Origin of the sequence: Variovorax sp. SG517, assembly GCF_013376045.1 — a bacterium.
In the GTDB taxonomy this organism is placed as follows: domain Bacteria; phylum Pseudomonadota; class Gammaproteobacteria; order Burkholderiales; family Burkholderiaceae_C; genus Variovorax.
This window is the reverse complement of the sequence record NZ_JABMJG010000008.1, coordinates 1-54,606: the sequence shown is the minus strand read 5'-3', so window position 1 is coordinate 54,606 and position 54,606 is coordinate 1. Positions and strand designations below refer to the sequence as shown.

Genomic DNA, 54,606 nt, shown 5'->3' with positions numbered 1-54,606 from the left:
GGCTTGAGCCAGTGGCTGGCCGTAGCCGGAAGAGGTGTCTAGGGTGGTAACGCGGTCGTTCATGGCCGGAGCTCCTGTGGTTGCTGCAAGGATGCAGTTGGGCGCATTCTAGGGGGCCGCAAGAGGGGGTATCGAAAAGACCGTATGCGGGGTGTTCCCAAGCCCTGAAGCCGCCTTGGCGTAGCGGCTGCGGCATGGCCGTTATGCTCTTGGGTTTTCACGCAAGCAGAGCTCATCCATCATGAAGACCAAATCCTTCCTCGAACTCGCCGACGTCAAGGCCGTTGCCGCAGCAGCCGAGGCCGAAGCCCTCAAGAACAACTGGGCAGTGACCATCGCGATCTCGGACGACGCCGGCAACCTGCTGTGGCTGCAGCGCCTGGACGGCGCCGCTGCGCTCTCCTCGCACATCGCACCCGCCAAGGCACATACGGCTGCCATGGGCCGCCGCGAGAGCAAGGTCTACGAAGACATCATCAACGGCGGCCGCACGGCGTTCCTGACGGCGCCCGAAGTGCAGGGCCTGCTCGAAGGCGGCGTGCCGATCGTCAAGGACGGCCACGTGATCGGTGCCGTCGGCGTGAGCGGCGTGAAGTCGAACGAAGACGCGCAGATCGCCAAGGCCGGCATTGCGGCTCTCGGCCTCTGATTCTTTTCTTTCGCGCAATGCAAAACGCCGACTTCGAGGTCGGCGTTTTCGTTTGGGACTGCTTCAGCGTGGAAAAAAAGCTTGGCTAGTCGGAAAACCGTTGGCTAGCAAAAAACGACCCTTCGGAGATGAGTCTCCTTGAGTCGCCCCACGATGAAACTTGCGCGAAGGGCGGGCTGGGTGACTTACTTGGTCAGGATCAGCTTGCCGAGTTTGGTGGCTTGCAGCCGGTAGAGGGAGCCGTTGTGCATGATGCCCACGGTCTTGCTTCCTTTCAGGAGCTCCGTGCTTTCGAGCATTGGTACCGGACGCGTTGCCTGGATGGACGCATGGCCGCCACCCGATTGGTCGAGCGAAGGATGGTTCAGGACAGAGAAGGCATTCGGTGTGGCTGGCATCTTGAGTTCCCTTATCGAAGCGATGACTGAATGATAATGATTCGCAAGTAGAAGTCAATCGTCGTGATTAACTTTTTTTCCTTGTGACTTTTCCTTCAGGTCACTTCGCGTCAGGTTCGGTGACGAAGCCGATCTTGCGCACGCCGGCTTCCCGGGCTTCCGACATCGCCTTGGCCACGCGCTCGTAGCGAACGGCCTTGTCGCCGCGGATGTGCAATTCGGGCTGCGGTTCCTTGGCGGCTTCCGCGGCGAGGCGCCCCGGCAGCTCGCTGTCGTCGATCTTCTGCTCGTTCCAGTAGTAGGTGCCGTCGGCCGTGACGCTGAACAGGATGTTCTGCGGCTTGGGCTGTTCGGGCTCGCTCGTGGCGCGAGGAAGGTCGATGTTGACCGCGTGCTTCATCACCGGCACGGTGATGATGAAGATGATGAGCAGCACCAGCATGACGTCGACCAGCGGCGTCATGTTGATCTCGTTCATCACCTCATCGGGTTCGTCTTGTGTTCCGAAGGCCATGATGCTCAGCCCTTCTTGAGCGGAACCACGATAGCGTCACCGCTGCCGCTCTGGACGCGGGCACCCGTCACGAAGTAGGCGTGCAGGTCGTGGGCGAAGGCGTTGAGCTTGGTCAGCACGAACTTGTTGCCGCGCACCAGTGCGTTGTAGCCCAGCACCGCGGGAATGGCCACGGCCAGGCCGAGCGCCGTCATGATCAGCGCCTCGCCGATCGGGCCCGCCACCTTGTCGATGGTCGCCTGGCCGGCCGAGCCGATGCTCATGAGGGCGTGATAGATGCCCCACACGGTGCCGAAGAGGCCGATGAACGGAGCCGTCGAGCCGACCGAAGCCAGGATCGCCAGGCCGGTCTGCAGGCGGGCGGTGAAGGCGTCGATGCCGTTGCGCAGCGCGCGCGTGATCCAGTCGCTCACGTCCAGAGCATCGTGCAGGTGGGCCTTGGTGTTGCGGTGGTGGGCAGCCGCCTCGCGGCCTTCGAGGGCCAGCGCGCGGAAGGGGTTGCTGTCGTCCTTGCCCAGCTTGTTCAGGGCGGTGGCGAAGTCTTCGCTGTGCCAGAAGTCCTGCGAGTGCTTGGCCAGGCGCTTGTAGCGGATGACGTCGAGCGCCTTGACGATGATCACGATCCACGACGCGAGCGACATGCCGATCAGCAGCACCGCCACGGCCTTGGTGACGAAGTCGCCCTGATTCCAGACGTTCATCAAGCCGAATTGAGAATCCATGCGTACTACTCCAAAAAATTACTGGGAAAGATTGAACCGGATGGGCGCCTTCAGCATGTAGACCGTGGCCTCGTTGGCCCCCGGCTGCTTGAACGGCGTCACTTGGGAGGACATCAGCGCTTCGCGCGCGGCCTGGTCGAGCCGCTCGAAGCCGCTGGACTTGAAGATTTCGGCCCGCTTGGGGATGCCCGCGCTGTTGAAATACACGGCAACGACCACGACGCCGGATTCGCCCAGGCGCCTGCTCATTGCGGGAAACACCACGCGCGGCTCGCGCACGTACTGCGTCTGGCCTTCGCTGATCTCAACCAGCTTGGGCGCCGGCGGTGCGGGAGGCGGCGCCGGCGGCGGCTCGGGAGCGGGCGGCGGAATGGGGGCCGGCGGCGGCGGGGGCTCGACGCTGCCTGTCGGCGCGTTGGGCGCCGGGGTCGGCTTGGGTTCCCGGATCGCCTGCGGCCGCGGAGGAGGCGGCGACTTGACCACCTTCTTTTCCGGCGGTGGGGGCGGAGGCGGCGGGGGAGGGGCCGGCTTGGGCGGCTCCACGAGCTGGCTGATGATCTCCACGGGGATCACCACTTCAGCGGCGCGGCGCAGCAGGCCACTCTGGAGCGCCCACAGCGCAGCAGCGTGAAACAGGACGACCCCTCCGGCAATGACGACATTGCGCGAAAGGCCGAAGAGGGAAGGAGGGGGGGCGAAGCGGTCAGACACGATCAACCATTCGAATGCGGGCACCGCCAAAGGTGCCCCGATTGCAGCAAAACCGCTACGAAGACGCCACTGGCGCTACTTGCGAAAGATCCACCAGGCCGAACCAGCGACGAGGATCAGGCTGCCGCCGATTGCCGAGACGAGTTCCATGCTTTGCTTTCCTTGATGGAGTTGGCAAGCTGGATCGCTCTCGGGCCCGATTCGCAATTCAATGCGGCGACCGGGTGCGAAGCGCTGCACTGCGCGACGATATCGCGCGCGCAGCCTTCACATTGGCCACACTGGGTGGCCACGCCAAGTTCGAACTGGACTTCGTCGAAAGTCATGCCGGCCCGCACGTGACGTGCGATTTCGCGGTCGGAGACTCGGCGGCAGACACAAACGATCATGGCGGTGAAAGCTCAGTTGGCTGGCTGTTGGATGTGGATGATTATAAATAAGAATCCATCGCATTCACAATAACTATGTGTTACTGATTCATGCAACACCCGGCCCGCTGAAAAATCAGACCTCCGACCAGAGCCGCAGCAGGTTGTGGTAGTGCCCCGTCAGCGCCACGGTTTCCTCGCATTCGCCCAGGCGCGCGCGCAGCTTCTGGATGTTCTGGTCCAGCTCGAAAAGCATGCCGCGCTGCTGGTCGCTACGCACCATGCTCTGCAGCCAGAAGAACGAGCAGACCCGCGCCCCCCTTGTCACGGGCTGGACGCGGTGAAGGCTGCTCGCCGGGTAAAGAATGAGATCGCCGGCCGGCAGCTTCACTTCGTGCGAGCCGTAGGTGTCGATCACTTCCAGTTCGCCGCCCTCGTAGTCTTCCGGGTCGCAAAGAAAAAGGGTGCACGACAGGTCCGTGCGCAGCTGCTGCCCGCTGCCGGGCACGGCCCGCACCGCGCCGTCGACGTGGACGCCGTAGTGCTCGCCCCCTTCATAGCGGTTGAAAAGCGGCGGTACGAAGCGCGACGGAAGCGCGGCCGAGAAGAAGAGCGCATTCCGAGCCAGCGCGGCGAGCACGATGCCGCCCAGTTCCTTGCCGATCGGCGAATGCTCCGGCAGCTGGCGGTTGCGCTTGACCTGCGCACCCTGCGCACCGACCGTCTCGCGGCCGTCGGTCCATTGCCTGGCGTCGAGCGCGGCGCGCATTTCGCGCACCTGCTCGGGGCTCAGCACTTCGGGCACATGCAGCATCATTTTTCGGGAACTCCGCAATGAGAAAAGCCCCGGCGCGGGCCGGGGCTCGAGTGTCGCACCGCACCGGGCGAGGCCGGTGCACGCAAGGAGGCCGTCAGAATGCGAAGTTCGCGGTGATCTTGGCCGATCGGGGGATGCCCGGCGTGTAGCGGTAGCCGCTCTTGTTGATGGCCGCCACGTAGTCCTTGTTGAACAGGTTGTAGACGTTCAGCTGGATGTCGATGTTTTTGCTGATGCGATAGGACGCCATCGCGTCGAACACCCAGTACGAATCGACATAAGCCGGCGTGCCCACCGCTCCGTCGGTGCCGCGCTGCAGCTTGCCGTTGTAGCGCGCGCCGCCGCCGAGCGTGAGGCCGAACGGGAACTGGTAGGTGGTCCATAGCGTGAAGGCCTTCTTCGGTGTGTAGGCGAGGGCGGTCGAGCCGTCCGCCAGCACCGAGGGGCCGCTCAGCACGCGGGTGTTCATGGTGGTGAAGCCCGAGCTCACGCCCCAGTTGTCGGTCAGCGCCCCCGACACGCCGAGTTCCACGCCCTGCACGCGCTTCTTGCCGGTCTGGAAGTACTGTTGCGTGACCGAGTCCTGCACCACCTCGTTGCTCACGTCCGTGCGATAGAGCGCCGCAGTCAGGGCCACGCGCTTGTTCATCACGTCCCACTTGGTGCCGAGTTCGTAGGTCTTGGCCTTTTGCGGCAGGAAGTCGGTGCGTCCGGTGCTGTTGCCGGTGCCGCCGGCGGCCAGCTGGAAGTTGGCGCCGCCCGGCGGTTGCGCCGCGGTGCCGTAGGCCGCGTAGACGCTGCTGTTCTCGGTCGGCTTGTAGACCAGGCCGATCTTGCCGGAGAGCAGGTTGTCCGACAGCTTCAGGCTGGTCGGCGTGATGGTCGCGGTCTGCGGGCCGTTGCCGCTGCGCGCCAGCGTCAGGGCGGTGGCGTTGTAGGTGGTCGAGTAGTGGTCGTAGCGCAGGCCGGCGGTCAGCTGCCATTGCTCGTTGAACTTCAGCGTATCGAAGGCGTACAGGCCGATGGTGTCGGTGCTGCCCTCCGAGCCGGTGCCGTTGGCGATGCGGTTGTAGCCGCTCACGTAGGGGTTCGGGTTGTAGAGGTTGGCGGCGGGCCACGAGCCGGCAGCGGCCAGCGTGGTGCCCACGCTCGCAAAGCCTGGTGCGTAGAAGTTGTTGGCGGTCTGCTTCTCGCGGATGAATTCGAGGCCGCCGTTGAACGAGTGGCTGATGCTGCCCGTGTTGAACTTGGCCGACACGCTCGTCTGGTTGGTGAAGATCGTGTTTTCCTGGTCCTTGTTGGTGGGCAGGTTGCGCGTGATCGTCCAGCTTGCCGGGATCGTCGGGATCACCGTGTTCAGGAAGCCCGAGTTCGCCGCGGGCAGGGTGCCGGCGCCGTTCGTCGACGTCAGGCCGCCGCCCATGAAGGACGTCAGCATGTAGTCCTGCGAGGTCTTGCCGTAGCGCGTGGTGTTGCGGATGGTGATGTCGGGCGTGAGGTCGTGCTCGATGCGCGCGGTGAACATGTCGGCCGTGACGTTGTCGAAGTCCGAGCTGGTGCCGTAGAAGTTGCTCGAATCGACGCGCGGCGCGTAATTCAGGTAGGTGCGGCGGGCCAGGCCGCGGTTGATCGCGGTGGCGTCGGGCGTGGTGTAGCCCGGAAGGCCGATGGTGGGCACGCCGCCGTCGGGGACGTTGTTCTGCTTGACGTGCAGGTAGTCGAGGAAGATGCGCGTCGGGCTGTTCAGGCCGAGGGCGAGAGAAGGCGCGATCGCCCAGCGCTTGTTCTTGACGAAGTCGCGGCCCGCCACGCCGCCGTCTTCGCTCACCGCGTTCAGGCGGAAGGCCGCGCCGATGCCGTTGGCACCGCTGAGCGACTTGTTCCAGTCGACACTGCCGCGCTTGAAGTCGGCGCTGCCGAAGCTCAGGGAGCCCAGGAAGCTGTCCTCGAGCTTGGGCTTCTTGGTGACGAGGTTGATGTAGCCGGTGGGCGAGGTGCGGCCTACGTCGGTGCCCGAGGGACCCTTCACGACTTCAACCTGTTCGATGTTGAATATGTCGCGCGAGACCGAGCCCAGGTCGCGGATGCCGTCGACGAAGATGGCGCTGGAGCTGTCGAAGCCGCGCATGAAGACGGCGTCGCCGGTGTTGGTGTTGCCGTTCTCCCCGAGGAAGAAGGTGCCCACGCCGGGCGTGTTGCGCAGCGCCTCGGTCAGCGTGGTCGCGCCCTGGTCGCGAATGATCTGTTCCTTGATGACCTGGATGGTCTGGGGCGTGTTCACGAGCGGGGCCGTGAACTTGGGGTTCGACGAGTTGTCGGTCTTGTAGTCGGCGGTGGCGGTGTCCTGCACGCGGACTTCGGGAAGGGCGCCTCCCGATTGGGCCAGGGCGCCGGGTGCCGCAATGGCCAGCAGCGTGGCGGCGGCAGCGCCCGAGAGGTGAGGAACGGCGCGCGCAACGGTGTGTTTGCGGCTCTTGATGTAGGCCATGAAGTTTTCTCCGAAAGGGGCGGGCGGCAGGACTCGACTGGCGATGTCCGGGCGGCCTGCATTCCTGGGTCGGAGAAACGAGGGGGACTGGCTGGGTGAGTCGATTCGCGAGGTGTCGCAAATCGCTGCGAATGATATTGGTTCTCAATATCAAAATTAACAATTGAGTCGAATTAATTAACGAACGTGGCAGGCGCGTTGCTGTTGTGCAACGAAAGCTCGCAGGGCTGCCGAGCCTCAGTACACGTCGCGCCGGTAGCGGCGGCTCGTCGCCAGCTCGCTGAACAACGCCTCGCCGGCGATCTGGCGCAATGCCGCGTCCACGCCCGAGGCCATGCCTTGCAGGCTCCCGCAGACGTAGATGGCCGCGCCGTCGTGCAGCCAGCGCAGCAGAGTGTCGGCCGACTGCAGCAGCCGGTGCTGGACGTAGAAGCGCTCGGCCTGGTCGCGCGAGAAGACCATGTCGAGCCGCTTGAGCACGCCATCGGCCCGCCATGCTTCGAGTTCTTCGCGATAGAGGAAGTCGTGGGCCGCCTGGCGCTCGCCGAACACCAGCCAGTTGTCGTGCCTGCCCATGGCCGCGCGCGCCCGAAGATGCGCGCGCAGGCCCGCGATGCCGGTTCCGTTGCCCACGAGGATCAGCGGCCGCGTCTCGTTGCCGTCCAGCCGGAAGCCCCGGTGCGGCCGCACGCGCAAGGCCACCGTGTCGCCGATGCTGAGCGTGGACGTGAGCAGGCCCGATGCGGCACCGAGCGTGCCGTCCGGGTGCTGTTCCTGCCGCACCAGCAGCTGCAGTTCGCCGTCGGCATGCACCGAGGCGATGGAGTAGTCGCGCGGCCGCTTCGGATCGCTCGCCACGGCCACCTGCGCAAGGTCGCCCGGGGCCCAGGGCGGCATGGGGCCCGACTGCGGTACGAGCCCGAGGTGGAAGACCGGCCCGCCCGCGCTGCCCGGATTGAGGCGCTCGCGCGCAACGAGCCGCCATTGGGCGAAGCTGGCAGGGGCCGCATCGCCAGTGCCGCCCTCCGGCACTGCGCCCCATTGCGCTTGCCAGGCCGCCAGCGCGGCCGGGTCGCTGTTGTCGACCTCGATGCGATCGAATTCGCGCGTGGCGCCTGCGGCCTGCAGCCACTCGTCGAGCGCGCGGCCGAAGCCGCAGAAGTTGGCGTACTGCCGGTCGCCCAGGGCCAGCACCGAGTAGCCCAGCGAAGGCAGCGCGGGTGGCGAATTCGCCGTCATCGTTCGCTCGACGAACATGCTGGCGCCGTCGGGTGCATCGCCTTCGCCATACGTGCTGGCGATGAACAGCGCGCGGCGCGCGGCGGCCAGCGCAGGGGCGTCCAGCGCGTTCAGTTCCATCACGCGCGCCGGGATGCCCGCGGCGCCCAGCTGCCGGGCGGTCTGCCACGCGATGGCTTCGGCCTGGCCGGTCTGGCTGGCGAACAGCACGAGCACCGGGGGCTCGTCGCTGTCATCTGAAAGCGCTGCGGCATCGCGCGCGGCCGCAGCTTTTCGCCTGTGCTCGCGCAGGTAGATCGACGCGCAGAGTGCCGCGTACGCAGCAAGGGTGGAGCCCGCGCCCAGGGCGCGCCAGCCGAAGTCGTTCATGTGCCGGCCGGCGCGGGCCAGGCGGGCGTGGCCTTTGCGGCGGGCGAAGGAACGCCATGGCTCACGAACAGCGCGGCAACGCCGTGCTGCAGCGCGAAGTCGAATCCTTCATCTGGCCCCAGCACCGTCAGCACGGTGGCGAGCGCGTCGGCCTGCATGCATTCGGCGTGCAGCACGGTGACGCTGGCGAGAGCATGCGCGACCGGCTCGCCCGTCCGGGGATCGATGGTGTGCGACCAGCGGCGCCCCTCATGCGAACGCTGGTGCCACCGGTCGCCCGAGGTGGCGATGGCCATGTCGGCCAGCGCCACGCGCCTGGCCCCGGCCGGATCGCCGTCGACGAGCACCTGCCAGGGTTGCCCGCCAGGCCGCTTGCCGATGCCTCGCAGCTCGCCGCCGATTTCGAGAAGCGCGTCCGTGATGCCCAGCGCGCGCAAGGCCTCGATGCCGTGATCGACCGCGAAGCCCTTGGCAATGCCCGAGAGATCGAGTGCGGCGCCTCCGGGCTGCAGCAGCGAGCCATCGGCGTCATCGAAGGCCAGCCGCGACCAGCCGACGCGCTTTCGAGCCTCGGCCAGGGCATCCGCGGCGGGCAGGGTGTTTTCGGCGCCGGCTTCAGGACCGAAGCCCCAGCAGGCGACCAGCGGGCCGACGGTCGGATCGATCGCGCCGCCGCTGGCCGTCGCCCATCGGGACGCGCATCGCATCACGGTGGCGAGCTCCGCCGGCAGGATGTGGCGCGATCCGGGCTCGGCGCGGTTGATCCGGCTGATGTCCGAATCGGGCTCCCAGTGGCTCATCTGCGCGATCACGCGGTCGAGCGCCGATTCGACGGCCAGGCGCACTTCCGGCAGTGGCAGCATGCGCGGGTTGTCGAAGCGCAGCGACCAGGTGGTGCCCATGGTCTGGCCGCCCAGCTGCTGCAGCGTCGCGGGATCGGCAGGGCGGGGGACGGCCGCGTTGGCGTAGCCGCCAGCGCGCCAGGTGCTGAACGAAAGGCCCAAGGAGGTGGTCCGCTCTGCTGCGGCCTCAGGGCATCACTTCGAGAGTGGCCGCGTAGCTCAGGCGACGTTCCTTGGCCTGCGGCACCGTGGTCTTGTCGTCCTTGGTGTTCGCGTCGAGCCAGTACATGCCGGCGGCCGGCCAGGTCACGCTGAACTGGCCCTTGTCGTCGGTCTTGAGCTTGATTTCCTCGAGCTTGTCGCGGTACTGCGTGTTGCCCGCCGTCACCGTCACTTCCAGTCCCTTGGCGGGCTGGCCGTCGAGGTTCAGCGTGAAGGTGGCCTTCTCGCCCTTGACCAGGTCGGTCGGGCTGCCGGTGGCGATCAGCTCCAGGCCCTGGCCGACCGGCTTGAGCGCGGAAGGCTTGCCGACGGTCACGAAGGTCTCGATGCGGCCGGACGACTGCGTGACCGTCACGTCCTGCGCGTCGGCCGGAATCTCCTTGCCGATGGTCTCGGCCGTGCCGCGTGCGCGCCTGGTCTGGCCCGTGGCCTTGTCCTTCCAGCTCGCGAAGGCGCCGGCGTTGATCACGGCGATGCGGTAGGTGCCGGCCTGCGCCACGCTCACGTCGAACACGTTGCGCAGCTTGAGCTTGGCCTCCGTCTCGGGCTTGACGGTGCTGCCGTCGGGCGCGGTGATCTGCAGGCCGTCCAGGCGCAGCGGCGCGTGGTTGGCAACGAACAGGTCGTTGGACACGGCGGCGTCGACCGTCACGGTGTCGGCCTTGGAGAACACGGTGGAGGAGGGCAGCAGCCAGGCGTTGTGTGCCTGGGCGAGCGACGCGGCGGCCGACAGGGCAATTGCGAGGGAAGCGAGGCGCAGGTTGAAGCGGGTCATGGCGGGTCCTTTCTGATGGGCGGGCTGCGGTGCAGGAGACTTGTTCAGGGCTTGAGTTCGAGCCTGATCTCGCCGAGCTCTTCCTTGCCCGTCGCGGTCGGCTGCGCTGCCGCCGTCGGTGGCCACTGGAAGGGGATGCTCACGACCTCGCGGCCTCCGACTTCGCGTGCGGCCTCGACCACGAGCTTGTAGGCGCCCGGCGCGAGCTTGGGCATCGGCGCCGTGCCTTCGGTGAAGCTCAGCTGGTGCTTGCCGGCAGGCCTGGTCGCGCCCGTCACGCCGTCGACCGGCACCGAGAGTTCGCGGCCGCCGCGGCGCCACCACTGGCGCATGTCCTTCAGCCACTTCGTGCCTTCGCCCTCGGGGTTGTTGGTCTTGGTACGCACGTCGTACCAGACGGCCAGCGTGCCGGCGACGGTGTTGTCGGCGCGCTCGATCCAGGTCGCCACGTAGGGGCGGTGGTACTCGGAGACGTTCAGCCGGGGAATCTCGATGTTGACGGCCAGCCCCGACGCGAAGGCCGGAGCCGCGAACAGCGCCGACATGGCCAGCGGCGCGAGTGAGTAGCGAACGTGCACGGGAAACCTCTTTCCTGGATCTGGATGAATTGATGAACGAATTCAGTGAATGAACAGCAGCGAGAGCAGCACCGGCACGACCAGCCCCATGCCGACCATCGGCCAGGTGAAAGGCCGGTTGCCCGCATGCATCTTGAGAATGAAGAGGCCCGTGATCGAGAAGACCAGGGCGGCGCCCGCGAAGATGTCGATGAACCAGCTCCACGCGGCGCCCGTGTTGCGGCCCTTGTGGAGGTCGTTGAGGTAGGAGAGCCAGCCGCGGTCGGTGCGCTCGTATTCGATCTCGCCGCCGGCCAGGCTCAGGCGCAGCCAAGCGTCGCCGCCGGGACGCGGCAGCGACAGGTAGATCTCGTCGTCGGACCACTCGGCCCCACGGCCGGCGGTGCTGATGTCCCAGTGCTTCTGCACCCAGGCCTGGAGTTCGGGGGGAAGAGGGGCCTTGCCCTTGAGAGCCTTGGCGGCAGGCAGCTGCTTCTCGAGCTGCGCGCGCATGGTCTCGTCGATCGTGCCGGTCAGCCTGGTGACGACCGGCCTGGCCTCGATCTGGCTGGCGTGATTGAGGGTGAATCCCGTGACGCTGAACAGGATCATGCCGATGAGGCAGATCGCCGAACTCACCCAGTGCCATTCGTGCAGGGTCTTGAGCCAGTAGGCACGGCGGCGGTTGTCGGGGCGGGCGGCGGCAGTCATCGAAGGCGCGGATTTTATCCGTGCGAATGAGAATGACTGTTATTCGTGAGCGGTGAAGTTACGTAAAGCAATAAAAAACGGGACCGAAGTCCCGTCGATCGAAGAGAGGCAGGCCCCGCCTTATTCGAGTTCGCCCATCTGCGACTGCAGGTAGTTCTGCAGGCCGACCTTGTCGATCAGGTCGATCTGGGTTTCGAGGAAGTCGATGTGCTCCTCGGTGTCGTCCAGGATCTCCTGGAGCAGGTCGCGCGAGACATAGTCGCGCACCGATTCGCAATGCGCGATGCCGTCCTTGATGGTGGCCTGCGCGCCGGTTTCGGCGCCGAGGTCGCAGCGCAGCAGCTCGGGCACGTCTTCGCCGATGTTCAGCTTGCCCAGGTCCTGCAGGTTGGGCAGGCCGTCGAGCATGAAGATGCGGTCCATGAGCTTGTCGGCATGCTTCATCTCGCCGATCGATTCCTCGTATTCCTTCTTCGCCAGCTTGTCCAGGCCCCAGTGCTTGAGCATGCGGTAGTGCAGGAAGTACTGGTTGATCGCGGTCAGCTCGTTCTTGAGCTGCGCCTGCAGGTGTTCGATGACTTTGGGGTCGCCCTTCATGGTTTTTCCTTGTTCTAAAAGCGGTGATTGTCAGAGGTCCAAACACGCGCTTGCAAGCAAACCCATGCTGCGTCGGTCTGCATGCGTGTGATGGTGATACACGTTCGTATTGCTGCGTTGCCGAACGCATTTCGAATCCATCGAAAACATAGCGAGACCCAATGCTTTTAATAGGTGATAGCTATTAATTTGGTTGAATTGGTAGTTATACTCATGTCTCGCTCTCATCTTTTGTCCAACCGAAGCATCCAAGGAATCAACATGTCCCTGATCAACACTCAAGTCCAGCCCTTCAAGACCCAGGCCTACCTCAACGGCAAGTTCATCGACGTTTCCGACGAGACGCTCAAGGGCAAATGGTCCGTGCTGATCTTCATGCCGGCGGCATTCACCTTCAACTGCCCGACCGAAGTCGAAGACGCGGCCGAACACTACCCCGAGTTCCAGAAGCTGGGCGCCGAGGTCTACATCGTGACCACCGACACGCACTTCTCGCACAAGGTCTGGCACGACACCTCGCCGGCCGTCGGCAAGGCCAAGTTCCCCCTGGTCGGCGACCCGACCCACACGCTGACCAACGCTTTCGGCGTGCACATCCCCGAAGAAGGCCTGGCACTGCGCGGCACCTTCGTGATCAACCCCGAAGGCATCATCAAGACCGCCGAAGTGCACTCGAACGAAATCGCCCGCGACGTGAAGGAAACGCTGCGCAAGCTGAAGGCAGCCGTCTACACCGCCGCCCACCCGAACGAAGTGTGCCCGGCCAAGTGGAATGAAGGCGACAAGACCATCGCCCCGTCGCTGGACCTCGTCGGCAAGATCTAAGCGTCACCCGAGCGAAAGCCCGGGCGCTCATAGGCCCCCGGGCTTTTTCAGCCCCAGTTGATAGTTTTACGTTATCGAAAGAGAGTCCCTCATGCTCGACGCAAACACCAAAGCCCAATTGAAGAGTTACCTCGAACGCGCCACGCAGCCGATCGAGATCGTCGCCTCGCTCGACGACAGCAAGGCCTCGGGCGAGATGCTGTCGCTGCTGAAGGACGTCGCCGAATCGTCGCCGCTGGTCAGGCTGACCGAAAGCCGCGACGACAACCATCGCAAGCCCTCGTTCTCGGTCAACCGCCCGAGCGAAAACCACGGCCCGCGCTTCGCCGGCCTGCCGATGGGCCATGAATTCACGTCGCTGATCCTCGCGTTGCTGCAGATCGGCGGCTATCCCCCGAAGGTCGAGCAGGCCGTGCTCGACCAGATCAAGGCGCTCGACGGCGACTTCGAGTTCGAGATCTACGTCTCGCTCACCTGCCACAACTGCCCCGACGTGGTCCAGGCCCTGAACCTCATGGCCGTGCAGAACCCGCGCATCCGCACCACGATGATCGAAGGCGGCACCTTCCAGGAAGAAGTGAAGGAACGCCAGATCATGGCCGTGCCGACCGTGTTCCTCAATGGCACCGAGTTCGGCCAGGGCCGCATGAGCCTGGAGGAAATCCTCGCCAAGATCGACAACAGCGGCGTCGAGCGCGAAGCCAAGAAGATCGCCGGCAAGGACCCGTTCGACGTGCTGATCGTCGGCGGCGGTCCCGCGGGCGCTGCGGCCGCCGTGTACGCGGCGCGCAAGGGCATCCGCACCGGCGTCGCCTCCGAGCGTTTCGGCGGCCAGGTGCTCGACACCATGGGCATCGAGAACTTCATCTCGATCAAGGAAACCGAAGGACCGAAGTTCGCCCACGCGCTCGAGGAGCATGTGCGCGACTACGACGTCGACATCATGAACCTGCAGCGCGCCAAGGCGCTGGTGCCGGGCGACGGGCTGATCGAAGTGCAGCTCGAGAGCGGCGCCTCGCTCAAGAGCAAGTCGGTCATCATTTCGACCGGTGCGCGCTGGCGCAACATCAACGTGCCCGGCGAGCACGAGTTCAAGAACAAGGGCGTGGCCTACTGCCCGCACTGCGACGGTCCTCTCTTCAAGGGCAAGCGCGTCGCGGTGATCGGCGGCGGCAACTCGGGCGTCGAGGCAGCCATCGACCTCGCCGGCATCGTCGGCCACGTCACGCTGATCGAGTTCGACACGCAGCTGCGCGCCGATGCCGTGCTGCAGCGCAAGCTCAGGAGCCTGAAGAACGTCGACGTGTTCACCAACGCGCAGACCACCGAGATCACCGGCGACCAGAAGGTCAACGGCCTGATCTACAAGGACCGCGCGACGGGCGAGTCGAAGAAGGTCGAGCTCGAGGGCGTGTTCATCCAGATCGGGCTGGTGCCCAACACCGACTGGCTCAAGGGCACGGTCGAGCTGTCGAAGCACGGCGAGATCATCGTGGACGCGCGCGGCCAGACCTCGGTGCCGGGTGTGTTCGCGGCGGGCGACGCGACCACGGTGCCGTTCAAGCAGATCATCATCGCGGCCGGCGACGGCGCGAAGGCTGCGCTGGGTGCGTTCGACCATCTGATCCGCACGTCGGCCCCTGCGTAAACCGCCATCGGCGATGCGAAGCGAAAAAGCGCCCCGGCGGGGCGCTTTTTGCTATTTAAAAGATAGCAGTATCAGTAGACCAGGCGCTCGGGCCGCAGCTCCTGCAGGATCGTGGTGGCGATCTCTTCGATCGACTTCGTGGTAGTCGAGAGCCATCGGATACCCGCGCGCCGCATCATCGCCTCTGCCTCGGCAACTTCGTGGCGGCAGTTCTCGATGCTGGCGTAGCGCGAGTTGGGCCGGCGCTCGTTGCGGATCTCGCTGAGCCGCTCGGGCTGGATGGTCAGGCCGAAGATCTTCTTGCGATGCGGAATCAGGGCCGGCGGCAGCTGGCGGCGATCGAAATCTTCCGGAATGAGCGGGTAGTTGGCTGCCTTCAGGCCATGCTGCATCGCCAGGTAGAGCGAAGTTGGCGTCTTGCCGCTGCGGCTCACGCCCACCAGGATCACGTCGGCGCCCTCCAGGTCGCGGTTGCTCTGGCCGTCGTCGTGCTGCAGGCTGAAGTCGATCGCGGCGATGCGGTCGTTGTATTCCTTGCTCTTGCTGACGTCGCTGAAGCGGCCGATGCGGTGGTTCGACTTCATGGCCAGTTCGATCTCGAGGGGGCGCACGAAGGTGCCGAACATGTCCAGCAGCATGCCCTTGCAGCCGGTCTCGATCACCTCCAGCACGTCCATGTTGGCCAGCGTGGTGAAGACGATGGGGCGCACGCCCTCGATTTCGGCGGTGTGGTTTATTTGCCTCACCGCCTGATGGGCCTTGTCGACCGTGTCGGTGAAAGGCAGCCGCACGTGGCGGGGCTTCATCTCGAACTGGGCCAGAACGGCGTTGCCGAAGGTCTCGGCGGTGATGCCGGTGCCGTCGGAAACAAAGAAAACAGTACGTGAATGCATGGTCATGCGGCCTTGTCCTGCGGCGCGGACAACCTTGCCCCGCCTACAATCAGGGCCATTATCGGGAATCCGCTTTCCCAACCCAATTCTCTCCATGCACACCGCGCCCGCACCCAAAGCAACGAGAACGATCGTGCCGCGCCGTCTGCATGCGGCACAGGTTTCAACTTCTGGAGCTTTCCCATGTCTGCACTTTTCGACGCGACCGCCCTGGTCGTACCGTTTGAAAACCTGAGAATGACCGACGTCGAGGCGGTTGGCGGCAAGAACGCCAGCCTCGGCGAAATGATCTCGCAGCTGCCGCAAGGCGTGCGGGTGCCCACCGGTTTCGCGACCACGGCCCACGCGTTCCGCCAGTTCCTGGCCCACGATGGCCTGGCCGACAAGATCAGCAAGCGCCTGGCTGCGCTGAACGTCGACGACGTGCGCGCCCTGGCTGCCGCCGGTGCGGAAATACGCGCGATGGTCGAGGCCCAGCCTTTCCCGGCCGACCTGCAGAAGGCCATCACCGAGGCTTTCGCCACGCTGAGCGCCGGCAATCCGTCGGCCTCGTTCGCCGTGCGCTCCTCCGCCACCGCCGAAGACCTGCCCGACGCCTCCTTCGCGGGCCAGCAGGAAACCTTCCTGAACGTGGTCGGCATCGACGACGTGCTGCACAAGATGAAGGAGGTGTTCGCCTCCCTCTACAACGACCGCGCCATCAGCTACCGCGTTCACAAGGGCTTCGAGCACGACGTGGTCGCGTTGTCGGCCGGCGTGCAGCGCATGGTGCGCTCCGACCTCGGCGCCGCCGGCGTGATGTTCACCATCGACACCGAATCGGGCTTCGAGGACGTGGTCTTCATCACCTCCAGCTACGGCCTGGGCGAGACGGTGGTGCAGGGCGCCGTGAACCCCGACGAGTTCTACGTGCACAAGCCGACCCTGAAGGCCGGCAAGAAGGCCGTGATCCGCCGCAACCTCGGCTCCAAGCTGATCCAGATGGAGTTCGCCACGCCGGAGGAAAAGAAGGCGACCGGCAAGCTGGTGAAGACCACCGACGTCAAGGCCGAGCAGCGCAACCGCTACTCGCTGACCGACACCGAAGTCGAGCAGCTCGCGAAGTACGCGCTGGTGATCGAGGAGCACTACGGCCGTCCGATGGACATCGAATGGGGCAAGGACGGCACCGACGGCCAGCTCTACATCCTGCAGGCGCGTCCCGAGACGGTGAAGAGCCAGCAGCAGGGCAAGGCCGAGCAGCGCTACAAGCTGCTGGGCAAGGGCGCCGTGCTGGCCGAAGGCCGTGCCATCGGCCAGAAGATCGGCACCGGCCCCGTGCGGCTCGTGCACAGCATCAGCGAGATGGACCAGGTGCAGGCCGGCGACGTGCTCGTCACCGACATGACCGACCCCAACTGGGAACCGGTGATGAAGCGCGCCTCCGCCATCGTCACCAACCGCGGCGGACGCACCTGCCACGCGGCCATCATCGCGCGCGAGCTGGGCATTCCTGCGGTGGTCGGCTGCGGCGACGCCACCGACCTGCTGAAGGACGGCACGCTGGTCACGGTGAGCTGCGCCGAGGGCGACACCGGCTTCATCTACGACGGCCTGCTCGAGACCGAGGTGACCGAGGTGCAGCGCGGCGTGATGCCCGAGATCGACATCCAGCTGATGATGAACGTGGGCAACCCCCAGCTCGCCTTCGACTTCGCGCAGCTGCCAAACCACGGCGTGGGCCTCGCCCGCCTGGAGTTCATCATCAACAACAACATCGGCGTGCACCCGAAGGCGATCCTCGACTACCCGAATGTCGACAACGACCTGAAGAAGGCCGTCGAGTCGGTGGCCCGCGGCCACGCCTCGCCGCGCGCCTTCTACGTCGACAAGGTGGCAGAGGGCATCGCGACCATCGCCGCAGCCTTCTGGCCGAAGAAGGTCATCGTGCGCCTGTCCGACTTCAAGTCGAACGAGTACCGCAAGCTGATTGGCGGCAGCCGCTACGAGCCCGAGGAAGAGAACCCGATGCTGGGCTTCCGCGGCGCCGCGCGCTACCTGAGCGCCGACTTCGGGGAAGCCTTCGCCATGGAATGCGAAGCGCTCAAGCGCGTGCGCAACGACATGGGCCTGACCAACGTGCAGATCATGGTGCCCTTCGTGCGCACCCTCGGCCAGGCCGAGCGCGTGACCGGCCTGCTGGCCGAGCACGGCCTGAAGCGCGGCGACAACGAGCTCAAGCTGATCATGATGTGCGAGGTGCCGAGCAACGCCGTGCTGGCCGACGAGTTCCTGCAGTACTTCGACGGCTTCTCGATCGGCTCGAACGACCTGACCCAGCTCACGCTGGGCCTGGACCGCGACTCCGGCCTGGAGCTGCTGGCCGCCGACTTCGACGAGCGCGACCCGGCCGTCAAGGCCATGCTTAGCCGCGCCATCAAGGCCTGCAAGTCGCAGGGCAAGTACGTCGGCATCTGCGGCCAGGGCCCCAGCGACCACCCCGACTTCGCACTGTGGCTGGCGGAGCAGGGCATCGAATCGATCTCGCTGAACCCTGACAGCGTGATCGACACCTGGCAGCAGCTCGCCAAGCGCTGAGCTGGGGCGGAGCCGAAGCTCCGGATTGCGGAAATCCCCATGGGGGGATTCCCGCGACCTGGGTCGGTGATTGAAACAAATTGCGTATTTGATGCCAGACTGGCAGGACTCACGGGCGTATCCCGGAAGGGAAGAACACCATGATCCTCGTCAAGACAGAAGCCGGCCATCAGGCACTGAAAGACCGCTCGGTCCCGCTGTCGCCGCGCCAGCGCTCGGCGTTCATCCTGTTCGACGGCAAGCGCTCGGTCGATGACGTGCTGGCGGCCGGCATGGGCATCGTCCGCGAAGACATCGACCAGATGGTCGGGCTGGGATTGCTGGAGCCGGCGGCGGGAAGCGCGCCGTCTTCTGCGGCGTCCACGGCGGCCGCCGCGCCTGCCCAGGGCTCTTCCGGCCGCAGCAAGCAGCAGCGCTACAAGGATGCCTACCCCATCGCCACCCAACTGACCGGCAGCCTGGGCCTGAAGGGTTTCCGGCTCAACCTGCAGGTGGAGGCCGCCACGGGCTATGACGACCTGCTGGCGCTGGCGCCGAAGATCCGCGCAGCTGTCGGGGCCGAGAAGGCCGCCGCGCTCGACAAGGCGCTGAACGACTGAGTCTCTTGTCGGATCGGCCCGGAGAGGGCTATAATCGCCGGCTTTGCCTTGCCACACTGCGCCCGACGCTGCAGGTGGCTTTTCCTCTTCCTCGGAAGAATCCACAAGGAGTGCCATGCGTCACTACGAAATCATTTTGCTGATCCACCCGGATCAGAGCGAACAAGTTCCGGCCATGCTGGAGCGCTACAAGGGCCTGATCACGGCCGGCGGCGGCAAGGTCCACCGCGTCGAAGACTGGGGCCGCCGTCAGCTGGCCTACCAGATCAACAAGCTCAACAAGGCCCACTACCTGTGCGTCAACATCGAAGCTGAGCAGACCGTGATGGGCGAACTGGAACACGCGTTCAAGTTCAACGACGCCGTGCTGCGTCACCTGACCGTCCAGAAGAAGAAGGCCGAAACCGGTCCTTCGTCGATGATGAAGACGGTCGAGCGCGAAGAGGCCCGCAAGGCCCAGCAGGCCGAGTACGCCGCCAACAACAACTGATGGCGTGACTGCCGCCGCTGCGGCAACCGGGGTCAACCAGCTTCTGCTGACCGCCTCCGTTGCCGAACTCGGAAACCTGCGATTCACGCCGGCCGGCTTGCCCGCCCTAGACCTGAAGCTCGAACACGAGTCGACGCTCCAGGAAGCGGGAAAGCCCCGGCAGGTGAAGACGGCCCTCAAGGCCGTTGCCTTCGGCGCCATCGCCGAACGGCTCGCAAGACAGTCGATGGGAAGTCTCTGGCGTTTTCAGGGCTTCCTCGCGACACCGGGCAACGGCAAGCATCCGGTCCTGCACATCCAGGATTTTCAGCAAGATTAATTTTCGACAAGAGGTCCCGAAATGGCCACGTTCAAGAAATTCAACAAAGACAAGCGCCCGAAGCGCAACACCCAGTCGCTGCTGTTCAAGCGCAAGCGCTTCTGCCGCTTCACCGTCGCTGGCGTCGAGGAAATCGACTACAAGGACATCGACACGCTGCGTGACTTCATCAGCGAAAACGGCAAGATCATCCCCGCACGCCTGACCGGCACGCGCGCGATCTACCAGCGCCAGCTGAACACCGCCATCAAGCGCGCGCGCTTCCTGGCCATGGTGCCGTACAGCGACCAGCACCGCGTCTAAGGAGTCGACACCATGCAAATCATTCTTCTGGACAAGGTTGTCAACGTCGGCGCCCTGGGCGACATCGTCAAGGTCAAGGACGGCTACGCACGCAACTTCCTGATCCCGACGGGCCGCGCCCGCCGCGCCACCGCCGCCAACAAGGCCGAATTCGAAGCCAAGCGCGCCGAACTCGAGAAGGCTGCGGCCGCCAAGCTGGCCGAATCGCAAGCTCAAGGCGAAAAGCTCGGTGGCACGACCATCAAGCTGACGCAAAAGGCTGGCGTCGACGGCCGCCTGTTCGGCTCGGTCACCAACGGCGACATCGCCGAAGAGCTGGGCAAGCAGGGCTACAAGGTTGCCAAGTCGCAAGTGCGCCTGCCCAACGGTCCGATCAAGATCGTCGGCGACAGCACCGTGAGCGTGGCCCTGCACACCGACGTGGTGGTCGACATCACCGTGACGGTCTACGGCGAAACCGCCTGATCATCCACAGCGCCTCGTGCGCTGCGCAAAAGCCGCCTTCGGGCGGCTTTTCTTTTTCCGAGCCGAGGTTGTCCCGTCTTTTCCAGCCGATTGCACTGGAAGATCACCGCTTATTCACAACCTTGTCCACACTCGCATCGACCTGCGCGGCTTAGCATGCAGGGTTGCAAGGGAAGTCCATGTCCGCCGTTTTTTCCTATGCCGACAATGACCCGTCGGCCGATCGCCAAGTCGCTCAACTGCGCATTCCGCCTCATTCCATCGAGGCCGAATCGAGCGTGCTCGGCGGCCTGCTGCTCGACAATGGCGCCTGGGACCGCATGGGAGACCTGCTGGTCGACGGCGACTTCTACCGCCACGAGCACAAGCTGATCTACGCGGCCATCGGCGGGCTGATCAACGCCAGCAAGCCGGCCGACGTGATCACCGTCTACGAGCAGTTGCAGAACCTCGGCAAGGCCGACGAAATCGGCGGGCTGGTCTACCTGAATTCGCTCGCGCAGTACGTGCCCAGCGCGAGCAACATCCGCCGCTACGCCGAGATCGTTCGCGAGCGCTCCATTCTTCGCAAGCTGGTCTCCGCCAGCGACGAGATCGCGACCAACGCCTTCAATCCGCAGGGCAAGCCAGTCGACAAGATCCTCGACGAGGCCGAGCAGAAGATCTTCAACATCGGCGAGGAAGGCACGCGGATGAAGCAGGGCTTCCAGAGCATGGATGCCCTGGTGGTCGACCTGCTCGACCGCGTGACGGAGATGGCCGAGAACCCGAACGACATCACGGGCGTTCGCACCGGCTTCAACGACTTCGACAAGATGACCTCGGGCCTGCAGCCGGGCGACATGATCGTGCTGGCCGCGCGCCCCTCGATGGGCAAGACCTCGCTCGCGATCAACATCGCCGAGCACGTGGCGCTCGACGAAGGCCTGCCGGTGGCCGTGTTCTCCATGGAAATGGGCGCGGCGCAACTGGCGGTGCGTATCGTGGGCTCCATCGGCCGCATCGACCAGGGCCACCTGCGTACCGGCAAGCTCACCGACGAGGAGTGGCCGCGGCTCACCGAAGCCATCGAGAAGCTGCGCACCGTGTCGCTGCACATCGACGAGACGCCGGGCCTTTCCACCAGCGAACTGCGCGCCAACGCGCGCCGCCTGGCGCGCCAGTACGGGCGGCTGGGCCTGATCGTGGTCGACTACCTGCAGCTCATGTCGACCAGCAGCTCGGGCGACGAGAACCGCGCGACGGCCGTGGGCGAAATCTCGCGTGGCCTGAAGATGCTCGCCAAGGAGCTGAAGTGCCCGGTGATCGCGCTGTCTCAGCTCAGCCGCGGCGTGGAAAGCCGCACCGACAAGCGCCCCATGATGAGCGACCTGCGCGAATCCGGCGCCATCGAGCAGGACGCGGACATCATCATGTTCATCTACCGCGACGACTACTACAACAAGGAGTCGAAGGAGCCGGGCGTGGCAGAGGTGATCATCAGCAAGCACCGTAACGGCCCGACCGGCACCGTCAAGCTCGGCTTCCTGAAGCCGCTCACCAAGTTCGAGAATCTGGCCGGCTACAGCAACAACGACGACTATTGAAGCGGCGGCGCCGAGGCGCTGAAGAAGGCCGTCAGCCCGCGTTGCCGCTCTTGCCGCCGCCGCTGTTCCAGGGCGGCGGGGTGCCCGGCTTCTGCGGCACCACCTTGCCGTGTGCCGTCTCGGCGTTGACCTGCCGCAACAGGTCGGCCAGCGTCTTGCCCGGCTCGTCGCGAAAGCGATCGGGCAGCACTTCGATCGCGTCCATGCGGTCGAGGCGGAAGCCCCGGAAGTCGTCGCGCAGCTCGCACCAGGTCGACAGCGTCCAGACCTTGCCCCAGTAGAAGCAGCCCAGCGGACGCACCGTGCGCTCGCTGGCATCGCCCGACACATCGCGGTAGTGCAGCCGCAGCTTGTTGTGCGACTGCGTCGCCTCGCGCAGCGTCTGCAGCCGCGCGCGCAGGGTGTCGTCCAGGCCGAGTCCGGGCGCATAGAGCGCCAGTGCCTCGGCCGAGACACGCGCTGCGGAGGGCAGCACCGACAGGATCTTGCCCAGCCCCGTCTCGATGTCCCGCGCCAGCGCCGGATCGACCCAGCTCTGCGCGAGCCGGGCTGCAGCCACGAGTGCCGCGGCCTCGTCCTGCGTGAACATCAACGGCGGCAGCTCGAAGCCCGCGCCGAGCCTGTAGCCAACGCCGGCTTCGCCTTCGATGGGCACGCCCTGGTGCTGCAGGTCCGCGATGTCGCGATAGACCGTGCGCTCCGACACCTCCAGGCGCTGCGCGAGGAACGCGGCCGTGGTGAGCCGGCGCCCGCGGATGAGCTGCACGAGCTGGAAGAGGCGATCGGCGCGGCGCATCAGCAAACCCCGGCGAGCGGGCGATGGCGGCGTGCCGGCAGGGCGCGCCGGCTCTTGGGGCTGATGCTCATGAAACTCCGATGTGGATCGCCACCTTGTCCGGCCCTTCGTAGGCCTCGAAGTCGCTGCGATAGCGGCGTGCGACCTCCGGGTGCGCCTCGAAATACTGCCAGATGCGCTCCCATGTGGCGATCACCATCTGCGGCATCTGCCCCTCGCCGTTGAAGACGAGGTAGTCGCCGGCTTCCACGGCGAGGCTGTTCTCGCCGCCCGACACGGCGACGCCCGTCGTCACGTCGAACGCGCCATCCTTGTCCGATTCGTAGGCCGAGTAGACGCCGAAGATGCGCGTGTCGGCGGTGCGATGCGGCGTCGACGCATAGGTTTCCTCGCCGAAGAATCGGTTCCACAACTGGCCGAGGCGGGCCGTGGCAGGGTCGCGCTCCTCGCGGTTGGTGGTGCGGATGGTGAGGCCCGAGACGCGGAACGCATCCTGGCGCCGGCGAACTGGTTCCATGTGTTTTCTTCTCCTCAAAGCGATAGTGTCTTCAGGTCGGCCTTCATGGCCTGTGCGATCAGTTTCATGTCGTCGTCGCCGACGTCGAACATGCCAAAGCGGAACTTGTAGCCCCATTGCCTGGGGTTCTCGATGAAGGCGAGACGCTCGATCAGCGGGGCGATCGGCGCCTCGTGCCCGGCGGCGTAGGCCACGTCGCGCCGCCACGGCACGAAGCCGTTGCCCATGTCGAACTCGTAGGGCTCGCCCGGCTGCACGATGCCGATCGACACGAAGCTCTGCAGCTTGTCCGTGCCGCCGAACACCGTGGCCGGCGAATAGTAGGCGACGCGATCGCCCGCCGAAAGCCGCTTGAGCGGCGCATGCTTGCCGTGGCCGACCTGCATGAAGCCGAGCGGCCGGTTGTCGCGGCCGCGCCGTGCATGCTCGGCGCTGGCCACTGCGATCCAGTTGCGTTGCGCCATCGCGAGTCACTCCAGCGAATGCAGGCCGACTTCGTTGCCCTCTGTGTCGCGCAGGTGGGCGATGAAGCCCAGGCCGGGCGGCAGGGCGGACTTGGGCGCCACGATCTGCCCGCCGGCCGCCTCGACGCGCGCGAGCACGGCGTCGATGCTCGGGTTGCAGTCGAGGTAGATGCGGATGCCCGTGCCGGCGCGCGCGCTGGCATTGGCACCGGCTTGCAGTGCGCCGCCGGTTGCGGGCTTGTCGTGCGGGAAGATGGCCAGCGTCTCGCCGCCGAAGTCCTCGCGGCGCAGCTTGCGGGCGAGCACGGTCTCGTAGAAGGCCTGGGCGCGGTCGATGTCGACGACCGGGATCTCGAACCAGGTGATGGCGTTTTGCATTCGGGACTCTCTTTCTTTCGTTGCGTTGGAAGGAGCCCGGATGGTGCTGCCGGCCTACTGACAGCGTGTTGTCAGTAGCCTGTCACCCGCGGATGAAAAAAGCCCGCGCTGCTCGAAAGAGCATGCGCGGGCTCGCATGGGGCCTTGCCCCGTGAATCAGAGCACGTCGCTTGCGAAGTCGGCCAGGCGCGAGCGCTCGCCGCGCGCCAGCGTGATGTGCCCGCCGTGCGGCCAGCCCTTGAACTTGTCGACCGCGAAGGTCAGGCCCGAGGAGCCTTCCGTGAGGTATGGCGTATCGATCTGAGCGAGGTTGCCCATGCAGATGATCTTCGTGCCGGGGCCGGCGCGGGTGATCAGTGTCTTCATCTGCTTGGGCGTGAGGTTCTGTGCCTCGTCGATGATCACGTACTTGTTGAGGAAGGTGCGCCCGCGCATGAAGTTCATGCTCTTGACCTTGATGCGGCTGCGGATCAACTCGTTGGTGGCCGCGCGGCCCCACTCGCCGGCACCGCCGCCGTCGCCCTTGGCCAGGAACTCGAGGTTGTCGTCGAGCGCGCCCATCCAGGGGCCCATCTTTTCTTCTTCGGTGCCGGGCAGGAAGCCGATGTCCTCGCCCACGCTCACGGTGGCGCGGGTCATGATGATCTCGGTGTAGCGGCGGTCGTCCAGGACCTGGGTCAGGCCGGACGCCAGCGCCATCAGGGTCTTGCCGGTGCCGGCGGTGCCGGTCAGCGTGACGAAGTCGATCTCCGGGTCCATCAGCAGGTTCATCGCGAAGTTCTGCTCGCGGTTGCGCGTGTTCACGCCCCACACGGCGTTCTTGCCCGAGCTGTAGTCCTTCAGCGTCTTGAGCACCGCAGTCTTGTCGCGGATCTCGGTGACGCGGGCGTACATGCTCGGCTCGCCGGGAGCCTCGAAGTACACGAACTGGTTGATGAACAGGTTGGGCACCAGCGGGCCTGTGATCCGGTAGAAGGTGTTGCTGCCGCTCTGCCAGCTCTCGATGGTCTTGCTCTGGCGGGTCCAGAAATCGGCGGGCAGGGCGAGCGAACCCGCGTAGAGCAGGTCGCCGTCTTCCAGCGTCTTGTCGTTCTGGTAGTCATCGGCGGCCAGGCCCAGTGCCCGCGCCTTGACGCGCATGTTGATGTCCTTCGACACCAGCACCACTTCCTGCTTCGGGCGGCCAGGACGGTCCTTGGCGTACTCGTCGCGCAGCGCGTGCACCACGCCGAGGATCTGGTTGTCGGCCTTGCCTTGCGGCAGGCTGACGGGCAGCGAGTAGTCGAGCGGGGCGGTCTGGAAGAACAGGCGGCCGCCGGCCTCGCGGTGGCCGGTGGTGTCGAGCTTCAGGCCCTTGTCGATGTCCGCGCCCTGGGCAGCGGCCAGCGCGTCTAGCGTGCGGCTGGTCTGGCGGCCGTTGCGGGCGACTTCGGTAGTGCCCTTCTTGTGGCCGTCGAGCTCCTCCAGCACGATCATCGGCAGGAAGATGTCATGTTCCTCGAAGCGGAACAGGCACATCGGGTCGTGCAGCAGCACGTTGGTGTCGAGCACGAACAGCTTGGCCGGGCCGGACGACTTGCTGCGCTTGGCACGCGCCGCGGGCTGCGGCATTGCCACGGGAGCCGGGGCGGGCTCGATGGCCGGCACCTTGGTTTCGACCTGCACGAGCGCCTGCGGTTGCGGTGCGCTCACGGGTGCGGGCGTGGATTTCGACGATTTGGTCCGGCGCGCCGGGCGCACGGCCTCGCCGCCGCCGGCAGCTTCGGCACCGAGGCTGTCGAACAGCTCCAGGGGTTGCGGACTGCGCGCCACGGCTTCGTCGGCGCGCGAATCGCCGGAGCGTCGCGAGCCGCGGTGCGAGGACCGGGCGGGCGCGTCGAGTGCGTCCGGCGAGAGCAGTGCAGCGCGTTTCGTGGGTGCGGGGGGCAGTGGCATGTGTCAGATCGCTCGCAGAAAGTAGGAACCAGAAAACGAAAAAGCCGCCTGAAGACCAAGGCGGCTTTGTTCGGAGGATGCGGTCGTGGAGCTCAACGGCATGAGGCCATTATGCACACCGCGGATGACGCGCCGGGAGCTCTTTACGCACCGCGTTGGGCAATTCCCACGCGAAAGCGGAAAAGCGCACGACCGGCTTGCCGGGAGGCGCTCAGGCGGCCTTCTTGAGTGCCTTGACGGCCTTGAGCACGTCGTCGACATGGCCGGGGACCTTGAGCCCGCGCCATTCGGCCTTCAGGATGCCGTCGGCGCCGATCAGGAAGGTGCTGCGCTCGATGCCCTTGACCTTCTTGCCGTACATGATCTTGTTCTTCACCACGCCGAACATGTGGCACATCTTCTCTTCGGTGTCGGCGATGAGTTCGAAGGGCAGCTCGAGCTTGGCCTTGAATTCGTCGTGCGACTTCATGTTGTCGCGCGACACGCCGAAAACGGTGGCGCCGGCCTTTTCGAAGTCCTTGTAACGATCGCGGAACTGCATCGCTTCGGTGGTGCAGCCCGGAGTGTTATCTTTCGGGTAAAAATACATGACCAGCACGTGGCCGAGATGCGAGGTGTTCGAGACCTTGATGCCGCCCGTGGCGTTGGCGTCGAATTCAGGAATGGGTTTGTTGACAACGATCGCCATGAAACTTGTTTTCTCCGTTAGATTCCGTTCCTGAGCCCTCTCGCCCTGTTTCGCCCAGGGCTTGCTCAAGGAATGGAGGATTGGTCGTTGCTAACTTTGGGGTAGCCGGCCTGTTCGCAACCCGATATTTTACCCCGAAAACACCCCCATCAGCCACCCGCGGGGCTCTCTACCAGCAGGGCGGCGATCACGTGCCGGCCTTCTCCGGCGAGGATGTTGTAGGTCCGGCAGGCTGCCGCGGTGTCCATGGTCTCCACGCCGGTGCGTTGGGCCATCAGCGGCTTCAGCCAGACGGGCTGGGGAAAGCGGATGCGGTTTCCGCTGCCGAAAATGATCAATTCGGCGCCCAGGCCCGCCAATTGCGCGAAATGTTCGGCGCCGATCTGGTCGAAACTCGAACAATTCCACTCGAAGCGCTCGCCGCGCGAGCCAACCACTACGCTGCCCTCGACTTTTTCGTTGTTGATCGCCACCCAGCCGGGGCCGTGTGCGGTGAGCGATTGAGCGTCGGATTTGTCGGGCTGGAGCTTCATCTGGGCACTGGGAACTGTGGTCAAATTATAGGTTTTCCCTAGTGCCACGGGGCTCGCAAGGGCCTTTGATTCCGCGTAAGCAAACCTAACCCCGCGCCCGGGAGGGCCCCTTTGAAGCAGCTCAAGAAATCGGCCAAGCTGGCCAACGTTCTCTACGACATCCGCGGTCCCATCATGGACGCGGCCAAGCAGATGGAAGAGGACGGCCAGAAGATCATCAAGCTCAACATCGGCAACCTGGCCGTGTTCGGTTTCGATGCTCCGGAGGAAATCCAGCAGGACATGATCCGCAACCTGCCCACCTCGGCCGGTTACTCCGACAGCAAGGGCGTCTTCGCGGCACGCAAGGCGGTGATGCACGAGACGCAGAAGCAGGGCATCGCCGGCGTCACCCTCGACGACATCTACCTCGGCAACGGCGCCAGCGAGCTGATCGCCATGTCCACCAACGCGCTGCTCAACGACGGCGACGAACTGCTGCTGCCGGCCCCCGACTATCCGCTGTGGACCGCGTCCACGAGCCTCTCGGGCGGCACCCCGGTGCACTACCTGTGCGACGAGGCCAACGGCTGGATGCCCAACCTCGACGACATCCGCGCCAAGATCACGCCGCGCACCAAGGGCATCGTGGTCATCAACCCGAACAATCCGACCGGCGCGCTGTATTCCGACGAACTGCTCAAGAGCATCGTCGGCATTGCGCGCGAGCACGGCCTGGTGATCTTCGCCGACGAGGTCTACGACAAGGTGCTCTACGACGGTGCGAAGCACACCGCCATCGCCAGCCTGTCGACCGACGTGCTCACGCTCACCTTCAATTCGCTGTCCAAGAGCTACCGCTCGTGCGGCTACCGCGCGGGCTGGCTCGTGGTCTCGGGCGACAAGCGCAGCGCGCAGGACTACATCGAGGGCCTGAACATGCTCTCGAACATGCGCCTGTGCGCCAACGTGCCGGGCCAGTGGGCCATCCAGACGGCGCTGGGCGGCTACCAGAGCATCAACGACCTCGTGTGCGAGGGCGGCCGCCTGCGCCGCCAGCGCGACCTGGCCTACGAGCTGATCACCGCCATTCCGGGCGTGAGCTGCGTCAAGCCGACCGCCGCGCTGTACATGTTCCCCAAGCTCGATCCGGAGGTCTATCCGGTCGAGGACGATCGCCAGTTCTTCCTCGAGCTGCTGAAGGAAACCCGCGTGATGCTGGTGCAGGGCACCGGCTTCAACTGGGCCACGCCCGACCACTTCCGCATCGTGTTCCTGCCCCATGAGGACGACCTGCGCGAGGCCATCAACCGCATCGCGAAGTTCCTGGAGCAGTACCGCTTGCGCCGCAAGTCGCGCCAATGAACTCCGCCCGCATCGCTGCCGCCACGGCGCTGTCGTTCGCCGCGTTTTCCGCAGCCGCTGCAGGAGCTGCCGGCAAGGAGGGCGTCTCGTTCTCACACAACGACTGGGAACTGGCCTGCGACAACACCCGTACCTGCCGCGCCGCCGGCTACCAGGTGGAGAGCGGGAGCGCCTTGGAGCCGGTGTCGATGCTCATCACCCGCCATGCGGGCCCCGGCACCCCCATCGAGATCGACCTGCAGACCGGCGGGCAGGAGGAGCCCAAGGGCTCGGTGCGCTTCAAGGTCGGCAAGGCCACCCTGTCGGGCCTCAAGGACGGTGCCGCCAGCCTCGATCAGGGCCAGATCCGCACTGTGCTGCCTGAACTGCTCAAGGGCGACGACGCCACGGTCACGGACAGCGGCGGACACAAGTGGGTTCTCTCGCTTGCCGGCCTCAACGCCGTGCTGCTGAAGATGGACGAGGTCCAGGGCCGCGTCGGCACGCCGGGCGCGCTCGTGCGCCGCGGCAGCAAGCCCGAATCCTCGGTGCTGCCGCCGGTGCAGGCACCCGTGGTGAACGCGGTCTTGCCGACGAAGGCCCGTCCGGGCGACGACGCGCTGGCTGCGCGCATCTTCCCGTCGCTGAAGTCGGATCCGTCCGCGGACGATTGCAACAACCACGACGAGTTCAACGCCAAGTCGCTGAACGTCTCGCGCCTGACCGACCGCAAGGTGCTGCTGTCCTTCGGCTGCGGCATGGGCGCCTACAACTACACCAGTCTGCTCTGGATCGCCAACGACAAGCCGCCCTATGCGCCCGTCGCCATCGAGGCCAACGGCGACTTCGACGAGAAAAGCGCCAGCGTCACGTCCTCCATGAAAGGCCGCGGCATCGGCGACTGCTGGTCGAGCCAGACCTGGCATTTCGACGGCAAGGGCTTCGTTCTCAGCGGCCACACCTACGACGGCATGTGCCGCGGCTTCCCCGGCGGCGCATGGAGCCTGCAGCGCTATGTCTCGCAGGTGAAACTCTCCGAGCCCTCCGCCACCCCATCCAAACCATGAATGCCATGAGTGCGACTCTCCCAATGAAACCCATCCAAGTAGGCCTGCTCGGCGCAGGCACGGTCGGCAGCGGCACCTTCAAGGTGCTCAAGCGCAACCAGGAAGAAATCAAGCGCCGCGCCGGCCGCGGCATCGAGATCACCATGGTGGCCGACCTCGACACCGCCCGCGCCCGCGAAGTGGCGGGCGAGGGCGTGAAGGTGGTCAGCGATGCGCGCGAAGTCATCGCCAACCCCGAGATCGACATCGTCATCGAGCTCATCGGCGGCTACGGCATCGCCAAGCAGCTCGTGCTGGAAGCCATCGCGGCCGGCAAGCACGTGGTCACGGCCAACAAGGCGCTGCTGGCCGTGCATGGCACCGAGATCTTCGCGGCTGCGCACGCCAAGGGCGTGATGGTGGCCTTCGAGGCCGCGGTGGCCGGCGGCATTCCGATCATCAAGGCGCTGCGCGAAGGCCTCACGGCCAACAGCATCCAGTGGCTGGCCGGCATCATCAACGGCACCACCAACTTCATCCTGTCCGAGATGCGCGACAAGGGCCTGGACTTCGCGACCGTGCTCAAGGAAGCGCAGCGCCTGGGCTACGCCGAGGCCGACCCGACCTTCGACATCGAAGGCGTGGACGCCGGCCACAAGGTCACGCTGATGAGCGCGCTGGCCTTCGGCATTCCGGTGCAGTTCGACAAGGCCCATATCGAGGGCATCACCAAGCTGGCCGCGCAGGACATCAAGTACGCCGAGCAGCTCGGCTACCGCATCAAGCTGCTGGGCGTGACCAAGCGCACGGCCAAGGGCATCGAGCTGCGCGTGCATCCCTCGCTGGTGCCGTCGAAGCGCCTGCTGGCGAATGTCGAAGGCGCGATGAACGCGGTGGTGGTGCACGGCGACGCCGTGGGCACCACCCTCTACTACGGCAAGGGTGCCGGCAGCGAGCCGACCGCCAGCGCCGTGATCGCCGACCTGGTCGACATCACCCGCCTGCACACGGCCGATGCCGCGCACCGCGTTCCGCACCTGGCCTTCCACCCCGACGCACTGAGCGACCTGCAGGTGCTGCCGATGTCGGAGGTCGTCACCAGCTACTACCTGCGCCTGCGCGTGGCCGACCAGGCCGGCGTGCTCGCCAAGGTGACGGGCCTGCTTGCCACCGCCGGCATCAGCATCGACGCCGTGCTGCAGCGCGAGGCCGACGAGGTGGGCGGCGAGGGCTCCACGCAGACCGACCTGATCATCCTCACGCACGACGCGCGCGAGGGCACGGTCGACGACGTCCTGGCCGAGCTGCAGGCGCTGCCGACCGTGCTCGAACCCATCGTGCGCATCCGCAAGGAAGAGTTGAAGTGAATTACCTGAGCACCCGCGGCCACCCCGACCGCAAGCGCTTTTGCGAGATCCTGCTCGAAGGCCTGGCGCCCGACGGCGGCCTCTACCTGCCCGAGCAGTACCCGCAGGTCGACACCGCGACGCTTGCCAAGTGGCGTGCGCTGCCCTATGCCGAGCTGGCCTTCGAGATCCTCTCGCTCTACATCGACGACATTCCGCCGGCCGACCTGAAGGCAATCTGCGCGAAGACCTACACGGCCGAAGTGTTCGGCACCGACGAGATCGTGCCGCTGCGCGAACTGGAAGACGGCGTGTACCTCGAGGCCCTGTCGAACGGCCCCACGCTGGCCTTCAAGGACATGGCGATGCAGCTGCTGGGCAACCTGTTCGAGTACGAACTGGCCCGCCGCGGCGCCGAGCTCAACATCCTGGGCGCCACCAGCGGCGACACCGGCAGCGCGGCCGAGTACGCCATGCGCGGCAAGAAGGGCGTGCGCGTCTTCATGACCTCGCCCGACGGCCGCATGAGCCCGTTCCAGCAGGCGCAGATGTTCAGCCTGCAGGACGCGAACATCCACAACATCGCCATCACCGGCGTGTTCGACGACTGCCAGGACATCGTCAAGGCGGTGTCGAACGACCTGGCCTTCAAGCGCAAGTACCGCATCGGCACGGTCAACTCGATCAACTGGGCGCGGCTGCTGGCGCAGGTCGTCTACTACTTCGCGGGCTACTTCCAGGCCACGGCGAGCAACGACAAGCCGGTGAGCTTCACCGTGCCCTCGGGCAACTTCGGCAACGTCTGCGCGGGCCACGTGGCGCGCATGATGGGCCTGCCGATCCACACGCTGGTGGTCGCCACCAACGAGAACGACGTGCTCGACGAGTTCTTCCGCACCGGCGTGTACCGCGTGCGCGGCGCGGTCGACACGCACGAGACCTCCAGCCCGTCGATGGACATCAGCAAGGCCAGCAACTTCGAGCGCTTCGTGTTCGACCTGGTCGGGCGCGATCCGGCCAAGCTGCGCAAGCTGTTCGTGGACGACCTGGGCCTGAACGGCAGCTTCGACCTGAGCGCCGACCCGGCATTCGCGCAGGCGGCAGGGCGCTTCGGCTTCCGCAGCGGCCGCAGCACGCACGCCGACCGCCTGGCCACCATCCGCGATACCGACAAGCGCTTCGCGACGCTGGTCGATCCGCACACCGCCGACGGCCTCAAGGCCGCGCGCGAGCAACTCGCTCCCGGCGTACCGATGGTGGTGCTCGAAACCGCGCTGCCCATCAAGTTCGCGGCCACGCTGGTCGAGGCGCTGGGCGAGGAGCCCGCGCGTCCGAAGAAGTTCGAGGGCATCGAGGCGCTGCCCAAGCGCGTCGTCAAGCTGCCGGCCGACGCGGAAGCCGTCAAGGCGTACATCGCCGAGCACTGTGATTAGCCAAGGGCGAGGCTGCGCATGAAGGTCGTCGGTTTCGCCGGCTACTCGGGCGCGGGCAAGACCACGCTGCTCGAGCGCCTCATTCCCGCGCTCAAGCGGCTCGGCCAGCGTGTGTCGGTGGTCAAGCACGCGCACCACAAGTTCGACATCGACCATCCGGGCAAGGACACCTATCGCCACCGCGAGGCTGGCGCCTTCGAGGTGGTCGTCGCCTCCGACAAGCGGCTTGCCGTGATGCGCGAGTTCGAGGCGCCCGTGGAGCTCAGCGTGCACCAGCTGCTGGCTGAGGTGCACCCGGTGGCCGACTGGGTGCTGGTCGAGGGCTTCCGGCACAGCGACGTGCTCAAGATCGAGATCTGGCGCGAGCCGGAGGCGGGCGAGCCCGTTCGGCCCGTGCTGTACCCGGGCGACCCCTTCGTCGTCGCCGTGGCCACCGACGCGCCGGCCAGGCTGCCGCAGCCGACCGAGCGGCCGCTCTTCGACCTCAACGACGCCGAGGCCATTGCGAAGTGGCTGGTCGACAGCGGTGAGCGCTTCGAATACAACCCCGATCACCATGGCTGATTCACCCGTTCCCTTCGCCGCTTCGTCTTCGCGTCCGCCACTGATGCCCCTGGACGAGGCGATCGCGACGCTGCTCGCGAAGGCGGTGCCGGTGCTGCCGTCCGAGAGCGTCGGCACCTTCGACGCCGACGGCCGCGTGCTGGCGCAGGACCTCGTCTCGGGCCTCACGGTGCCGCCGCGCGACAACAGCGCGATGGACGGCTATGCCGTGCGCGTGGCCGACTGCGCCGCGCCGGGCGCCGAGCTGAAGGTGGCGCAGCGCATTCCCGCGGGCACCGTCGGTACGCCGCTCGTGCCCGGCACCGCGGCGCGCATCTTCACCGGCGCGCAGATTTCCGAGGGCGCCGACGCCGTCGTGATGCAGGAGGACACCACCGCCGTGCCGCAGGAAGGCAGCCTGGGCTCGGTGCGCATCGCCATCGTGCCTGCGGCCGGCCAATGGATCCGCCGCGCGGGCGAGGACGTGGCCTCCGGCGACGTGGTGCTCAAGAAGGGCGAGCGCCTCGCGCCCGCCGCGCTCGGCCTTGCCGCGAGCGTCGGCTTCGACCGCCTGCAGGTCGCGCGCAAGCCGCGCGTGGCGATGCTCTCCACCGGCGACGAGCTGGTGATGCCCGGCGAGGTCGCGCCCGACGCGATGAAGCCCGGCGCCATCTACAACTCCAACCGCTTCTTCATGCGGGCTTTGCTGCATCGCTTGGGCTGCGAGGTGAGCGACCTGGGCATCGTGCCCGACAACCGCGAAGCCACCGTCGTCGCACTGCGCGACGCGGCCGAGGCGAGCGACCTGATCATCACGACCGGCGGCGTCTCCGTCGGCGAGGAAGACCACATCCGCGCCGCGCTGCAGTCGCTGGGCGAGCTGCAGCTGTGGTCGCTGTCGATGAAGCCGGGCAAGCCCTTCGCCTACGGCTCCATCGCACGCAGCAGCGGGCAGGGCGCCTGCCATGTGACGGGGCTGCCGGGCAACCCGGTGTCGAGCTTCCTCACCTTCCTGATGCTGGTGCGGCCCTTCCTGCTGACGCTGCAGGGCGCCGCGCGCGTTGCGCCCGAGGCGGTGCAGATGCGCGCCGACTTCGACTGGCCGCGCGCCGACAAGCGCCGCGAGTTCCTGCGCGTTCGTCGCAATGCGGCCGGCGGCCTCGACCTGTTCACCAACCAGAGCTCGGGCGTGCTCACATCGATGGTCTGGGGCGACGGCGTGGTCGACAACGCGGCGGGCAAGACGATCAAGTCGGGCGACGTCGTCGACTTCATTCCCTTCGCCTCGCTGCTGGATTGAGCCGCATGAAAGTCCAGGTCCGTTATTTCGCCTCGGTGCGCGAGGCTCTTTCCAGCAGCGGCGAAACAGTCGAGACGCGAGCCGAGACGCTCGCTGCACTGCGCGATGAACTCATCTCCAGGGGCGGCGCCTACGCCACCGCGCTGGCGCGCGGCAAGGCGGTGCGAATGGCGCTCGACCAGGTCATGAGCGACGAAGCCGCCGCCCTGCGTGAAGGCTGCGAGGTCGCCTTCTTCCCGCCCGTCACGGGCGGCTGAGGCGGGCGTCCAGCTCGACCAGGCGTTCGCGCAGGCCGTCGGAAGCCCGGGTCATCGGCGAGCGCAGTTCGTCGGCCATCTCGCCCTTGTGCGCCAGCAGCGCCTTCAGCGGGCCCGGGTTGGGTTCGGCGAAGAGCATCTCCACCAGCGGCTGCAGCGGCTGCCATTCGGCGCGCGCCTCGGCCAGGCGGTTCTCCGCGAGCAGGCGCACCAGGCGCACGAAGCGGGGCGTCTGCACGTTGCCGCTGGCCGCGATGGCGCCCGCGCCGCCTTCGGCCATGGTGCCGAAGATCTGGTGGTCCTCGCCCGTCAGCACCTGCAGCCGGCCGTCGGAGATCACCGCGCGCGTCTTGGCCATGTCGCCGCCGCAGTCCTTGATGCCGCGGATGCGGGGGTGCGCGGCCAGCGCCAGCAGCGTCTCGCGGGGGATGGTGACGCCGGTGCGGTAGGGGATGTCGTAGACCAGCACGGGCACCGAACTGGCGTCGGCGATGGCGCGGAACCATTCGAGCAGGCCGGCCTGCGAGGGGCGCACGTAGTGCGGCGCGGCCACCAGAAGGCCCGCGATCGGGCGCTCCGAGAGCTTGCGGGCCCAGGCCGTGGCCTTGCCCAGGTGATAGCCCGAAATACCCATGACGACCGGCAGGCCGCCGGCCGCGCCCAGCACCGTGTCGAGCACGGCCAACTGCTCGGATTCGTCCAGCGCGGCTGCTTCGCCGGTGGATCCGCAGGGCACGAAACCTGTCACGCCTTCGTCGGCGAGGCGCCGGACCAGCGCGGCGAGGGCGGCGTGGTCGACCGCGCCGTCTCGGAACGGAGTGACGAGAGCCACCCAGAAGCCGGAAAAGTCAGGGGTGGTGGGGCTTGGTTGTTGTTGAGGCACGCGGGCTTCCTTTCAGGAATCGACCGATGGAAAGAACCATCGTCCGATGCGCGCGCAACCCAGGAGGGGCCAAAGCCTTTGGCGGGTTCCGTCGCTCATCCGACGACGGAACCTCGGCTCCGGTCAGACGAGCTTTGGTTTTTTGGCTTTGTCGTTGCTGCTGCCTTGGCCGGCGCGGCGGTCTTCGAGGCGCGAAGGCACCGGGAAGAGCGTGGGCGTGGCAAGGCAGGGCATCGTCGCAGTCTATCGCGATGCCACAATTCGGACATGAGCGTTGCCCGTGTTTCGATCCAGACGAACGATTTCGACCTCTCGCGGGAAGTCGCCGCGTTGCGTGCCGGCGACAAACGCGTGGGCGCCGTCTGCAGCTTCGTCGGCACGGTACGAGACCGCAACGACGGCAGCAGCGTCTCGTCGATGGAACTCGAGCACTACCCCGGCATGACCGAGAAGGCCATCGAGGCCATGATCGACGAGGCCCATCGGCGCTTCGACATCCTGGGTGCACGCGTGATCCATCGCGTCGGCCTGCTGCAGCCGGAAGACCAGATCATGATGGTGGCGGTGGTCTCGGCCCACCGCGGCCAGAGCTTCGAGGCCTGCGAGTTCCTGATGGACTACCTCAAGACCCAGGCGCCCTTCTGGAAGAAGGAGCAGACGCCCGAAGGCGCCCGCTGGGTCGATGCGCGCGTGGCCGACGACGCGGCGCTGGCGCGCTGGGGCATCAGCGCCCCGAACGCCTGATTCGCCTCTTGTTCCCTCTCCCCTTGGGGAGAGGGAGCCAGACCTTACAGGGGTTTGAAACCGCTGGACTGGATGATCTTTTCCCAAGCCTGCGTGTACGTACGCACGCGGCCCGCGAACTGGCCCTGCGGCTCGTAGCCCACCGTCAGGCCCATCGTCGTGAGCTTCTGCTTCACGTCGGGCATGGCCAGCACCTTCTGCAGCGCGTCGCCGTACTTGTCGATGATCGGCTGGGGCGTGCCCACCGGCGCGAAGATGCCGTAGTAGGGCAGGTCGTCCAGGTTCGAGAAGCCCAGCTCGCTGAAGGTCGGCACGTTCGGAATCACCGCCTGGCGCTTGGCACCGATGGACGCCACGATGCGAACCTTGCCCGCCTTGTGGTTCTCGATGAAGTCCGGCACCGAGGCGATGCCCGCGGTGATCTGGTTGCCCAGCATGTCGGCCGTCATGGGGGCGCTGCCGCGGTAGGGGGCGGGCTGCACGTCGATCTTGTACTTGTCCGAGATCATCTTGACCAGGAACTCGGGGATCGAGGCCGGCGCCGGGATGCCGATGGTTTCCTTGCCGCCCTTCTGGGTGCGGACCCACTTCACGTACTCGTCGAGGCTCTTGGCCGGCGTGCCGCCCGAGACGGCCAGCACGTTGGCGAAGGTGGCGAAGCCGGCCACGGGCACGAAGTCGGTGGCGGGGTTGAAGCCGGGGTTCTTCACCACCTGCGGGAGGATCGAGATGGTGTGGTCGTGCGACAGGAACAGCGTGTGGCCGTCGGCCGGGGAAGACTTCAGCACCGTCGCGGCGATCTGGCCGCCCGCGCCCGCGCGGTTCTCGACCACCACCGGCACGCCCAGCACGTCCTTGAGCTTTTCGCCCAGAGTGCGTGCGATCGCGTCGCTGCCGGCGCCGGCGGGAAAGCCCACCAGCAGGCGCACGGGCGTGCCGCTTTGCGCCTGCGCAAGGCTGCAAAGCCCGGCTGCGGCCATGAAGAGACCCACGCTGATCGCCCGGCGCACCGGTTGAACGCGCATTGAAAAAACCATGATCGACTCCATTCGAGAGAGAGAAATGCCTACGGGCGGGAGATGGGGAATCCTGTGCAATACCCGTGCCCAGGGCACCGGACGGACCGGCAACCTTGAATCGTGCCCGAACAGCCCTATTTTGGATGCAGGAATATCACCATGCGACAAGACAAACTCACCACCAAATTTCAGGAAGCGCTGGGCGACGCACAGTCGCTGGCGCTGGGCAACGACAACGCCTACATCGAGCCGGCCCACCTGCTGCTCGCGATGCTGCGCCAGGACGACGGCCCGCGCGCCCTGCTGGAGCGTGCAGGTGTCAACGTCCCCGGCCTGACGCAGGCGGCCGAAGCCGCCATCAAGAAGCTGCCTCAGGTGCAGGGCCACGACATCGTGCAGGTCGGCCCCGAGCTCGGCAAACTGCTGCAGGCCACCGAGAAGGAAGCCATCAAGCGCAATGACCAGTTCATCGCCGGCGAACTCTTCCTGCTGGCGCTGGCCGACAGCAAGGCCGACGTAGGCAAGATCGCGAAGGAAAACGGCCTGAGCCGCAAGTCGCTCGAGGCCGCCATCGACGCCGTGCGCGGCGGCCAGGGCGTGAACAGCGCCGACGCCGAAGGCCAGCGCGAAGCCCTCAAGAAATACACCCTCGACCTCACCGAGCGCGCCCGGCTGGGCAAGCTCGACCCGGTCATCGGCCGCGACGAGGAAATCCGCCGCGCCATCCAGGTGCTGCAGCGCCGCACCAAGAACAACCCCGTGCTCATCGGCGAACCCGGCGTGGGCAAGACCGCCATCGTCGAAGGCCTGGCGCAGCGCATCGTCTCGGGCGAAGTGCCCGACTCGCTCAAGGGCAAAAGGGTGTTGTCGCTCGACATGGCTGCGCTGCTGGCCGGCGCCAAGTTCCGCGGCGAGTTCGAGGAACGGCTGAAGACCGTCCTGAACGAACTCGCGAAGGACGAGGGCCAGACCATCGTCTTCATCGACGAGCTTCACACCATGGTCGGCGCCGGCAAGGCCGAGGGCGCCATGGACGCGGGCAACATGCTCAAGCCGGCGCTCGCGCGCGGCGAGCTGCACTGCGTGGGCGCCACCACGCTCGACGAGTACCGCAAGTACATCGAGAAGGACGCAGCGCTGGAGCGCCGCTTCCAGAAGATCATCGTGGGCGAGCCCAGCGTGGAGGCGACCATCGCCATCCTGCGCGGCCTGCAGGAGAAGTACGAGGTGCACCACGGCGTGCAGATCACCGACCCGGCCATCGTGGCCGCGGCCGAATTGAGCGACCGCTACATCACCGACCGCTTCCTGCCCGACAAGGCCATCGACCTGATCGACGAGGCCGCGGCCAAGATCAAGATCGAGATGGACTCCAAGCCCGAGGTCATGGACCGGCTCGACCGCCGCCTGATCCAGCTGCAGATCGAGCGCGAAGCCGTGCGCCGCGAGAAGGACGAGGCCTCGCAGAAGCGCCTGGGCCTGATCGAGGACGAGATCGAGAAGCTGCAGAAGGAGATCGCCGACTACGACGAGATCTGGCAGGCCGAGAAGGCCCAGGCCCAGGGCAGCGCGCAGGTGCGCGAGGACGTGGACAAGATCAAGTTCCAGATCGAGGAATGGAAGCGCAAGGGCGACTTCAACAAGGTCGCCGAGCTCCAGTACGGCCAGCTGCCGGCGCTCGAGAAGCGCCTGAAGGAGGCCGAGGCCAGCGAGGCGAACAAGGGCAAGTCGAGTGCGCCCACGCTGCTGCGCACCCAGGTCGGCGCCGAAGAGATCGCCGAAGTGGTGGCGCGCGCCACCGGCATCCCGGTCGCCAAGCTGATGCAGGGCGAGCGCGACAAGCTGCTCGTGATGGAAGACAAGCTGCACGAGCGCGTGGTCGGCCAGGACGAGGCCATCGGCGCGGTCGCCAACGCGATCCGCCGCTCGCGCTCGGGGCTGTCCGATCCGAACCGCCCGACCGGCTCGTTCCTGTTCCTCGGCCCCACGGGCGTGGGCAAGACCGAGCTGTGCAAGGCGCTCGCGGGCTTCCTGTTCGACAGCGAAGACCACCTGATCCGCATCGACATGAGCGAGTTCATGGAGAAGCATTCGGTCGCCCGCCTCATTGGCGCGCCGCCGGGCTACGTGGGCTACGAGGAGGGCGGCTACCTCACGGAAGCCGTGCGCCGCAAGCCCTACAGCGTGGTGCTGCTCGACGAGGTCGAGAAGGCCCACCCCGACGTGTTCAACGTGCTGCTGCAGGTGCTCGACGATGGCCGCCTCACCGACGGCCAGGGCCGCACCGTGGACTTCAAGAACACCGTGATCGTGATGACGAGCAACATCGGCTCGCCCATCATCCAGGCCATGGTGGGCAAGCCCTCGGACGAGATCAAGGAAGCGGTGTGGGACGAGCTGAAGAACTACTTCCGTCCCGAGTTCCTGAACCGCATCGACGAGACGGTCGTGTTCCACGCGCTCGACGCGAAGAACATCGAATCGATCGCCGCGATCCAGCTGAAGGTGCTGCAGGCGCGGCTCGCGAAGATGGACCTGGGCCTGGAGGTTTCTCCGGCGGCGCTGGCGGAGATCGCCAAGGTCGGCTTCGATCCGGTGTTCGGCGCGCGGCCGCTGAAGCGCGCGATCCAGCAGCGCATCGAGAACCCGCTGTCGAAGTTGCTGCTGGATGGAAGCTTCGGGCCGAAGGACACGATCGAGGTCACGACCGACCCGATCCTGTCGCCGGGGCAGTTCTCCTTCCGCAAGGCGGGGGAACCAACGGCGGCCGCTTCGGCCTAAAGTCGGATGATGAACTTCGTAATACGCGTCATTCTTCTGCTCCTGGGGCTGGTCTTCGCGGCCAGCCTGGCCGTCGCGGTCATGCTGCTGGCGGCCGTCTGGGGCGTTCGCTACGCCTGGGGGCGCCTCACGGGCAAGCCCGTGACGCCCTGGATGGCTTCCATGGGCGGGCGCTTCAACCCCCGCTCGGGCTTCGACCGTTTTCGCAATGCGGCAAAGGCGGCTGAACCGACCGCCGCCGACGTTGCCAACGCGCGGGCACGCGGCGAATCGGTGGAGCGCCCGGTGCGCATTCGCGGCAGCGCCAGCGACGTGACCGACGTTTCGCCGAAATCGGTCTCTCCGCGCGGCTGACAGCGGGCTGGCAGCGCCGCTCGCCGGCTATTCCAGGCGCGACAGCCGGTCGCGCCGTTCGCCGTCAAAATCGTCTCCTGGAGCCGCGGCTCGCCAGCCGCGGCTTTCTGCTTTCATCCAGGAGAGACATTCCATGACTTCGCGCGACATCTTCGTGGTCGGCACCGCCCGCACCGCCATTGGCACCTTCGGCGGCTCGCTGAAGGACGTGCCCAACACCCAGCTTGCCACCACCGCCGTCAAGGCCGCCATCGAGCGCAGCGGCGTCGTGGCCGATGCCATCGGCCACGTGGTCATAGGCAACGTGATCCCCACCGACGTCAAGGACGCCTACCTGAGCCGCGTGGCGGCCATCGACGCGGGCTGCCCCATCGAGACGCCGGCCTTCAACGTGAATCGCCTCTGCGGCTCGGGCCTGCAGGCCATCGTGTCGGCGGCGCAGGCCATCGCGCTGGGCGACTGCGACATCGCCATCGGCGGCGGTTCGGAGTCGATGAGCCGCGGGCCGTACTTCGACACCTCGGCACGCTACGGCGCGCGCATGGGCGATGCGGTGCTGGTCGACTACATGCTCGGCATCCTCCACGACCCGTGGGAGAAGATCCACATGGGCATCACCGCCGAGAACGTGGCCGCGCGCTACGGCATCACGCGCGAGCAGCAGGACGAGCTGGCGGTGCTGAGCCAGCAGCGTGCGGCGGCCGCCATCGCGGCGGGCCGCTTCAAGGAGCAGATCGTTCCGGTCGAGGTCAAGACGCGCAAGGGCGTCGTGCTCTTCGACACCGACGAGCACGTGCGCGCCGACACCACCGTCGAGACGCTGTCGAAGATGAAGCCCGCATTCAAGAAGGACGGCCTCGTCACCGCCGGCAATGCCTCCGGCATCAACGACGGCGCGGCCGCCGTGGTTCTGGCCGAGGGCGGCCGCGTGAAGGCGATGGGGCTCAAGCCGCTGGCGCGCCTGGTGGGCTACGCGCATGCCGGCGTCGAGCCCGCGTACATGGGCATCGGCCCGGTGCCCGCCACGCGCAAGGTGCTGGAGCGCACTGGCCTGAAGGTGGGCGACCTCGACGTGATCGAGTCGAACGAAGCCTTCGCGGCGCAGGCCTGCGCGGTCATCAAGGAGCTGGGCTTCGATCCGGCCAAGGTGAACCCGAACGGCTCGGGCATTTCGCTGGGCCATCCGGTGGGCGCGACGGGCGCGATCATCACGACCAAGGCGATCGCCGAACTGCAACGCGTGCAGGGGCGCTATGCGCTGGTCACGATGTGCATCGGCGGCGGGCAGGGCATCGCCGCGATCTTCGAGCGGGTCTGAACGCATGCTCCGTCCGGCTGTCCTGATCGACCCCGACGAGGTCGACTTCAGCGCCATCCGGGCGCAGGGCGCGGGCGGGCAGAACGTCAACAAGGTGTCGAGCGCGGTGCACCTGCGCTACGACATCCATGCGAGCTCGCTGCCGGCCGACGTGAAGGAGAGGCTGCTCGCGCTGCGCGACAGCCGCATCACGCAGGAAGGCGTGTTCGTGCTCAAGGCGCAGCAGCACCGCACCCAGGAGATGAACCGCGCCGACGCGCTCGCGCGGCTGCAGGCGGTGGTCGACAGCGTGGCCGTCGCGCCGCGCGTGCGGCGCGCGACCAAGCCCACTTACGGTTCGAAGCAGCGCCGGCTCGAAGGCAAGAGCCAGCGCTCGCAGATCAAGAGCCTGCGCGGGCCGGTTCGGGACTGAGCGTTCCCCCGCCGCCGCGCAGCCGGCGGATCTGCAGTCCGACGCCGACCAGATACAGCACGAGCAGCACGCCGGTGATCGCCTTGAGTTCCGGCGCATCGGCATTCGGCAGCAGCGGGGCGCCCAGCGGCAGCCGCGTGAGCGTTTCGGTGAAGGCCGGAATCCAGTGGAACAGGAAGCTCGCCGAGAACGCGACGGCCTCGATGTAGCGCGCCCACTTGCCGAACAACACGCCCCGCCCGGCGAGTGCGCCCACCGCCAGCGCAGCCAGCGTGATGATGCCCAGCGCGTGCGGCTTGCCGAAGCCGCCGTGCTGGAAGATGCCGAAGCCCGTGAGGCAGGTGAGCACGGTGGTCCACACGAAGAGCCGTCCGAGGCCGGTGCGCATGGTGATCTCCTTGTAGCGGAACAGGGCCAGCAGCCCTGCGACGACGGCGATCAGGCTGATCGCCGTATGAACCGTCCCCAGGGACGTGAGTCCCAGCCATCCTGTCGGTGCCATGCGGATCTCCTCGTGTCGTGGTGCGGCATTCTGGCGCTTTGCAACAAATTTGCGCAATCTGGGACGAATTGAGTGCAAAAGGCCCTGCTCCACGGGGTTGAAACGTCTGCCGATCACAATCGCACTCATGAGAAGGCCCTTATCGCGCGCCGTGCTGGCCGCGTTCCTGCTGGCTCCGGCCGCGGCGCTCCTGAGCGGATGCGGCCCCGGAGCGGCAGCGAAACCAGACGCAAGCACCGCCGCAGCCCCCGAGCTCAAGTGGGAAGAACTGATCCCGAAGAGCTGGGACCCCACCAAGCGCTACCGCAACATCAGCCTCGAAGCCCTGCGCGACAACGACCCCCGCGCCATCCAGATGCTCGACGAGATGCGAGCGGTCTGGGACAACGCCCCCGTCAACGTCGCGCTCGACGGCAAGCCCGCCAAGCTCGCAGGTTTCGTCGTTCCGCTGGACAACACGCAGGACGGCATCCGCGAATTCCTGCTCGTGCCGTACTTCGGCGCTTGCATCCACACGCCGCCGCCGCCGGCCAACCAGATCGTGCACGTGGTCGCGGCCTCGGTCGTGAAAGGCCTGCACGCGATGGACACGGTGTACGTCAGCGGCACGATGAAGGCGGCGCGTTATTCGTCGGAAGACATGGGCGTGAGCGGCTACGAGATCAAGTCGGCCGCGGTCGAGCGCTTCGTGCCGAAGCAGCCGCAGTGAACGACGGTGCTCAGCCGCCCATTCGCTGCGACAGGAAATCCAGGAACGACGTGATGCGCGCCGACAGCTGCGTGTTGCGGTAGTACACGGCGTTCACCGGCTGGCGCACGTCCGCAGTCTCCTTCGCCAGCACCTGCACCAGCGCGCCGTTGGCGCGGTCGGTGCCGGTCATGAAGTCCGACAGGCAGACGATGCCCACGCCCGCCAGCGCGAGCTGGCGCAGCGTTTCGCCGCTCGATGCCACCAGCGTGGGCGCGATGTTCCATTCGTCGCCATGCACGCCGCGCAGCGGCCAGCGGTTCAGCGACTCGGGCTGGGTGAAGCCCAGCAGCGCGTGTTCGGCCAGGTCGGCCACCTTGCGCGGCTTGCCGTGCGCCTCGAGGTACGCGGGGCTCGCGAGCACGCGCAGCCGGTGCGTGCCGAGCGGTCGCGCATGCAGGGTGGAGTCGCGCAGCGGGCCGATGCGGATCGCCACGTCGGTGCGGCGCTCCAGCAGGTCGATGGGCAGGTCGTCGGTGTCGAGCTCCAGGCTGATCTGCGGATAGAGCCGGCGGAACTCCGGCACCAGCGGCACGATGGCGTGCAGCATGAACGGCGAGGCCGCGTTCACGCGCAGGCGGCCGGCGGGCTGCTCGCGGCGCGCGGCCATGTGTTCCTCGGCGTCGTCGATGGCATCGAGGATCGCGCGCGTGCGCTGCAGGAAGGCCGCGCCTTCCTCCGTGAGTTCGAGCCTGCGCGTGGTGCGGCGAAGCAAGGTGGTGTCGAGCTTCTGCTCGAGCCGGCTCAGCGCGCGGCTGATGCCCGAGACGGTCTGAGAGAGCTGCTCCGACGCGGCCGTGATCGAGCCGGTGTCCACCACCGTGCGGAACGCGACGAGCTCTTCGATGGTGGTCTTCATGGGCGATGGCGCCTCAGGCGGCGGCTTCCTGCTGCGCGGGCACTTCGACGCGCGGCATCAGCGCCGCGAGCGCCTCGCCGTCGGTGCGGTAGCTGAAGAGCATCGGCCCCGGCGCCAGCAGCCCGGCGCTTTCGAGCACCTGCATCGCGGGCAGCTTCATGCCGCTCAGGTGAAGGCGGATGCCCTTGGATTCCATCATCCGGCGGATCGAGCCGAACACTTCGGCGCCGGTGATGTCGATGCGGTTGATCGGCTGCGCAAACAGGCACACGTCGGTGAGGTGGGGCCGCTCGGCCAGGGCCACCGTGAGCGCGCGTTCGAGCGTGGAGGCGGAGGCGAAGTCGAGCTCGGCGTCCATGCGCAGCGCATAGAGGTTCGGTGCCAGCGGTGGCAGCTTCCAGAGGTTGCGGTCGCGCAGGCTGCCGTCGGGATGCAGGCCCACCTCGATGATGCGCGGGTGCAGGTGCCGGTACATGTAGTGCGCCAGGGCGGCCAGCAGGCCGCCGAGCACGCCCCAGTAGATGCTTGGCGCGGTCGCGATGGTCAGCGCGAAGGTGCCGAAGGCGATGCCCGCCTCGATGCGCGAGATGCGCCACAGCGCGGTGAAGCTCGCCGGCTTCACCAGCCCCAGGATGGCCGTGACCACCACCGCCGCCAGCACCGCCTGCGGCACGTGATAGAGCAGCGGCATCAGCCACAGCAGCGCGCCCGCCACCACGACCACGCTGAAGAGCGTCGCCCAGCCGGTCTGCGCGCCTGCATAGAGCGTGATGGCCGAGCGCGAGAACGACGAACTCGTGGGAAAGGCGCCCGTGAAGCCCGAGGCCAGCTTGGCCAGGCCCTGGCCGATCAGGTCCTGGTTTTCGTTCCAGAGCGTGCCGGCGCGCGCGTTGTCGACCTTGGCGCTCGAAGCCGTTTCGAGAAAGCTCACCAGCGTGATCATCAGCGCCGGCAGCACCAGCGCGCTGAAGGTGCTCAGCGGCAGCAGGCCGGGCCAGTAGAACGAGGGCAGCCCGGAGGGCAGCGTGCCCACCACCGCGCCGCCGCGCAGCGCGTAGTCGGCCAGCCAGCTGATGGCGGCTGCGCCGGCCACCAGCGCCATGGTCGTCGGAAAGCGCGGCAGCAGGCGCTTGCCCAGCCACAGCACCGCGATGCTGCCCAGGCCGAAGGCGATGGCCACCAGGTCGGGCAGCGGTCCGCCCTTCAGCACCTGCGGAATGGTCCGTCCCGTGAAGCCCAGTAGCGCCGGCAGCTGCGAGATGGCGATCAGCACCGCCGCGCCCTGCGTGAAGCCGATGAGCACCGGCGAATTCACCAGCCGCAGCAGCCAGCCGAAGCGCCCCGCGCCCAGCACGATCTGGATTGCGCCCGACATCAGCGTGAGCCACACCGCCATCGCCACCCACTCGGCGCTGCCCGCCACCGCCAGCGGCGCGAGCGAGGCACCGACCAGCAGGCTGGTGAGTGCCGTCGGCCCCACCGACAGCCGCTGCGACGAGCTGAACATCACCGCGACCAGCGCCGGGAACAGCGCTGCGTAGATCCCAGTGACCAGTGGCATGCCCGCCAGCGCCGCGTAGGCCACGCCCTGCGGAATCACCATCAGCGCCACGGTGATGCCGGCCATCGCCTCGTTGCGCAGCAGCGCGGCGGAAGGGCGGGGCCACGCGAGGCACGGAACCCAGCGCGAAAGGCGCTGGCGCAGGGAAGGAGAGGGGGCAGCCGGGGTCATGGAAGTTTGCGGGCGCACGGAAGAAAACTGCAGGCACATGCGCGGTGCGCCGCGCGAAAGCGATGCGGAATGTGTAGCCGGGTCAGATCAAGGAAGTTGCGTTCTTGAGCACGTAGTCGCAGGCCTTTTCCTTGACCTTCGACGACAGGCCCTTGAGGTTCAGCGACTTGCCGTCGCCGCCCTGCAGCAGGCCCTTGGCGCCGCTGGCGAAGCCGGTCTCCTGCTTCTTCTGCCCGGTGATCTTGGCGAGCAGCTTGTCCTTCACCGAGGCCGCGTCGCCGCCCAGGTAGTTGTTCTTCACGCAGTACTGCAGCACGCCGGCCGCGTTGCCCATGGTGCTGGTGCCGACGGCGGGCATCTTGAAGCCCAGGCTGCTGCCCAGGTTGCCGAGCGCCGATCCGCCCGCGTTGCCGGTGCCGCCCTGCGAGTTGGCGCTGGCGGCTTCGCCGGCCTTTTCCTTCAATTGGTCGAGCAGGTTGTTGGCCTGCGCCGAGGCGCCTGCGGCGAGCAGCGCCAGGGCGATGAGGGTTGAACGGGCGTGCATGTCGTCCTCCTGTCGGTACGCGTGGTGGAAAGCGGCCACCAGCATAACGGAGACGCCGGGGGCGAGGCCCCGGCCGCAGTCGCCCTTGCGCCTGTGTTTACTTCGAACGTGGAGGGCGCTTTTCGAGCAGCGGCGCGCTGGTGCCCTGCACGCCGACCAGGCCGAGCACCGTCACCAGCGAGTTCTGCGCGCCCTTCCAGCCGTCGGTCACGTCGATCCACTCCGACAGCGCATGGAAGCCGCCGGTCTTGCCGCCGCCGCCGATGATGATGGCCGGGATGCCCAGCGACATCGGCACGTTGGCGTCGGTGCTCGCGCCGGTCAGCAGCGTCTTGTGGCCGAAGGCCGCGTTCGAGCGCGTGGCGGCCTCGACGATCACCGTGTCCGACTGCGTGCGGCCGCCCGGACGGTCGCCGATGAGCTTGGTGCTCACGCTCAGCGTGTTGACGTTCCAGCGCTTGTTTTCCTCGGCCACGGCTTCGTCGATGGCCGCGAGAATCTTCTTTTCGGTCTCCAGCAGCGGCGCCATGTCGTCGGAGCGGATGTCGACCGCCATGCGCGCATCCGGCGCGATGGTGTTCACCGAGGTGCCGCCGCCGACCGTGCCGACCGTGAACGTCGTCTTGGGGAAGCTCGGCGTGCGGATGTCGGCGATCTTCGCGATGGCGCGGCCCATGCCGTGGATGGCGCTCGGCACCTGGCCGAAGGCGCCGTAGCTGTGGCCGCCGGGGCCCTTGAAGCTCACCTCGTAGCGGTGGCTGCCCGTACCCAGCATCAGCACGGTGCCGTCGGGTGCGGGCTCCAGGCCGACCATGCCGTCGATGTCGAGGTTGTCGCGAAAGATCGCCTTGATGCCGCGCAGGTTGCCGAGCTCTTCCTCGCCCACGTTGCCCACGAAGAGCAGGTCGCCCACCGTCTGGATCTTGTTGTCGTTCAGCACCTTGAGCCACGACAGCAGCACCGCGAGGCCGCGCGTGTCGTCGGAGATGCCGGGCGCGTAGAGCTTGCCGTCGCGCTCCTTCACCTTCACGTCGGTGCCGGCAGGGAACACGGTGTCGAGATGGGCCGAGATCAGCAGCTTGGGCCCGTTGCCCGTGCCCTTGCGCAGGCCGACCACGTTGCCTTCGGCGTCGATCTTCGCGTCGGCCAGGCCCAGCGCCTTCATGCGCGCGAGGAAGGCTTCGGCGCGCTTCTGCTCCTTGAAGGGCGGGGCTTCGATCTCGGTGAGCATCTTCAGGTCTTCGACCGAGCGGTCGTGATCGGCCTTGACCGCGTCCAGCAGCTTCTGGATGGCGGGCGAGGCCATCAGCTGGGTATAGGCCTTGTCCACTTCGGGCCGCACCTGCGCGGGCGGGGCCGCGACGCTGCCGCCCTGGGCGTGCGCGAAGCCGGCGGCGGCCGAGGCCAGGGCGAGGCCAAGGACGCGGATGAGGGGGGCGAGGCGAAGTGCGGCGGAACGAGGTGACGCGGTGTGGGGCATGGTGTGGAGGTGTCCTGGTTTTTTTGAAGCGGGCCGGATCGAGATCGGCGCCGCCGGTGCAGCGCCGTCGTCAGCGATTCTTATGGCTGTGTTAGGCGCGCGCTCTGGTTTAATCTTCCGCGTTGTCAGTTTTTCTAACGAAGCCCTCATGCGCCGCCACATTCCGAGCACCCGAGCGCTGCTGATCTTCGACGCGGTGGCCCGCCACCACGGCGTCGGCAAGGCCGCCGAGGAGCTGTGCCTCACGCACAGCGCGGTGAGCCAGCAGCTGCGGCTGCTGGAGGAGCAGATCGGCGTGCGGCTGGTGCAGCGCACCGCGCGCGGCACCGAGCTCACCGAGGCCGGGCAGCGCTATCACGGGCAGATCTCCGGTGACCTGCTGCGGCTGCAGAACCACACGCTCGAAGCCATGGCGCAGCGCACCGACGGCCTGCGCCTGCTGGTGGGGGCGGTGCCGGTGCTGGCCGAGGGCTGGCTCACGCCGAGGCTGCCCGAGTTCGTCTCCCGCAATCCGGGCTGCAGCCTGCACCTGCAGGTATTCCCTACGCATCTCTACATGGAGGACCAGCCCTTCGACGTGGGCGTGCAGTACGACGACGCCGTATGGCCGGGCGCGAATGCCCAGCCGCTGATGGGCGAGTCCTGCGTCGCGGTGTGTTCCCCCCAGGCGAAGGGGCGCGCGGCCATGGCGCGGGGAGATTTCCGCGCGGCGCAGCTGCTGCAGCTTCGCACGCGCATGGGGGCGTGGGAGGAGTGGTTCGGGCAGGTGGCGAACCTGCGCGCCCCGGACAACCTCGTGGCGGGGCACCGCTTCGACCTGTTCTCGTCGCTGGTCGCGGCGGTTCGCGCCGACCTTGGCGTGGGGCTGGTGCCCGACTATTTCGTGGAGCGCGAACTGCGTTCGGGCGAGCTGGTGCTGGCCTGCCCGCACCGTGCGCCCTCGAGCCGGGGCTACAGCGTGTTCGTGGCGCCGAGCCGTACCGACGACCCACTGGTCGGCGCCTTCGTGGCATGGCTGCGCGCGGCGGCGGCGCCTCCGCTGCAGGCGGTGGCCGCCTAGGCGCGCCTGAAAAGCAGCACCGAGTTCGTGCCGCCGAAGGCGAAGGAGTTGCTGATGGCGGCTTCGAGCGACGGTGCCGCCGTATCGTCCTGCGTCACCAGGTCGAGCCTGCATTCCGGATCGATCTCGCGGCAGTTCGCGTTGGGCGGCAGCTGCCGCTGCTGCAGCGCCATCACCGTGACGATCGCCTCGATGGCGCCCGCCGCGCCCAGCATGTGGCCATGCAGCGCCTTGGTGGAGCTCACGCGCAGCGTGTCGAGATCGTCGCCCCACACGTCGGCCAGCGCGTTGCGCTCGACCACGTCGCCGATGCGCGTGGCCGTGCCATGCGCGTTGCAGTAGCCCACGTCGCGCGGCTGCAGGCCTGCCAGGCGCAGGGCGGCGCGCAGCGCGCGGGCCTGGCCCGGCGCGTCGGGCTTGGTGAGATGGGTGGCATCGCTGCTCAGTCCCCAGCCGGCCAGCGTGGCGTGGCTGCGGGCGCCGCGCGCGCGTGCGCGCTCGGCCGATTCGAGAACGAGGAAGGCCGCGCCTTCGCCCAGCGCGAAGCCGCTGCGGTCGGTGGCGAAGGGCTTCACAGCGGTGGCCGCTTCGCCCGGCTGGAAGCCGGCCAGCGTCTGCATCGCCTGCCATGCCACCACCACGCCCGGCACGATCAGCGCCTCGCTGCCGCCGGCGATGGCGATGTCGACCTCGCCGCGCTGCACGGCCTTGGCCGCCTCGGCGATCGCGACCGAGGACGATGCGCAGGCGACCGAGTAGGTGAGCACCGGGCCCTTCACGCCCTGGCGCATCGCCACGTGGGCGGCCGGTGCGTTGGGCATGAAGGCTGGAATGGTGAGCGGAGACACGCGGCCGTTGCCGCGATAGGCCGCCTCGAGCGCCGCGGCGCCGCCCATGCCGCAGCCCGAGAAGACGCCGACGCGCTCCGGGTCCGCATCGGATACGGCCAGGCCCGCGTCGCGCATCGCCAGGTCGGCGGCGGCCACGGCCAGCTGGCTCACGCGGTCGACGCCGGCGAGCTGCAGCTTGGTGAACCAGCGGGTCTCGTCGAAGGCGACGGTGGCCGCCGCTGCCGGTTTGGGTAGTTCAGGGAAAACGGGCTGTATGGCCGACCGGCCCTGCAGCAGGGCCTGGAAGAGGGCGCCGGGCTCGTCGCCGTGCGGCGCCACGACGCCCAGCCCGGTGACGGCGACTTCGTGGTTCACGACGCCGACGCGGCTTTCTCGGCCCTGACCTTGTCGACCAGCACGGAGAGTTCGGCCAGGGTGTCGATGCTCGCGTCCTCGTCGGGCATGGTGATGCCGAAGTGGTCTTCGATGGCGAACAGAAACTCGGCGAGGGCCAGCGAATCGAGTCCGCCGGTCTCACGCATGGAGGCGTGAGGGTCGAGCTTCGACGGTTCGATGCCGTACTTCTCGTGGATCAGGTCCTGCAATTCCTTCAGCGAACTCATCGTGCAATGCCTGTCGTCGTGTGCCGCCGATCGATCGCCGCCCTGTGCGGTCCTTGAGTCAATCGATCCCTTCCTCGTCGGCCAGTGGTGAGTGGTCAGTGTTTACGGATGATATCCGCTCCCACGCGAGGGGAATCCCTGCGTTCCCGCCCGCCCGGGCGCCAGCGCATCGAGGGCAGTGCGAACGCCATGCCCAGCAGCGCGCCGGCCGCCACGTCGAGCGCCACGTGCTGCTTGACCGCCAGCGTCGAATAGGCGATGGCGGCGAACCAGACCCAGTTCAGCCAGCGCCAGAAGGCCGGCGTGCGCGCCTCGCGCAGCACGTCCTCGATGCGGATGGCGGTGAAGATGGCCACTGCCACGTGCATCGACGGGCAGGCGTTGCCCGCCGCGTCCACGCCCTGCAGCATCGCGAAGCCCGGGTAGCCGGAGACGTCGATGGCCAAGGGAGGTATCTGGGTCGGCCAGAAATAGAAGATGCCCAGGCCTGTGATGCAAAGCCCGCCGATCCACAGCCCGTAGACCACCAGCTCGCGGAAGGTCAGCTGCAGCCCCGGCGCGATGCCCACGTACACCCACAGCGAGAGGTACGGGCCCAGCAGGTAGGGCTGGAAGGGCAGCAGGTGGTCCAGCGGCGTCAGCGGCATCACCTCGATCGGAAAGACCGGGTTGCGCAGCAGGTGGAAGTAGCCGATGAAGAAAAGCCACGTGAAGACCGTGGTGCCGACCGCCTTCAGCAGGAAGTGGCGGCGCACGCGCAGCCAGATGTCGGCGGTCCACGTGGGCGGCCTGGCGACGGGGGCTGCGTTCAGGGAGATCGGAGAGTGCATGGTGTTGTCGGCCGCCGATCTTGCCAGAGCGCCGCGAAGCGCCCGCCGGTGCTTCGCCGCGTCAGGCGGGCGCGGCCCGCTTGCGGTGCTGGAACGAGGTGGGCGAGCGGCCGGTGGCGGCCTTGAACATCGCGCAGAAGGCGCTGTCGGTGGCGTAGCCGCTGGCGGCAGCCACCTGGCTCACCGCCATGCCGCGTGCCAGCAGCGGCAGCGCATGCGCCATCACGGCCTGCTGGCGCCACTGCTGCCAGCTCATGCCGAGCTGGTCGCGAAACAGGCGCGCCACCGTGCGCTCGCTGGCGCCGATGGCCGCCGCGCGCTCGGCCAGCGTGGCGCGGTCGGCCGGGTTGCGCAGCAGCGTCTCGCAGAGCTGGCGCAAGCGCTTGTCGGTGGGCAGCGGCACGTCGATGCGGATCTGCGTGGCGCGCTCCAGCTCGTCGACCAGCAGCGGCGCGATCATCCGTTCGCGCTGCGGCGCGTGCGCATCGGCCGGCGGCAGGCCGTCGGGCGTGGTGTCGAGCGCCAGCATCAGCGCGCGCAGCAGCGGGCTGATCTCGAGCACCTCGCATTTCTCCCAGGAGGGCGCGATCCAGGCGTGCAGGTAGATGGTGCGCAGCTCGGCGTCTTCGATCAGCGTGATGCTGTGCGGCATGTTGGCCGGCACCCAGAGCGCGCGCGAGGGCGGCACGATGTAGCTGCCGTCCTGCGTGCTCAGGCGGATCACGCCGCGCGTGGAGAAGGTGAGCTGCGGCCACGGGTGCTCGTGCAGCTCGACCAGCGTGTCGGCGCTCAGGAAGTGCTCCTTGGCGCGCAGCGGCCGCACAGCGTCGGGTGCGAACAGGTGCGGCGTGAGGGAGGCGACGCTGTTGATCGGGGTGGGCCCGCGCAGCCTGGCGGCGGACGCGGCGCTCCTGGAGGTGGGTGAGGCGGCGCTTGGCATAGTTTCGACAAATGTTGTCGCTGTATCGCCATTCTGCCGCGTCCCCGACGCATAGCATCGACGCCTGCCCCGATTTTTTTGTAGCAATCCATGTCTTCCAACTCGCCCACGAGCGCCGCTCCCGCCGCTTCTCCTTCCTCCAACACCCTGGGCAGCGATGCCAAGCTGATCGGCCTGGTCGGCCTGGCCCACGCGGTCAGCCACTTCAGCCAGCTCATCCTGGCGCCGCTGTTCCCTTGGCTGAAGGACGCGTTCAACGTGAGCTATGTCGAGCTGGGCGCGGTGCTGACGGTGTTCTTCGTGGTCTCGTGCATCGTGCAGGCGGCTTCGGGCTTCATCGTCGACAAGCTGGGGCCGCGGCCGGTGCTGTTTGTGGGGCTCGGGGCACTGGGGCTGGCGGCTTTCGGTTATGCCCTGGCGCAGAGCTACTGGATGCTGCTGCTGTGCGCGGTGGTCGGCGGCATCGGCAACGGCGTGTTCCACCCGGTGGACTACACGCTGTTCAACCGCAAGGTCGCGCCCACGCGCCTGGGCCATGCCTACAGCGTGCACGGCATCACCGGCAGCCTGGGCTGGGCGCTCGCGCCGGCCTTCGTGGTGCCGATCGCCATTGCCTTCTCGTGGCGCGTGGCGCTGGCATCGGCCGGTGCGGTGGCCTTGCTGGTGCTGCTGGTGCTGTGGATCTACCGCAGCGTGCTGTCGCTCGACGCGGCGGCCGTTCACAAGGCGACGGGGCAGGGCGAGAGCGCGCCCGCCGGCGGCGAGTTCGACTTCCTGCGCATCCCGGCCGTGTGGATGTGCTTCGGTTTCTTCTTCTTCTATGCCGTGGTGATCAGCGTGGTGCAGACCTTCGCGCCCGTGGCCGCGGGGCATCTGCACGCGGTGCCGGTGGCGCTGGTGGCCGTGTGCCTCACCGTCTACATGGTGGCGAGCGCCGCGGGCATGGTGGTGGGCGGCTTCCTTGCTTCCGACCCGTCGCGCTGCGAGCGCATCGTGGGCGTGGGCTTTGGCCTGGCCGCCGCGCTGGCGTTGATGCTGGCCTTTGCCGACTTCCCGCCGATCTTCGTGCCGGTGCTCTTCGGCGCGATGGGCTTCGTCTCCGGCGTCGCCGGGCCTTCGCGTGACCTGCTGGTGAAGAAGTCGACGCCGCCCAATGCGACCGGCCGCGTCTACGGCGTGGTCTACGCCGGCCTCGACATCGGGCAGGCCGTGGCACCGCTGGTGTTCGGTCGGCTCATGGACCACGGGCAGTACACGAGCGTGATCGTGGGGCTGGCGCTGGTGCAGGGCGTGCTGATCGCCAGCGCGTTCAACGTGCGGCGCGTGCGGCGCACGGCGCTGGTGGTGCCGGCCTCCGCCTGAGTCTGCGCGCCGCGCGGCCTAAGTGCCGCCGATATCATCGACCGCATGCAAGCCTTGTATGTCTATGTGGTCGCCGGCGCCGTGCTGGCGGGTTTCGTGCAGGGCCTGTCGGGCTTTGCGTTCGGCCTGGTGGCGATGTCTGTCTGGGCCTGGACGCTGGAGCCCCAGCTTGCCGCCGTGCTCGCACTGTTCGGGGCGCTGACGGGGCAGGTGATTGCCGCTGTCACCGTGCGGCGCTCGTTCGACAAAAGCGTTCTCTGGCCCTTCCTGCTTGGCGGTCTGGTGGGCGTGCCATTCGGCGTCTGGTTGCTGCCGCATCTGGACCTTGTCGTCTTCAAGCTTTGTCTTGGCGTGCTGCTGGTGCTGTGGTGTCCGGCGATGCTGATGTCGCAGCATCTGCCGAAGGTGGCTTTCGGCGGGCGCGTGGCCGATGGGGTGGCGGGTGCGATCGGTGGTGCGATGGCCGGTATCGGCGGGTTCTCGGGGACCATTCCTACGCTGTGGTGCACGTTGCGCGGGTTTCAGCGGGATACGCAGCGGGCGGTGATCCAGAACTTCAATCTGTCGATGTTGCTGGTGGCGTTCGGGATTCACGTTTTCAGCGGGAATATCGGGCGGTCTGTCGTGCCTTTGCTGGGGGTGGTGGCGCTGGCGGTGGCTGTGCCTGTGTTGCTGGGGGCTCGGCTTTATATCGGGATCAGTGAGGTTGCGTTTCGGAAGATTGTGTTGGGGTTGTTGACTGGTTCCGGGGTTGCTCTGTTGGCTTCTGCTGTGCCGGCTTTGTTGGCTCGTAGCTGAGCGATTCTTTCCCGGGGCCGGGACTCGCCCCGGCAGGCGACCTACTTTTCTTTGCTTCGCTGTATGGACCGGGGACCTCGGAAACAGGTGTGCGCGGACATAGGAAACACTTTCTGGGTCGAGATGACCGAGGAAGTGCCCCATGCCCTGGCAACCGAGAGACCTGATGGACACCAAGCGAGAATTCGTGGAACTGGCTTTGCAGGAGGGAGCGAACCGGCGCGAGTTGTGCCGACGCTTCGGCATCAGCCCCAAGACCGGCTATTCGTTGCTCAAGCGCCACGCGCTGCAAGGCATGGCGCAAGCATGCACGCCGCGCAGCACGCGGCCGCTGAACTCGCCTACGCGCAGCACCGATGCGCTGGAGCAGGCCGTGGTCCAACTGCGGCGCGAGCACCCCAGCTGGGGTGGGCGCAAGATCGCCCGCCGGCTGGCCGACCAGGGCCTGGGCGAGGTTCCTGCGCCCAGCACCGTCACCAACATCCTGCATCGCCACGGGCTGATCGCTGCGGAGTCCAGCCAGGCAAGCGAACACTGGTGCCGC

At 66.9% G+C, this 54,606-nt stretch carries 60 protein-coding genes (1 of these 60 only partly in view); 27 read left to right on the top strand and 33 right to left on the bottom strand.

Annotated elements, in window-relative coordinates; all coding sequences use genetic code 11:
* Positions 1-63: the 5' portion of a Bax inhibitor-1/YccA family protein gene (locus tag FHT32_RS23405; RefSeq protein WP_176667005.1), read on the bottom strand. It extends 639 nt beyond the left edge of the window; only the first 63 of its 702 coding nucleotides appear in the window; it begins with the start codon at positions 61-63; the stop codon falls past the left edge of the window.
* A gap of 178 nt (positions 64-241) precedes the next feature.
* On the opposite strand from FHT32_RS23405, the gene FHT32_RS23400 reads away from it, so the two are divergent.
* Entirely contained in the window at positions 242-649 is a 408-nt protein-coding gene (locus FHT32_RS23400; protein WP_007830736.1) for a heme-binding protein, read from the top strand.
* A 185-nt stretch (positions 650-834) separates the two neighbouring features.
* On the opposite strand, the gene hemP is transcribed toward FHT32_RS23400, so the two are convergent.
* From hemP to bfr, 13 genes are all read right to left on the bottom strand, one after another.
* Positions 835-1,047 (bottom strand): hemin uptake protein HemP, encoded by a 213-nt coding sequence (gene hemP, locus FHT32_RS23395; RefSeq protein ID WP_019655899.1) that lies wholly within the window; start codon positions 1,045-1,047, stop codon positions 835-837.
* Between the two features lie 100 nt (positions 1,048-1,147).
* Positions 1,148-1,561: a biopolymer transporter ExbD gene (locus FHT32_RS23390; protein ID WP_176667004.1), complete on the bottom strand. Its 414-nt coding sequence runs from the start codon at positions 1,559-1,561 to the stop codon at positions 1,148-1,150.
* 5 nt (positions 1,562-1,566) lie between these two features.
* Positions 1,567-2,283: a MotA/TolQ/ExbB proton channel family protein gene (locus FHT32_RS23385; protein WP_176667003.1), complete on the bottom strand. Its 717-nt coding sequence runs from the start codon at positions 2,281-2,283 to the stop codon at positions 1,567-1,569.
* An 18-nt stretch (positions 2,284-2,301) separates the two neighbouring features.
* Entirely contained in the window at positions 2,302-2,994 is a 693-nt protein-coding gene (locus FHT32_RS23380; RefSeq protein ID WP_371132242.1) for an energy transducer TonB, read from the bottom strand.
* Between the two features lie 116 nt (positions 2,995-3,110).
* Positions 3,111-3,383, bottom strand: coding sequence for a bacterioferritin-associated ferredoxin (locus FHT32_RS23375; RefSeq protein ID WP_176667000.1), 273 nt, complete (start codon positions 3,381-3,383; stop codon positions 3,111-3,113).
* A 115-nt stretch (positions 3,384-3,498) separates the two neighbouring features.
* Positions 3,499-4,179: a Fe2+-dependent dioxygenase gene (locus FHT32_RS23370; protein WP_176666999.1), complete on the bottom strand. Its 681-nt coding sequence runs from the start codon at positions 4,177-4,179 to the stop codon at positions 3,499-3,501.
* A 94-nt stretch (positions 4,180-4,273) separates the two neighbouring features.
* Positions 4,274-6,667 (bottom strand): catecholate siderophore receptor Fiu, encoded by a 2,394-nt coding sequence (locus FHT32_RS23365; RefSeq protein ID WP_176666997.1) that lies wholly within the window; start codon positions 6,665-6,667, stop codon positions 4,274-4,276.
* Positions 6,668-6,904: 237 nt separating this feature from the next.
* Entirely contained in the window at positions 6,905-8,275 is a 1,371-nt protein-coding gene (locus tag FHT32_RS23360; protein ID WP_176666995.1) for a sulfite reductase subunit alpha, read from the bottom strand.
* The gene (locus FHT32_RS23355; RefSeq protein ID WP_176666994.1) at positions 8,272-9,279 is read right to left on the bottom strand and encodes an FAD:protein FMN transferase; all 1,008 of its coding nucleotides are present in this window, start codon (positions 9,277-9,279) and stop codon (positions 8,272-8,274) included. Before FHT32_RS23355 ends, FHT32_RS23360 begins: the two co-directional genes overlap by 4 nt.
* 25 nt (positions 9,280-9,304) lie before the next feature.
* Complete coding sequence (locus FHT32_RS23350) at positions 9,305-10,114, bottom strand: DUF4198 domain-containing protein (protein ID WP_218088387.1); 810 nt, start codon at positions 10,112-10,114, stop codon at positions 9,305-9,307.
* Between the two features lie 44 nt (positions 10,115-10,158).
* Entirely contained in the window at positions 10,159-10,659 is a 501-nt protein-coding gene (locus FHT32_RS23345; protein WP_218088394.1) for a DUF2271 domain-containing protein, read from the bottom strand.
* Between the two features lie 75 nt (positions 10,660-10,734).
* Entirely contained in the window at positions 10,735-11,382 is a 648-nt protein-coding gene (locus FHT32_RS23340; RefSeq protein ID WP_176666992.1) for a PepSY-associated TM helix domain-containing protein, read from the bottom strand.
* Positions 11,383-11,502: 120 nt separating this feature from the next.
* Positions 11,503-11,979 carry a bacterioferritin gene (gene bfr / locus FHT32_RS23335; protein ID WP_081270476.1) on the bottom strand — a complete coding sequence of 159 codons (477 nt, stop codon included), beginning with the start codon at positions 11,977-11,979 and terminating at the stop codon, positions 11,503-11,505.
* Between the two features lie 261 nt (positions 11,980-12,240).
* Between bfr and ahpC the strand changes: the two genes are divergently transcribed.
* Positions 12,241-12,804, top strand: coding sequence for an alkyl hydroperoxide reductase subunit C (gene ahpC / locus FHT32_RS23330; RefSeq protein WP_020723187.1), 564 nt, complete (start codon positions 12,241-12,243; stop codon positions 12,802-12,804).
* 91 nt (positions 12,805-12,895) lie between these two features.
* Positions 12,896-14,452, top strand: coding sequence for an alkyl hydroperoxide reductase subunit F (gene ahpF / locus FHT32_RS23325; RefSeq protein WP_176666991.1), 1,557 nt, complete (start codon positions 12,896-12,898; stop codon positions 14,450-14,452).
* A gap of 71 nt (positions 14,453-14,523) precedes the next feature.
* Here the strand turns inward: ahpF and FHT32_RS23320 are convergent, their stop codons facing one another.
* A complete protein-coding gene (locus FHT32_RS23320; protein WP_093203586.1) occupies positions 14,524-15,345 on the bottom strand; it encodes a pyruvate, water dikinase regulatory protein in 822 nt (273 codons plus the stop codon).
* Positions 15,346-15,528: 183 nt separating this feature from the next.
* Between FHT32_RS23320 and ppsA the strand changes: the two genes are divergently transcribed.
* From ppsA to dnaB, 7 genes are all read left to right on the top strand, one after another.
* A complete protein-coding gene (gene ppsA, locus FHT32_RS23315) occupies positions 15,529-17,922 on the top strand; it encodes a phosphoenolpyruvate synthase (RefSeq protein ID WP_176666990.1) in 2,394 nt (797 codons plus the stop codon).
* Between the two features lie 140 nt (positions 17,923-18,062).
* Positions 18,063-18,521 carry a hypothetical protein gene (locus FHT32_RS23310; protein WP_176666989.1) on the top strand — a complete coding sequence of 153 codons (459 nt, stop codon included), beginning with the start codon at positions 18,063-18,065 and terminating at the stop codon, positions 18,519-18,521.
* A 115-nt stretch (positions 18,522-18,636) separates the two neighbouring features.
* Positions 18,637-19,011, top strand: a complete 375-nt coding sequence (gene rpsF / locus FHT32_RS23305) for a 30S ribosomal protein S6 (RefSeq protein WP_019655917.1) — start codon at positions 18,637-18,639, stop codon at positions 19,009-19,011.
* A 4-nt stretch (positions 19,012-19,015) separates the two neighbouring features.
* Positions 19,016-19,330, top strand: coding sequence for a primosomal replication protein N (gene priB / locus FHT32_RS23300; RefSeq protein WP_126025882.1), 315 nt, complete (start codon positions 19,016-19,018; stop codon positions 19,328-19,330).
* A 21-nt stretch (positions 19,331-19,351) separates the two neighbouring features.
* Positions 19,352-19,633, top strand: coding sequence for a 30S ribosomal protein S18 (gene rpsR, locus FHT32_RS23295; protein ID WP_007830781.1), 282 nt, complete (start codon positions 19,352-19,354; stop codon positions 19,631-19,633).
* Between the two features lie 12 nt (positions 19,634-19,645).
* Entirely contained in the window at positions 19,646-20,098 is a 453-nt protein-coding gene (gene rplI, locus FHT32_RS23290; RefSeq protein WP_176666988.1) for a 50S ribosomal protein L9, read from the top strand.
* 179 nt (positions 20,099-20,277) lie between these two features.
* Entirely contained in the window at positions 20,278-21,684 is a 1,407-nt protein-coding gene (dnaB, locus tag FHT32_RS23285; RefSeq protein ID WP_176666987.1) for a replicative DNA helicase, read from the top strand.
* Positions 21,685-21,715: 31 nt separating this feature from the next.
* Here dnaB and FHT32_RS23280 read toward each other — a convergent pair whose 3' ends face one another.
* The 7 genes from FHT32_RS23280 to FHT32_RS23250 form a co-directional block, all read right to left on the bottom strand.
* Complete coding sequence (locus FHT32_RS23280) at positions 21,716-22,480, bottom strand: YafY family protein (protein WP_176666986.1); 765 nt, start codon at positions 22,478-22,480, stop codon at positions 21,716-21,718.
* Positions 22,481-22,547: 67 nt separating this feature from the next.
* Positions 22,548-22,997, bottom strand: coding sequence for a GyrI-like domain-containing protein (locus FHT32_RS23275; protein ID WP_176666985.1), 450 nt, complete (start codon positions 22,995-22,997; stop codon positions 22,548-22,550).
* Positions 22,998-23,011: 14 nt separating this feature from the next.
* Positions 23,012-23,461, bottom strand: a complete 450-nt coding sequence (locus FHT32_RS23270; RefSeq protein WP_176666984.1) for an EVE domain-containing protein — start codon at positions 23,459-23,461, stop codon at positions 23,012-23,014.
* A gap of 6 nt (positions 23,462-23,467) precedes the next feature.
* Positions 23,468-23,839: a VOC family protein gene (locus tag FHT32_RS23265; RefSeq protein ID WP_176666983.1), complete on the bottom strand. Its 372-nt coding sequence runs from the start codon at positions 23,837-23,839 to the stop codon at positions 23,468-23,470.
* A gap of 156 nt (positions 23,840-23,995) precedes the next feature.
* Entirely contained in the window at positions 23,996-25,774 is a 1,779-nt protein-coding gene (locus FHT32_RS23260; protein ID WP_176666982.1) for a PhoH family protein, read from the bottom strand.
* Positions 25,775-25,985: 211 nt separating this feature from the next.
* Positions 25,986-26,462 (bottom strand): peroxiredoxin, encoded by a 477-nt coding sequence (locus FHT32_RS23255; RefSeq protein ID WP_019655927.1) that lies wholly within the window; start codon positions 26,460-26,462, stop codon positions 25,986-25,988.
* A 149-nt stretch (positions 26,463-26,611) separates the two neighbouring features.
* The gene (locus FHT32_RS23250; RefSeq protein ID WP_176666981.1) at positions 26,612-26,995 is read right to left on the bottom strand and encodes an Mth938-like domain-containing protein; all 384 of its coding nucleotides are present in this window, start codon (positions 26,993-26,995) and stop codon (positions 26,612-26,614) included.
* A 111-nt stretch (positions 26,996-27,106) separates the two neighbouring features.
* On the opposite strand from FHT32_RS23250, the gene FHT32_RS23245 reads away from it, so the two are divergent.
* Genes FHT32_RS23245 through moaD form a run of 7 tightly spaced genes read left to right on the top strand, consistent with a single transcriptional unit; the run spans position 27,107 to position 34,243 of the window.
* A complete protein-coding gene (locus tag FHT32_RS23245) occupies positions 27,107-28,339 on the top strand; it encodes a pyridoxal phosphate-dependent aminotransferase (protein ID WP_176666980.1) in 1,233 nt (410 codons plus the stop codon).
* The gene (locus tag FHT32_RS23240) at positions 28,336-29,385 is read left to right on the top strand and encodes a DUF1176 domain-containing protein (protein ID WP_176666979.1); all 1,050 of its coding nucleotides are present in this window, start codon (positions 28,336-28,338) and stop codon (positions 29,383-29,385) included. Before FHT32_RS23245 ends, FHT32_RS23240 begins: the two co-directional genes overlap by 4 nt.
* Before the next feature lie 23 nt (positions 29,386-29,408).
* Positions 29,409-30,731 (top strand): homoserine dehydrogenase, encoded by a 1,323-nt coding sequence (locus FHT32_RS23235; protein ID WP_176666978.1) that lies wholly within the window; start codon positions 29,409-29,411, stop codon positions 30,729-30,731.
* A complete protein-coding gene (gene thrC / locus FHT32_RS23230; RefSeq protein WP_176666977.1) occupies positions 30,728-32,143 on the top strand; it encodes a threonine synthase in 1,416 nt (471 codons plus the stop codon). Before FHT32_RS23235 ends, thrC begins: the two co-directional genes overlap by 4 nt.
* Positions 32,144-32,161: 18 nt before the next feature.
* Positions 32,162-32,707, top strand: a complete 546-nt coding sequence (mobB, locus tag FHT32_RS23225; protein WP_176666976.1) for a molybdopterin-guanine dinucleotide biosynthesis protein B — start codon at positions 32,162-32,164, stop codon at positions 32,705-32,707.
* Positions 32,700-33,986: a gephyrin-like molybdotransferase Glp gene (gene glp, locus FHT32_RS23220; protein ID WP_176666975.1), complete on the top strand. Its 1,287-nt coding sequence runs from the start codon at positions 32,700-32,702 to the stop codon at positions 33,984-33,986. The genes mobB and glp overlap by 8 nt, the downstream gene beginning before the upstream one ends.
* Positions 33,987-33,991: 5 nt before the next feature.
* Positions 33,992-34,243, top strand: a complete 252-nt coding sequence (gene moaD / locus FHT32_RS23215; protein ID WP_176666974.1) for a molybdopterin converting factor subunit 1 — start codon at positions 33,992-33,994, stop codon at positions 34,241-34,243.
* On the opposite strand, the gene dapA is transcribed toward moaD, so the two are convergent.
* Positions 34,230-35,126 (bottom strand): 4-hydroxy-tetrahydrodipicolinate synthase, encoded by an 897-nt coding sequence (gene dapA / locus FHT32_RS23210; RefSeq protein ID WP_176666973.1) that lies wholly within the window; start codon positions 35,124-35,126, stop codon positions 34,230-34,232. The genes moaD and dapA overlap by 14 nt on opposite strands.
* Positions 35,127-35,393: 267 nt before the next feature.
* On the opposite strand from dapA, the gene FHT32_RS23205 reads away from it, so the two are divergent.
* Entirely contained in the window at positions 35,394-35,870 is a 477-nt protein-coding gene (locus FHT32_RS23205; protein ID WP_176666972.1) for a molybdenum cofactor biosynthesis protein MoaE, read from the top strand.
* Positions 35,871-35,914: 44 nt separating this feature from the next.
* Here FHT32_RS23205 and FHT32_RS23200 read toward each other — a convergent pair whose 3' ends face one another.
* Entirely contained in the window at positions 35,915-36,895 is a 981-nt protein-coding gene (locus FHT32_RS23200) for a Bug family tripartite tricarboxylate transporter substrate binding protein (protein WP_176666971.1), read from the bottom strand.
* A 153-nt stretch (positions 36,896-37,048) separates the two neighbouring features.
* Here FHT32_RS23200 and clpB point away from each other — a divergent pair, with 153 nt between their 5' ends.
* From clpB to arfB, 4 genes are all read left to right on the top strand, one after another.
* Positions 37,049-39,670 (top strand): ATP-dependent chaperone ClpB, encoded by a 2,622-nt coding sequence (clpB, locus tag FHT32_RS23195; RefSeq protein WP_176666970.1) that lies wholly within the window; start codon positions 37,049-37,051, stop codon positions 39,668-39,670.
* Positions 39,671-39,679: 9 nt separating this feature from the next.
* Positions 39,680-40,024, top strand: a complete 345-nt coding sequence (locus FHT32_RS23190; protein ID WP_256099130.1) for a hypothetical protein — start codon at positions 39,680-39,682, stop codon at positions 40,022-40,024.
* A 133-nt stretch (positions 40,025-40,157) separates the two neighbouring features.
* Positions 40,158-41,342, top strand: coding sequence for an acetyl-CoA C-acyltransferase family protein (locus FHT32_RS23185; RefSeq protein WP_176666968.1), 1,185 nt, complete (start codon positions 40,158-40,160; stop codon positions 41,340-41,342).
* 4 nt (positions 41,343-41,346) lie between these two features.
* The gene (arfB, locus tag FHT32_RS23180; protein WP_176666967.1) at positions 41,347-41,754 is read left to right on the top strand and encodes an alternative ribosome rescue aminoacyl-tRNA hydrolase ArfB; all 408 of its coding nucleotides are present in this window, start codon (positions 41,347-41,349) and stop codon (positions 41,752-41,754) included.
* Here the strand turns inward: arfB and FHT32_RS23175 are convergent.
* The gene (locus tag FHT32_RS23175; protein WP_176666966.1) at positions 41,723-42,256 is read right to left on the bottom strand and encodes a hypothetical protein; all 534 of its coding nucleotides are present in this window, start codon (positions 42,254-42,256) and stop codon (positions 41,723-41,725) included. The genes arfB and FHT32_RS23175 overlap by 32 nt on opposite strands.
* A gap of 127 nt (positions 42,257-42,383) precedes the next feature.
* Here FHT32_RS23175 and FHT32_RS23170 point away from each other — a divergent pair, with 127 nt between their 5' ends.
* Positions 42,384-42,965 (top strand): DUF3299 domain-containing protein, encoded by a 582-nt coding sequence (locus FHT32_RS23170; RefSeq protein ID WP_176666965.1) that lies wholly within the window; start codon positions 42,384-42,386, stop codon positions 42,963-42,965.
* A 10-nt stretch (positions 42,966-42,975) separates the two neighbouring features.
* On the opposite strand, the gene FHT32_RS23165 is transcribed toward FHT32_RS23170, so the two are convergent.
* From FHT32_RS23165 to FHT32_RS23150, 4 genes are all read right to left on the bottom strand, one after another.
* Positions 42,976-43,863, bottom strand: a complete 888-nt coding sequence (locus tag FHT32_RS23165; protein WP_176666964.1) for a LysR substrate-binding domain-containing protein — start codon at positions 43,861-43,863, stop codon at positions 42,976-42,978.
* 13 nt (positions 43,864-43,876) lie between these two features.
* Positions 43,877-45,595: a SulP family inorganic anion transporter gene (locus tag FHT32_RS23160; protein WP_176666963.1), complete on the bottom strand. Its 1,719-nt coding sequence runs from the start codon at positions 45,593-45,595 to the stop codon at positions 43,877-43,879.
* An 82-nt stretch (positions 45,596-45,677) separates the two neighbouring features.
* A complete protein-coding gene (locus tag FHT32_RS23155; RefSeq protein ID WP_176666962.1) occupies positions 45,678-46,139 on the bottom strand; it encodes a DUF2501 domain-containing protein in 462 nt (153 codons plus the stop codon).
* Positions 46,140-46,236: 97 nt separating this feature from the next.
* Positions 46,237-47,619 carry a M20/M25/M40 family metallo-hydrolase gene (locus FHT32_RS23150; RefSeq protein WP_176666961.1) on the bottom strand — a complete coding sequence of 461 codons (1,383 nt, stop codon included), beginning with the start codon at positions 47,617-47,619 and terminating at the stop codon, positions 46,237-46,239.
* 148 nt (positions 47,620-47,767) lie between these two features.
* On the opposite strand from FHT32_RS23150, the gene FHT32_RS23145 reads away from it, so the two are divergent.
* Entirely contained in the window at positions 47,768-48,679 is a 912-nt protein-coding gene (locus tag FHT32_RS23145) for a LysR substrate-binding domain-containing protein (protein ID WP_176666960.1), read from the top strand.
* Here the strand turns inward: FHT32_RS23145 and FHT32_RS35475 are convergent.
* From FHT32_RS35475 to FHT32_RS23125, 4 genes are all read right to left on the bottom strand, one after another.
* Positions 48,676-49,884, bottom strand: coding sequence for a beta-ketoacyl-[acyl-carrier-protein] synthase family protein (locus FHT32_RS35475; RefSeq protein WP_176666959.1), 1,209 nt, complete (start codon positions 49,882-49,884; stop codon positions 48,676-48,678). The genes FHT32_RS23145 and FHT32_RS35475 overlap by 4 nt on opposite strands.
* Complete coding sequence (locus tag FHT32_RS23135; RefSeq protein WP_176666958.1) at positions 49,881-50,132, bottom strand: acyl carrier protein; 252 nt, start codon at positions 50,130-50,132, stop codon at positions 49,881-49,883. Before FHT32_RS23135 ends, FHT32_RS35475 begins: the two co-directional genes overlap by 4 nt.
* Positions 50,133-50,227: 95 nt before the next feature.
* Positions 50,228-50,962: a phosphatase PAP2 family protein gene (locus FHT32_RS23130; RefSeq protein ID WP_176666957.1), complete on the bottom strand. Its 735-nt coding sequence runs from the start codon at positions 50,960-50,962 to the stop codon at positions 50,228-50,230.
* A 61-nt stretch (positions 50,963-51,023) separates the two neighbouring features.
* A complete protein-coding gene (locus tag FHT32_RS23125; RefSeq protein ID WP_176666956.1) occupies positions 51,024-51,902 on the bottom strand; it encodes a helix-turn-helix domain-containing protein in 879 nt (292 codons plus the stop codon).
* 90 nt (positions 51,903-51,992) lie between these two features.
* On the opposite strand from FHT32_RS23125, the gene FHT32_RS23120 reads away from it, so the two are divergent.
* From FHT32_RS23120 to FHT32_RS23110, 3 genes are all read left to right on the top strand, one after another.
* Positions 51,993-53,264 (top strand): MFS transporter, encoded by a 1,272-nt coding sequence (locus tag FHT32_RS23120; protein ID WP_176666955.1) that lies wholly within the window; start codon positions 51,993-51,995, stop codon positions 53,262-53,264.
* A gap of 45 nt (positions 53,265-53,309) precedes the next feature.
* The gene (locus FHT32_RS23115) at positions 53,310-54,062 is read left to right on the top strand and encodes a sulfite exporter TauE/SafE family protein (RefSeq protein ID WP_176666954.1); all 753 of its coding nucleotides are present in this window, start codon (positions 53,310-53,312) and stop codon (positions 54,060-54,062) included.
* Between the two features lie 142 nt (positions 54,063-54,204).
* Positions 54,205-54,606 (top strand): helix-turn-helix domain-containing protein (locus FHT32_RS23110; protein WP_176666953.1); only part of this gene is annotated, 402 nt, incomplete at its 3' end.

Excerpts from the sequence above, each read along its gene's own strand:
- FHT32_RS23150 (WP_176666961.1), bottom strand. The coding sequence starts at position 47,619 with ATGCCCCACACCGCGTCACCTCGTTCCGCCGCACTTCGCCTCGCCCCC.
- FHT32_RS23155 (WP_176666962.1), bottom strand. The coding sequence starts at position 46,139 with ATGCACGCCCGTTCAACCCTCATCGCCCTGGCGCTGCTCGCCGCAGGC.
- FHT32_RS23135 (WP_176666958.1), bottom strand. The coding sequence starts at position 50,132 with ATGAGTTCGCTGAAGGAATTGCAGGACCTGATCCACGAGAAGTACGGC.
- arfB (WP_176666967.1), top strand. The coding sequence starts at position 41,347 with ATGCTCCGTCCGGCTGTCCTGATCGACCCCGACGAGGTCGACTTCAGC.
- FHT32_RS23145 (WP_176666960.1), top strand. The coding sequence starts at position 47,768 with ATGCGCCGCCACATTCCGAGCACCCGAGCGCTGCTGATCTTCGACGCG.
- FHT32_RS23175 (WP_176666966.1), bottom strand. The coding sequence starts at position 42,256 with ATGGCACCGACAGGATGGCTGGGACTCACGTCCCTGGGGACGGTTCAT.
- moaD (WP_176666974.1), top strand. The coding sequence starts at position 33,992 with ATGAAAGTCCAGGTCCGTTATTTCGCCTCGGTGCGCGAGGCTCTTTCC.
- FHT32_RS23345 (WP_218088394.1), bottom strand. The coding sequence starts at position 10,659 with ATGTCGGCGCTGTTCGCGGCTCCGGCCTTCGCGTCGGGGCTGGCCGTC.
- FHT32_RS23275 (WP_176666985.1), bottom strand. The coding sequence starts at position 22,997 with ATGGAACCAGTTCGCCGGCGCCAGGATGCGTTCCGCGTCTCGGGCCTC.
- FHT32_RS23270 (WP_176666984.1), bottom strand. The coding sequence starts at position 23,461 with ATGGCGCAACGCAACTGGATCGCAGTGGCCAGCGCCGAGCATGCACGG.
- FHT32_RS23400 (WP_007830736.1), top strand. The coding sequence starts at position 242 with ATGAAGACCAAATCCTTCCTCGAACTCGCCGACGTCAAGGCCGTTGCC.
- FHT32_RS23280 (WP_176666986.1), bottom strand. The coding sequence starts at position 22,480 with ATGCGCCGCGCCGATCGCCTCTTCCAGCTCGTGCAGCTCATCCGCGGG.
- rplI (WP_176666988.1), top strand. The coding sequence starts at position 19,646 with ATGCAAATCATTCTTCTGGACAAGGTTGTCAACGTCGGCGCCCTGGGC.
- FHT32_RS23370 (WP_176666999.1), bottom strand. The coding sequence starts at position 4,179 with ATGATGCTGCATGTGCCCGAAGTGCTGAGCCCCGAGCAGGTGCGCGAA.
- FHT32_RS23185 (WP_176666968.1), top strand. The coding sequence starts at position 40,158 with ATGACTTCGCGCGACATCTTCGTGGTCGGCACCGCCCGCACCGCCATT.
- FHT32_RS23160 (WP_176666963.1), bottom strand. The coding sequence starts at position 45,595 with ATGACCCCGGCTGCCCCCTCTCCTTCCCTGCGCCAGCGCCTTTCGCGC.
- FHT32_RS23320 (WP_093203586.1), bottom strand. The coding sequence starts at position 15,345 with ATGCATTCACGTACTGTTTTCTTTGTTTCCGACGGCACCGGCATCACC.
- rpsR (WP_007830781.1), top strand. The coding sequence starts at position 19,352 with ATGGCCACGTTCAAGAAATTCAACAAAGACAAGCGCCCGAAGCGCAAC.
- dnaB (WP_176666987.1), top strand. The coding sequence starts at position 20,278 with ATGTCCGCCGTTTTTTCCTATGCCGACAATGACCCGTCGGCCGATCGC.
- FHT32_RS23340 (WP_176666992.1), bottom strand. The coding sequence starts at position 11,382 with ATGACTGCCGCCGCCCGCCCCGACAACCGCCGCCGTGCCTACTGGCTC.
- FHT32_RS23390 (WP_176667004.1), bottom strand. The coding sequence starts at position 1,561 with ATGGCCTTCGGAACACAAGACGAACCCGATGAGGTGATGAACGAGATC.
- FHT32_RS23260 (WP_176666982.1), bottom strand. The coding sequence starts at position 25,774 with ATGCCACTGCCCCCCGCACCCACGAAACGCGCTGCACTGCTCTCGCCG.
- FHT32_RS23200 (WP_176666971.1), bottom strand. The coding sequence starts at position 36,895 with ATGCGCGTTCAACCGGTGCGCCGGGCGATCAGCGTGGGTCTCTTCATG.
- rpsF (WP_019655917.1), top strand. The coding sequence starts at position 18,637 with ATGCGTCACTACGAAATCATTTTGCTGATCCACCCGGATCAGAGCGAA.
- FHT32_RS23255 (WP_019655927.1), bottom strand. The coding sequence starts at position 26,462 with ATGGCGATCGTTGTCAACAAACCCATTCCTGAATTCGACGCCAACGCC.
- FHT32_RS23115 (WP_176666954.1), top strand. The coding sequence starts at position 53,310 with ATGCAAGCCTTGTATGTCTATGTGGTCGCCGGCGCCGTGCTGGCGGGT.
- glp (WP_176666975.1), top strand. The coding sequence starts at position 32,700 with ATGGCTGATTCACCCGTTCCCTTCGCCGCTTCGTCTTCGCGTCCGCCA.
- FHT32_RS23205 (WP_176666972.1), top strand. The coding sequence starts at position 35,394 with ATGAGCGTTGCCCGTGTTTCGATCCAGACGAACGATTTCGACCTCTCG.
- FHT32_RS23385 (WP_176667003.1), bottom strand. The coding sequence starts at position 2,283 with ATGGATTCTCAATTCGGCTTGATGAACGTCTGGAATCAGGGCGACTTC.
- FHT32_RS23265 (WP_176666983.1), bottom strand. The coding sequence starts at position 23,839 with ATGCAAAACGCCATCACCTGGTTCGAGATCCCGGTCGTCGACATCGAC.
- bfr (WP_081270476.1), bottom strand. The coding sequence starts at position 11,979 with ATGAAGGGCGACCCCAAAGTCATCGAACACCTGCAGGCGCAGCTCAAG.
- ppsA (WP_176666990.1), top strand. The coding sequence starts at position 15,529 with ATGTCTGCACTTTTCGACGCGACCGCCCTGGTCGTACCGTTTGAAAAC.
- FHT32_RS23375 (WP_176667000.1), bottom strand. The coding sequence starts at position 3,383 with ATGATCGTTTGTGTCTGCCGCCGAGTCTCCGACCGCGAAATCGCACGT.
- ahpF (WP_176666991.1), top strand. The coding sequence starts at position 12,896 with ATGCTCGACGCAAACACCAAAGCCCAATTGAAGAGTTACCTCGAACGC.
- FHT32_RS23120 (WP_176666955.1), top strand. The coding sequence starts at position 51,993 with ATGTCTTCCAACTCGCCCACGAGCGCCGCTCCCGCCGCTTCTCCTTCC.
- hemP (WP_019655899.1), bottom strand. The coding sequence starts at position 1,047 with ATGCCAGCCACACCGAATGCCTTCTCTGTCCTGAACCATCCTTCGCTC.
- FHT32_RS23235 (WP_176666978.1), top strand. The coding sequence starts at position 29,409 with ATGAAACCCATCCAAGTAGGCCTGCTCGGCGCAGGCACGGTCGGCAGC.
- FHT32_RS23130 (WP_176666957.1), bottom strand. The coding sequence starts at position 50,962 with ATGCACTCTCCGATCTCCCTGAACGCAGCCCCCGTCGCCAGGCCGCCC.
- mobB (WP_176666976.1), top strand. The coding sequence starts at position 32,162 with ATGAAGGTCGTCGGTTTCGCCGGCTACTCGGGCGCGGGCAAGACCACG.
- FHT32_RS23190 (WP_256099130.1), top strand. The coding sequence starts at position 39,680 with ATGAACTTCGTAATACGCGTCATTCTTCTGCTCCTGGGGCTGGTCTTC.
- clpB (WP_176666970.1), top strand. The coding sequence starts at position 37,049 with ATGCGACAAGACAAACTCACCACCAAATTTCAGGAAGCGCTGGGCGAC.
- FHT32_RS23350 (WP_218088387.1), bottom strand. The coding sequence starts at position 10,114 with ATGACCCGCTTCAACCTGCGCCTCGCTTCCCTCGCAATTGCCCTGTCG.
- FHT32_RS23170 (WP_176666965.1), top strand. The coding sequence starts at position 42,384 with ATGAGAAGGCCCTTATCGCGCGCCGTGCTGGCCGCGTTCCTGCTGGCT.
- FHT32_RS23165 (WP_176666964.1), bottom strand. The coding sequence starts at position 43,863 with ATGAAGACCACCATCGAAGAGCTCGTCGCGTTCCGCACGGTGGTGGAC.
- FHT32_RS23250 (WP_176666981.1), bottom strand. The coding sequence starts at position 26,995 with ATGAAGCTCCAGCCCGACAAATCCGACGCTCAATCGCTCACCGCACAC.
- FHT32_RS23365 (WP_176666997.1), bottom strand. The coding sequence starts at position 6,667 with ATGGCCTACATCAAGAGCCGCAAACACACCGTTGCGCGCGCCGTTCCT.
- FHT32_RS23240 (WP_176666979.1), top strand. The coding sequence starts at position 28,336 with ATGAACTCCGCCCGCATCGCTGCCGCCACGGCGCTGTCGTTCGCCGCG.
- FHT32_RS23310 (WP_176666989.1), top strand. The coding sequence starts at position 18,063 with ATGATCCTCGTCAAGACAGAAGCCGGCCATCAGGCACTGAAAGACCGC.
- FHT32_RS23125 (WP_176666956.1), bottom strand. The coding sequence starts at position 51,902 with ATGCCAAGCGCCGCCTCACCCACCTCCAGGAGCGCCGCGTCCGCCGCC.
- FHT32_RS23360 (WP_176666995.1), bottom strand. The coding sequence starts at position 8,275 with ATGAACGACTTCGGCTGGCGCGCCCTGGGCGCGGGCTCCACCCTTGCT.
- ahpC (WP_020723187.1), top strand. The coding sequence starts at position 12,241 with ATGTCCCTGATCAACACTCAAGTCCAGCCCTTCAAGACCCAGGCCTAC.